Origin of the sequence: Pseudomonas vancouverensis, assembly GCF_004348895.1 — a bacterium.
Lineage (GTDB): Bacteria > Pseudomonadota > Gammaproteobacteria > Pseudomonadales > Pseudomonadaceae > Aquipseudomonas > Aquipseudomonas vancouverensis.
Genome location: NZ_RRZK01000023.1, coordinates 57325 through 114646, shown reverse-complemented (window position 1 = coordinate 114646; position 57322 = coordinate 57325). Strand labels below are relative to the sequence as shown.

Annotated in this window: 54 protein-coding genes (2 of these 54 running past the window's edge); 34 read left to right on the top strand and 20 right to left on the bottom strand. The window is 59.9% G+C overall.

The window, feature by feature from the left end; translation table 11 throughout:
* Positions 1-158, bottom strand: the start of a protein-coding gene (locus EIY72_RS17140) for a zinc-dependent alcohol dehydrogenase family protein (protein ID WP_093220672.1). Its footprint begins 865 nt before the window's first position; only the first 158 of its 1023 coding nucleotides appear in the window; its start codon is at positions 156-158; the stop codon falls past the left edge of the window.
* A 270-nt stretch (positions 159-428) separates the two neighbouring features.
* Here EIY72_RS17140 and EIY72_RS17135 point away from each other — a divergent pair, with 270 nt between their 5' ends.
* From EIY72_RS17135 to EIY72_RS17120, 4 genes are all read left to right on the top strand, one after another.
* Positions 429-1346 (top strand): LysR family transcriptional regulator, encoded by a 918-nt coding sequence (locus tag EIY72_RS17135; RefSeq protein ID WP_093220667.1) that lies wholly within the window; start codon positions 429-431, stop codon positions 1344-1346.
* Between the two features lie 343 nt (positions 1347-1689).
* Positions 1690-2943 carry a multidrug efflux RND transporter periplasmic adaptor subunit MexE gene (gene mexE, locus EIY72_RS17130; protein ID WP_093220663.1) on the top strand — a complete coding sequence of 418 codons (1254 nt, stop codon included), beginning with the start codon at positions 1690-1692 and terminating at the stop codon, positions 2941-2943.
* 12 nt (positions 2944-2955) lie between these two features.
* On the top strand, positions 2956-6144 hold the full coding sequence (locus tag EIY72_RS17125; protein WP_093220658.1) for an efflux RND transporter permease subunit: 3189 nt from the start codon (positions 2956-2958) through the stop codon (positions 6142-6144).
* On the top strand, positions 6144-7565 hold the full coding sequence (locus EIY72_RS17120; protein WP_093220653.1) for an efflux transporter outer membrane subunit: 1422 nt from the start codon (positions 6144-6146) through the stop codon (positions 7563-7565). Before EIY72_RS17125 ends, EIY72_RS17120 begins: the two co-directional genes overlap by 1 nt.
* Before the next feature lie 126 nt (positions 7566-7691).
* Here the strand turns inward: EIY72_RS17120 and EIY72_RS17115 are convergent, their stop codons facing one another.
* Genes EIY72_RS17115 through EIY72_RS17105 form a run of 3 tightly spaced genes read right to left on the bottom strand, consistent with a single transcriptional unit; the run spans position 7692 to position 10981 of the window.
* Positions 7692-8651: an HlyD family secretion protein gene (locus EIY72_RS17115; RefSeq protein ID WP_093220649.1), complete on the bottom strand. Its 960-nt coding sequence runs from the start codon at positions 8649-8651 to the stop codon at positions 7692-7694.
* Between the two features lie 4 nt (positions 8652-8655).
* Positions 8656-8856, bottom strand: a complete 201-nt coding sequence (locus EIY72_RS17110) for a DUF1656 domain-containing protein (protein WP_093220644.1) — start codon at positions 8854-8856, stop codon at positions 8656-8658.
* Complete coding sequence (locus EIY72_RS17105; protein ID WP_093220638.1) at positions 8846-10981, bottom strand: FUSC family protein; 2136 nt, start codon at positions 10979-10981, stop codon at positions 8846-8848. Before EIY72_RS17105 ends, EIY72_RS17110 begins: the two co-directional genes overlap by 11 nt.
* A gap of 184 nt (positions 10982-11165) precedes the next feature.
* On the opposite strand from EIY72_RS17105, the gene EIY72_RS17100 reads away from it, so the two are divergent.
* The 3 genes from EIY72_RS17100 to EIY72_RS17090 all read left to right on the top strand — a co-directional run bounded on the left by EIY72_RS17100 (position 11166) and on the right by EIY72_RS17090 (position 15506).
* On the top strand, positions 11166-12221 hold the full coding sequence (locus EIY72_RS17100; protein WP_093220633.1) for a tetratricopeptide repeat protein: 1056 nt from the start codon (positions 11166-11168) through the stop codon (positions 12219-12221).
* Between the two features lie 115 nt (positions 12222-12336).
* Positions 12337-13839 (top strand): ATPase domain-containing protein, encoded by a 1503-nt coding sequence (locus EIY72_RS17095; RefSeq protein WP_093220628.1) that lies wholly within the window; start codon positions 12337-12339, stop codon positions 13837-13839.
* Complete coding sequence (locus EIY72_RS17090) at positions 13836-15506, top strand: response regulator (RefSeq protein ID WP_093220623.1); 1671 nt, start codon at positions 13836-13838, stop codon at positions 15504-15506. Before EIY72_RS17095 ends, EIY72_RS17090 begins: the two co-directional genes overlap by 4 nt.
* Before the next feature lie 3 nt (positions 15507-15509).
* Here EIY72_RS17090 and EIY72_RS17085 read toward each other — a convergent pair whose 3' ends face one another.
* From EIY72_RS17085 to EIY72_RS17065, 5 genes are all read right to left on the bottom strand, one after another.
* Entirely contained in the window at positions 15510-15887 is a 378-nt protein-coding gene (locus EIY72_RS17085) for a response regulator (protein ID WP_093220619.1), read from the bottom strand.
* A gap of 77 nt (positions 15888-15964) precedes the next feature.
* Positions 15965-17146 carry a hybrid sensor histidine kinase/response regulator gene (locus EIY72_RS17080; protein ID WP_093220614.1) on the bottom strand — a complete coding sequence of 394 codons (1182 nt, stop codon included), beginning with the start codon at positions 17144-17146 and terminating at the stop codon, positions 15965-15967.
* The gene (locus EIY72_RS17075; protein ID WP_093220611.1) at positions 17140-17733 is read right to left on the bottom strand and encodes a chemotaxis protein CheB; all 594 of its coding nucleotides are present in this window, start codon (positions 17731-17733) and stop codon (positions 17140-17142) included. The genes EIY72_RS17080 and EIY72_RS17075 overlap by 7 nt, the downstream gene beginning before the upstream one ends.
* Positions 17730-18563, bottom strand: a complete 834-nt coding sequence (locus tag EIY72_RS17070) for a CheR family methyltransferase (RefSeq protein WP_093220606.1) — start codon at positions 18561-18563, stop codon at positions 17730-17732. The genes EIY72_RS17075 and EIY72_RS17070 overlap by 4 nt, the downstream gene beginning before the upstream one ends.
* Complete coding sequence (locus tag EIY72_RS17065; RefSeq protein ID WP_093220601.1) at positions 18563-22054, bottom strand: response regulator; 3492 nt, start codon at positions 22052-22054, stop codon at positions 18563-18565. The genes EIY72_RS17070 and EIY72_RS17065 overlap by 1 nt, the downstream gene beginning before the upstream one ends.
* A 258-nt stretch (positions 22055-22312) precedes the next feature.
* Between EIY72_RS17065 and EIY72_RS17060 the strand changes: the two genes are divergently transcribed.
* The 10 genes from EIY72_RS17060 (at position 22313) to EIY72_RS17015 (ending at position 33815) form a co-directional block, all read left to right on the top strand.
* A complete protein-coding gene (locus EIY72_RS17060; RefSeq protein WP_093220596.1) occupies positions 22313-22675 on the top strand; it encodes a response regulator in 363 nt (120 codons plus the stop codon).
* Positions 22676-22751: 76 nt separating this feature from the next.
* Positions 22752-24047: a glycosyltransferase gene (locus tag EIY72_RS17055; protein ID WP_093220591.1), complete on the top strand. Its 1296-nt coding sequence runs from the start codon at positions 22752-22754 to the stop codon at positions 24045-24047.
* Between the two features lie 82 nt (positions 24048-24129).
* Positions 24130-25035, top strand: coding sequence for an AraC family transcriptional regulator (locus EIY72_RS17050; protein ID WP_093220586.1), 906 nt, complete (start codon positions 24130-24132; stop codon positions 25033-25035).
* A gap of 259 nt (positions 25036-25294) precedes the next feature.
* The gene (locus tag EIY72_RS17045) at positions 25295-26605 is read left to right on the top strand and encodes an ABC transporter substrate-binding protein (RefSeq protein ID WP_093220579.1); all 1311 of its coding nucleotides are present in this window, start codon (positions 25295-25297) and stop codon (positions 26603-26605) included.
* Between the two features lie 166 nt (positions 26606-26771).
* The gene (locus EIY72_RS17040) at positions 26772-27698 is read left to right on the top strand and encodes a carbohydrate ABC transporter permease (RefSeq protein WP_093220574.1); all 927 of its coding nucleotides are present in this window, start codon (positions 26772-26774) and stop codon (positions 27696-27698) included.
* A gap of 8 nt (positions 27699-27706) precedes the next feature.
* On the top strand, positions 27707-28537 hold the full coding sequence (locus tag EIY72_RS17035; RefSeq protein WP_093220569.1) for a carbohydrate ABC transporter permease: 831 nt from the start codon (positions 27707-27709) through the stop codon (positions 28535-28537).
* 146 nt (positions 28538-28683) lie between these two features.
* Positions 28684-29787 (top strand): ABC transporter ATP-binding protein, encoded by a 1104-nt coding sequence (locus EIY72_RS17030; protein ID WP_093220565.1) that lies wholly within the window; start codon positions 28684-28686, stop codon positions 29785-29787.
* Between the two features lie 16 nt (positions 29788-29803).
* On the top strand, positions 29804-31276 hold the full coding sequence (locus EIY72_RS17025; RefSeq protein ID WP_132680155.1) for a mannitol dehydrogenase family protein: 1473 nt from the start codon (positions 29804-29806) through the stop codon (positions 31274-31276).
* 85 nt (positions 31277-31361) lie between these two features.
* Entirely contained in the window at positions 31362-32858 is a 1497-nt protein-coding gene (gene xylB, locus EIY72_RS17020; protein WP_093220560.1) for a xylulokinase, read from the top strand.
* Positions 32859-32870: 12 nt separating this feature from the next.
* Positions 32871-33815 (top strand): carbohydrate kinase family protein, encoded by a 945-nt coding sequence (locus EIY72_RS17015; RefSeq protein WP_093220556.1) that lies wholly within the window; start codon positions 32871-32873, stop codon positions 33813-33815.
* 74 nt (positions 33816-33889) lie between these two features.
* Here the strand turns inward: EIY72_RS17015 and EIY72_RS17010 are convergent, their stop codons facing one another.
* Positions 33890-35191, bottom strand: coding sequence for an OprD family porin (locus EIY72_RS17010; protein ID WP_093220552.1), 1302 nt, complete (start codon positions 35189-35191; stop codon positions 33890-33892).
* A 334-nt stretch (positions 35192-35525) separates the two neighbouring features.
* Here EIY72_RS17010 and EIY72_RS17005 point away from each other — a divergent pair, with 334 nt between their 5' ends.
* Together EIY72_RS17005 and EIY72_RS17000 are read left to right on the top strand one after the other, a co-directional pair.
* Positions 35526-35792: a DUF2790 domain-containing protein gene (locus tag EIY72_RS17005; protein WP_093220547.1), complete on the top strand. Its 267-nt coding sequence runs from the start codon at positions 35526-35528 to the stop codon at positions 35790-35792.
* An 87-nt stretch (positions 35793-35879) separates the two neighbouring features.
* Positions 35880-36275 (top strand): hypothetical protein, encoded by a 396-nt coding sequence (locus tag EIY72_RS17000; protein ID WP_093220543.1) that lies wholly within the window; start codon positions 35880-35882, stop codon positions 36273-36275.
* Here EIY72_RS17000 and EIY72_RS16995 read toward each other — a convergent pair.
* Positions 36272-36538 (bottom strand): DUF1652 domain-containing protein, encoded by a 267-nt coding sequence (locus EIY72_RS16995; protein WP_093220540.1) that lies wholly within the window; start codon positions 36536-36538, stop codon positions 36272-36274. The genes EIY72_RS17000 and EIY72_RS16995 overlap by 4 nt on opposite strands.
* A gap of 277 nt (positions 36539-36815) precedes the next feature.
* Between EIY72_RS16995 and eco the strand changes: the two genes are divergently transcribed.
* Positions 36816-37298, top strand: a complete 483-nt coding sequence (gene eco / locus EIY72_RS16990; protein ID WP_093220535.1) for a serine protease inhibitor ecotin — start codon at positions 36816-36818, stop codon at positions 37296-37298.
* Between the two features lie 18 nt (positions 37299-37316).
* Here eco and ilvA read toward each other — a convergent pair whose 3' ends face one another.
* The gene (gene ilvA, locus EIY72_RS16985) at positions 37317-38330 is read right to left on the bottom strand and encodes a threonine ammonia-lyase, biosynthetic (protein WP_093220530.1); all 1014 of its coding nucleotides are present in this window, start codon (positions 38328-38330) and stop codon (positions 37317-37319) included.
* Between the two features lie 250 nt (positions 38331-38580).
* Between ilvA and EIY72_RS16980 the strand changes: the two genes are divergently transcribed.
* Positions 38581-38916, top strand: a complete 336-nt coding sequence (locus EIY72_RS16980; RefSeq protein WP_093220526.1) for an ABA4-like family protein — start codon at positions 38581-38583, stop codon at positions 38914-38916.
* Positions 38917-39001: 85 nt separating this feature from the next.
* Here EIY72_RS16980 and EIY72_RS16975 read toward each other — a convergent pair whose 3' ends face one another.
* The gene (locus tag EIY72_RS16975; RefSeq protein WP_093220522.1) at positions 39002-40153 is read right to left on the bottom strand and encodes a PQQ-dependent sugar dehydrogenase; all 1152 of its coding nucleotides are present in this window, start codon (positions 40151-40153) and stop codon (positions 39002-39004) included.
* 51 nt (positions 40154-40204) lie between these two features.
* Positions 40205-40552: a hypothetical protein gene (locus EIY72_RS16970; RefSeq protein ID WP_093220518.1), complete on the bottom strand. Its 348-nt coding sequence runs from the start codon at positions 40550-40552 to the stop codon at positions 40205-40207.
* A gap of 185 nt (positions 40553-40737) precedes the next feature.
* On the opposite strand from EIY72_RS16970, the gene ku reads away from it, so the two are divergent.
* On the top strand, positions 40738-41598 hold the full coding sequence (gene ku, locus EIY72_RS16965) for a non-homologous end joining protein Ku (protein ID WP_093230508.1): 861 nt from the start codon (positions 40738-40740) through the stop codon (positions 41596-41598).
* 60 nt (positions 41599-41658) lie between these two features.
* Here ku and lpxO read toward each other — a convergent pair whose 3' ends face one another.
* Positions 41659-42558 (bottom strand): lipid A hydroxylase LpxO, encoded by a 900-nt coding sequence (gene lpxO, locus EIY72_RS16960; protein WP_093230504.1) that lies wholly within the window; start codon positions 42556-42558, stop codon positions 41659-41661.
* Between the two features lie 481 nt (positions 42559-43039).
* Between lpxO and EIY72_RS16955 the strand changes: the two genes are divergently transcribed.
* Both EIY72_RS16955 and EIY72_RS16950 read left to right on the top strand, forming a co-directional pair.
* Positions 43040-44626 (top strand): ABC-F family ATPase, encoded by a 1587-nt coding sequence (locus EIY72_RS16955; RefSeq protein WP_090321229.1) that lies wholly within the window; start codon positions 43040-43042, stop codon positions 44624-44626.
* A 213-nt stretch (positions 44627-44839) separates the two neighbouring features.
* On the top strand, positions 44840-46027 hold the full coding sequence (locus EIY72_RS16950; protein WP_093220514.1) for an MFS transporter: 1188 nt from the start codon (positions 44840-44842) through the stop codon (positions 46025-46027).
* A 9-nt stretch (positions 46028-46036) separates the two neighbouring features.
* Here the strand turns inward: EIY72_RS16950 and EIY72_RS16945 are convergent, their stop codons facing one another.
* Both EIY72_RS16945 and EIY72_RS16940 read right to left on the bottom strand, forming a co-directional pair.
* A complete protein-coding gene (locus tag EIY72_RS16945) occupies positions 46037-47074 on the bottom strand; it encodes an alpha/beta hydrolase family protein (RefSeq protein ID WP_093220510.1) in 1038 nt (345 codons plus the stop codon).
* 168 nt (positions 47075-47242) lie between these two features.
* The gene (locus tag EIY72_RS16940) at positions 47243-47854 is read right to left on the bottom strand and encodes an FMN-dependent NADH-azoreductase (protein WP_093220506.1); all 612 of its coding nucleotides are present in this window, start codon (positions 47852-47854) and stop codon (positions 47243-47245) included.
* 131 nt (positions 47855-47985) lie between these two features.
* Between EIY72_RS16940 and EIY72_RS16935 the strand changes: the two genes are divergently transcribed.
* Positions 47986-48894 carry a LysR substrate-binding domain-containing protein gene (locus tag EIY72_RS16935; protein WP_093220502.1) on the top strand — a complete coding sequence of 303 codons (909 nt, stop codon included), beginning with the start codon at positions 47986-47988 and terminating at the stop codon, positions 48892-48894.
* Positions 48891-49250 carry an MmcQ/YjbR family DNA-binding protein gene (locus EIY72_RS16930; RefSeq protein ID WP_093220499.1) on the top strand — a complete coding sequence of 120 codons (360 nt, stop codon included), beginning with the start codon at positions 48891-48893 and terminating at the stop codon, positions 49248-49250. The genes EIY72_RS16935 and EIY72_RS16930 overlap by 4 nt, the downstream gene beginning before the upstream one ends.
* Before the next feature lie 7 nt (positions 49251-49257).
* Here EIY72_RS16930 and EIY72_RS16925 read toward each other — a convergent pair whose 3' ends face one another.
* Positions 49258-49686 carry a DUF1294 domain-containing protein gene (locus EIY72_RS16925; RefSeq protein ID WP_093220495.1) on the bottom strand — a complete coding sequence of 143 codons (429 nt, stop codon included), beginning with the start codon at positions 49684-49686 and terminating at the stop codon, positions 49258-49260.
* The gene (locus EIY72_RS16920; RefSeq protein ID WP_093220491.1) at positions 49683-50513 is read right to left on the bottom strand and encodes an undecaprenyl-diphosphate phosphatase; all 831 of its coding nucleotides are present in this window, start codon (positions 50511-50513) and stop codon (positions 49683-49685) included. Before EIY72_RS16920 ends, EIY72_RS16925 begins: the two co-directional genes overlap by 4 nt.
* Positions 50514-50788: 275 nt before the next feature.
* Between EIY72_RS16920 and pnuC the strand changes: the two genes are divergently transcribed.
* The 8 genes from pnuC to EIY72_RS16880 all read left to right on the top strand — a co-directional run bounded on the left by pnuC (position 50789) and on the right by EIY72_RS16880 (position 57181).
* On the top strand, positions 50789-51352 hold the full coding sequence (pnuC, locus tag EIY72_RS16915; RefSeq protein ID WP_093220487.1) for a nicotinamide riboside transporter PnuC: 564 nt from the start codon (positions 50789-50791) through the stop codon (positions 51350-51352).
* A complete protein-coding gene (locus tag EIY72_RS16910; protein ID WP_093220484.1) occupies positions 51349-51873 on the top strand; it encodes an AAA family ATPase in 525 nt (174 codons plus the stop codon). The genes pnuC and EIY72_RS16910 overlap by 4 nt, the downstream gene beginning before the upstream one ends.
* 355 nt (positions 51874-52228) lie before the next feature.
* Positions 52229-52666 (top strand): hypothetical protein, encoded by a 438-nt coding sequence (locus tag EIY72_RS16905; protein ID WP_197678834.1) that lies wholly within the window; start codon positions 52229-52231, stop codon positions 52664-52666.
* 1 nt (position 52667) lies between these two features.
* Positions 52668-53246: an adhesin gene (locus EIY72_RS16900; RefSeq protein WP_093220479.1), complete on the top strand. Its 579-nt coding sequence runs from the start codon at positions 52668-52670 to the stop codon at positions 53244-53246.
* 67 nt (positions 53247-53313) lie between these two features.
* Positions 53314-54291, top strand: coding sequence for a heme utilization protein (locus EIY72_RS16895; RefSeq protein ID WP_093220475.1), 978 nt, complete (start codon positions 53314-53316; stop codon positions 54289-54291).
* 61 nt (positions 54292-54352) lie between these two features.
* The gene (locus tag EIY72_RS16890; RefSeq protein ID WP_093220470.1) at positions 54353-55033 is read left to right on the top strand and encodes a C39 family peptidase; all 681 of its coding nucleotides are present in this window, start codon (positions 54353-54355) and stop codon (positions 55031-55033) included.
* A gap of 26 nt (positions 55034-55059) precedes the next feature.
* Entirely contained in the window at positions 55060-55824 is a 765-nt protein-coding gene (locus EIY72_RS16885) for a hypothetical protein (RefSeq protein ID WP_093220466.1), read from the top strand.
* A 46-nt stretch (positions 55825-55870) separates the two neighbouring features.
* A complete protein-coding gene (locus EIY72_RS16880) occupies positions 55871-57181 on the top strand; it encodes a hypothetical protein (protein ID WP_093220462.1) in 1311 nt (436 codons plus the stop codon).
* 59 nt (positions 57182-57240) lie between these two features.
* Here the strand turns inward: EIY72_RS16880 and EIY72_RS16875 are convergent, their stop codons facing one another.
* On the bottom strand, positions 57241-57322 hold the 3' portion of the coding sequence (locus EIY72_RS16875) for a sigma-54 dependent transcriptional regulator (protein ID WP_093220458.1). Its footprint extends 1244 nt past the window's final position; the window shows 82 of its 1326 coding nt (coding positions 1245-1326); the start codon falls outside the window, past its right edge; its stop codon occupies positions 57241-57243.

The window sequence follows — 57322 nt, the reverse complement described above, 5'->3', positions numbered from 1 at the left end:
GAAGCCAGGTTCTGCCGCCAGAGAATGTCATACCAGCTGATGCCAATCGCCTCGACGCGCACCTGCACTTCGCCCGGAGCAGGCAAAGCCGCCGCATGCTCTTCGCATTTGAGCACCTCGGCCGGACCAAACTTGTGAAAACGGATCGTGCGGGACATCACAAACCTCGCCAATTGAACCTCTAATGCCATGAACTCTAGCTGGGCTTTTAACCCAAGACTATCAGTGGGTATTAATAGTCGACATGCCTGTCATTGATTCCGCATCGGCGGCAGCCATGGCCCGTGCGGCGCAAAAAACCCACGGGCCAGAGCAGGAAATCTGAATTACCCGGTGCAGAGTACCAGCCTTTCCCCGTAATATTCCTGATGGCCATTGTTCTCATATGGCCGCCCACGTCAAGTTTGCTGACTCTGCCAGGACTCCAGATGAATCGTAATGACCTGCGTCGTGTCGACCTGAACCTGTTGATCGTTTTCGAAACACTCATGCATGAACGCAGCGTGACCCGCGCCGCGGAAAAACTGTTCCTCGGCCAGCCGGCCATCAGTGCGGCGCTCTCGCGTCTGCGCGGGCTGTTCGATGATCCGTTGTTCGTGCGCACCGGCCGCAGCATGGAACCGTCGGCGCGGGCGGTGGAGATCTTTGCCCTGCTCTCCCCGGCGCTGGATTCGATTTCCACGGCGGTCAGCCGTGCCAGCGAGTTTGATCCTGCCACAAGTACCGCGGTGTTCCGCATCGGCCTTTCAGACGATGTCGAGTTTGCCCTGCTGCCGATGCTGCTCAAGCGCCTGCGTGCGGAATCGCCAGGCATCGTGCTGGTGGTGCGACGGGTCAACTACATCCTGATGCCGAATCTGCTGGCCTCCGGCGAGATTTCCATCGGCGTCAGCTACACCACCGATTTGCCGGCCAATGCCAAGCGCAAGGTACTGCGTCGCAGCCAGCCGAAACTGCTGCGCGCCGACACCGTGCCGGGCGCCCTGAGCCTGGACGACTACTGCGCCCGCCCCCACGCGCTGGTGTCGTTCGCCGGCGACCTCAGTGGTTTTATCGATGAGGAACTGGAAAAGCTCGGTCGCAAGCGTCATGTGGTGCTCGCCGTGCCGCAGTTCAATGGCCTGAGCACCCTGCTCGCCGGCACGGACATAGTCGCAACGGTGCCGGATTACACGGCCGATGCGCTGACCGCAGCGGGTGGCGTACGGGCGGAAGATCCGCCGTTACCGACCCGCACCTTCGAGCTGCACATGGCTTGGCGTGGGTCGCAGGATAATGACCCGGGAGAGCGTTGGTTGCGTTCGCGGATTCAGATGTTTTTTGGCGATCCGGACAGTCTGGCCTGATCCGCTTTTTTTGAAGAGACGGATAACCTCATCGTCTCAACGCCGCCCGGAGCAAGCCCGCCCCACAGGTCCTGTAGATACCGCCAACCCCTGTGGGAGTGAGTCGGCTTGGGGCGGCTATCAGACGATGGATTCACTTCTGTTCCGCGATGAACCATTGCACCCCCTGCAACACAGAATTACATCAAACCCGTTGATACCGACCTGTCGCAAGGCGCAGTCTAGAGGGCTGGCTTGGGTCTTATATCATTCCGAATGATAGTTACCTTCGCCCCGTTCGATTCGTGGGATACCAGACCGCCGCGCATCATTCGCCAATCTCAACACATTGGCGGATGCATCCATGGAACAGTCACTCAAACATTTGCGCTTCCCGTTGGCCTTGCTGGCCGTACTGGTGATGAGCGCCTGCGGCAAGACCCCGGAAACCGCCGTCGCCCCGCAAGCGGCCAAGGTCAGCGTGGCCAAGGTGCTGGAACAACCGGTCAACGAGTGGGATGAATTCACCGGTCGCCTTGAAGCGCCGGAAACCGTGCAGATTCGTCCACGGGTTTCCGGCCAGATCGATGAAGTGGCCTTCACCGAAGGCGCGCTGGTCAAGAAAGGCGACCTGCTGTTCCAGATCGACCCGCGCCCCTTCCAGGCTGAGGTCCGCCGCCTCGAAGCCCTGGTTGCCCAGGCCCGCGCCAACGCCACCCGCAGTGAAAACGAAGCCCAGCGCGGCGAACGCCTGCGCACCAGCAACGCGATTTCGGCGGAACTGGCTGATTCGCGCACCAGCGCCGCCCAGGAAGCTCGCGCCGCGGTAGGTGCCCTGCAAGCCCAGCTGGATCTGGCGAAACTGAACCTGAGCTTCACCCGTGTCACCGCGCCTATCAGCGGCCGCGTCAGCCGTGCGGAAATCACCGCCGGCAACCTGGTCACCGCCGACACCACAACGCTGACCAGCGTGGTCTCCACCGACAAGGTCTACGCCTACTTCGACGCCGACGAGCGTGTATTTCTCAAGTACACGCAATTGGCGCGCCAGGGCAAACGCGGCGCCACCACCCCGGTGTACATGGGCCTGTCCAATGAAGACGGCAACCCGCACCTGGGCCAGATGAACTTCGTCGACAACCAGGTCAATCCGAAAACCGGCACCATCCGCGGCCGTGCGGTGTTCGACAACAGCGATGGCAGCTACACCCCGGGTCTGTACGCACGCCTGAAACTGGTCGGCAGCGGCACCTACAACGCCATGCTGATCAACGACGAAGCGGTCGGTACCGACCTCGGTAAAAAGTTCGTGCTGGTCATGGATGCCGACAACAAGACGGCCTATCGCGCCGTGGAACTGGGTCCGAAGATCGAAGGCTTGCGCATCGTGCGCACTGGCCTGAACAAGGACGACACCATCATCGTCAAGGGTCTGCAACGGGTACGCCCTGGTTCACCGGTCACCCCGGAAGTGATCCCGATGGCCAGTGAGCAAACGATTGCCGCTCTCGCACAACAACGCCAAGCGCTGGAAGCCAGCAACCTGCCCCAAGTCGCACCTGCCAAGGTAGCGCCGGGTGCGGCTGTGAAGCTGGCCGCCGCGACCCCACGCGACTAAGGGATTTCAACGATGAATTTTTCCCAGTTTTTCATTTCGCGGCCGATCTTCGCAGCGGTGCTGTCGCTGCTGATCCTGATCGCCGGTGCGATCTCGCTGTTCCAGCTGCCGATCAGCGAATACCCGGAAGTGGTACCGCCGACCGTGGTCGTGCGCGCCAACTTCCCGGGGGCCAACCCCAAGGTCATCGGTGAAACCGTGGCCGCGCCGCTGGAGCAAGCCATCACCGGCGTCGAGAACATGCTGTACATGTCCTCGCAGTCCACCGCTGACGGCAAGATCACCCTGACCATCACCTTTGCCCTGGGTACCGACCTGGACAACGCTCAGGTGCAGGTGCAGAACCGTGTAACCCGGACCGAACCGAAGCTTCCCGAGGAAGTAACGCGCATCGGTATCACCGTGGACAAGGCGTCGCCCGACCTGACGATGGTCGTGCACTTGACCTCGCCGGACAAACGCTACGACATGCTCTACCTGTCCAACTACGCGATCCTCAACATCAAGGATGAGCTGGCGCGGCTCGGCGGTGTGGGCGACGTGCAACTGTTCGGCATGGGCGACTACTCGCTGCGCGTGTGGCTCGATCCAAACAAGACCGCTTCGCGCAACCTGACGGCGACCGACGTGGTCAGCGCCATCCGTGAGCAGAACCGCCAGGTGGCGGCCGGTGCGCTGGGTGCGCCGCCTGCACCGAATGCCCAGAGCTTCCAGCTGTCGGTCAACACCCAAGGCCGTCTGGTCAGTGAAGAAGAGTTCGAGAACATCATCATTCGCTCCGGCGACAACGGTGAAATCACGCGTCTGAAGGACATCGCCCGCGTTGAACTGGGCTCCAGCCAGTACGCCCTGCGTTCCTTGCTGAACAATCAGCCGGCCGTGGCAATCCCGATCTTCCAGCGTCCGGGTTCCAACGCCATCGAGATCTCCAACGAAGTTCGGGAAAAGATGGCCGAATTGAAGAAGAGCTTCCCCGAAGGCATGGACTTCAGCATCGTCTATGACCCGACGATCTTCGTGCGCGGCTCCATCGAGGCGGTGGTTCACACCCTCTTCGAAGCGCTGATCCTCGTGGTCCTGGTGGTGATCCTCTTCCTGCAGACCTGGCGCGCCTCGATCATCCCGCTGGTGGCGGTGCCGGTGTCGCTGATCGGTACTTTCGCCGTGATGCACCTGTTCGGCTTCTCACTCAACGCCCTGTCGCTGTTCGGCCTGGTACTGGCCATCGGTATCGTGGTGGACGACGCCATCGTCGTGGTGGAGAACGTCGAACGAAACATCGAACTTGGCCTGACCCCGGTCGAAGCCACCAAACGCGCCATGCGTGAAGTGACAGGCCCGATCATTGCCACGGCACTGGTGCTGTGTGCGGTGTTTGTACCTGCGGCCTTCATTTCCGGCCTGACCGGTCAGTTCTACAAGCAGTTCGCCCTGACCATTGCGATTTCCACGGTGATTTCGGCCTTCAACTCGCTGACCCTGTCCCCTGCCCTGGCAGCGGTATTGCTCAAGGGTCATGACGCGCCGAAGGACCGCTTCTCCAAGGTACTGGACAAAATGTTCGGTGGCTGGCTGTTCCGTCCGTTCAACCGTTTCTTCGAGAAAGCCAGCCATGGTTACGTCGGCACCGTTGCCCGTGTGATCCGCTCCAGCGGTATCGCCCTGCTGCTGTACGCCGGCCTGATGGTGCTGACCTTCTTCGGCTTCTCGACCACCCCGACCGGTTTCGTACCCGGCCAGGATAAGCAGTACCTGGTGGCCTTTGCGCAATTGCCGGATGCCTCGAGCCTGGATCGCACCGAAGACGTGATCAAGCGCATGTCCGACCTGGCGTTGAAACAGCCTGGTGTGGAAAGTGCGGTGGCCTTCCCCGGCCTGTCGATCAACGGCTTCACCAACAGCCCGAACGCCGGCATCGTGTTCGTGACCCTGAAACCGTTCGACGAGCGTAAAGACCCGAGCATGTCCGCAGGGGCCATTGCCGGTGCCTTGAACGGCCAGTACGCGAACATCCAGGAAGCCTACATGGCGATCTTCCCGCCACCGCCGGTACAAGGCCTGGGCACCATTGGCGGTTTCCGCCTGCAAATCGAAGACCGGGGCAACCTGGGCTACGACGAGCTGTACAAGGAAACCATGAACATCATCGCCAAGAGCCACAACGTGCCGGAACTGGCGGGCCTGTTTACCAGCTACACGGTGAACGTGCCGCAGGTCGATGCGGCCATCGATCGCGAGAAAGCCAAGACCCACGGCGTCGCCGTCAGCGACATCTTCGACACCCTGCAGATCTACCTGGGTTCGCTGTATGCCAACGACTTCAACCGCTTCGGTCGCACCTATCAGGTCAACGTCCAGGCCGAACAACAGTTCCGCCTCGAATCGGACCAGATCGGTCAGTTGAAAGTGCGTAACAACAAAGGCGAGATGATCCCGCTGGCGACCTTCATCAAGGTCAGCGACACCTCGGGACCCGATCGCGTGATGCACTACAACGGCTTCATCACCGCTGAAATCAACGGTGCCGCAGCCCCCGGCTACAGCTCCGGCCAGGCCGAAAAAGCCATCGAGAAACTGCTCAAGGAAGAACTGCCCAACGGCATGACCTACGAATGGACCGACCTGACCTACCAGCAGATCCTGTCCGGCAATACCGCGCTCTTCGTGTTCCCGCTCTGCGTACTGTTGGCGTTCCTGGTACTGGCCGCTCAATACGAAAGCTGGAGCCTGCCACTGGCGGTGATCCTGATCGTACCGATGACCCTGCTGTCGGCCATCACCGGTGTGATTGCCTCGGGAGGTGACAACAACATCTTCACCCAGATCGGCCTGATCGTACTGGTGGGCCTGGCCTGTAAGAACGCGATCCTGATCGTCGAGTTCGCCAAGGATAAACAGCTGGAAGGCATGAACCCGCTGGCCGCGGTTCTGGAAGCCTGCCGCCTGCGTCTGCGGCCGATCCTGATGACCTCCTTCGCGTTCATCATGGGCGTGGTGCCCCTGGTGTTCTCCAGCGGCGCTGGTGCCGAAATGCGTCACGCCATGGGTGTAGCGGTATTCTCCGGGATGCTCGGGGTGACCTTCTTCGGTCTGTTGCTGACGCCAGTGTTCTACGTACTGATCCGTAACTTTGTCGAGCGTGGTCAAGCGCGCAAAGCCGCCAAGGCCGCCCAGGCCAACCTGACGCTGGAGTCGCATTGATGAGTGTGAAAGCCTTCCTGCCGAGCTTGCTGGTGCTGGCCCTGAGTGCCTGCGCCGTCGGCCCGGACTACAAGACGCCGACCACGGAGGCGGCCCACATCACGGCCGCCACCGATGGCGCCGCCGGTCAGAAAAACTTCGACCGCTCGCGGTTCGAGGGTATCTGGTGGCAGCAGTTCGAAGACCCGACCCTCAATCAGCTGGTGACGCAATCGCTGCAGGGCAACCGTGACCTGCGTGTCGCCTTCGCCCGCTGGAAAGCGGCGCGAGCGATCCGCGACGATGTCAGCAATGATGCCATGCCGACCATCACCAGCCGCGCCAGCAGTGACCTGGGCAAGGGCCAGATCCCCGGTCAAACCACCCAACGGGTCAACAGCGAACGCTACGACCTCGGGCTGGACATGGCCTGGGAGGTCGATCTGTTCGGCCGCATCCAGCGCAACCTGGAATCGGCCAACGCCGAGCAGCAAGCGTTCGAGGCAGACCTGTACCAGTTGCAAGTCACCATGATTGCCGAGCTGGTGGATTCCTACGGTCAATTGCGCGGTGCGCAGCTGCGGGAAAAGATCGCCCTGGCCAACCTGGAGAACCAGCAGGAGTCACGCAAGATCACCATCAGCCTGCGTGACGCCGGTGTCGGCGATCAGCTCGACGTGGAACGTGCCGATGCGCGTCTGGCGGCGGTCGAGGCCAGCGTGCCGCAACTGCAGGCCGAGCAGGTTCGGCAGAAAAACCGCATCGCCACCCTGCTCGGTCAGCGCCCGGACCAGTTGAGCGTGGACCTGAGCCCGAAAGACTTGCCGGCGATTGCCAAGGCCTTGCCGATCGGTGATCCGGCCGAGCTGCTGCAACGCCGTCCGGACGTGCTCAGCGCCGAACGCAAACTGGCCTCGGCCACGGCGCGCATCGGCGTGGCCAAGGCCGACCTGTTCCCGCGGGTCAGCCTCAGCGGTTTTCTCGGCTGGACTGCCGGGCGTGGCTCGCAGATCGGTTCCTCGGCGGCCAACGCCTGGGCACTGGGCCCGAGCATTACCTGGGCGGCGTTTGACCTGGGTAGCGTGAAGGCGCGCATACGTGGGGCCGATGCCGATGCCGAAGGCGCCCTGGCGACTTATGAGCAGCAAGTATTGCTGGCGCTGGAAGAATCGGAGAACGCCTTCAGCGACTACGGCAAACGCCAGCAACGCTTGATCTCGTTGATTCGTCAGAGTGAGTCCAGCCGCTCGGCCGCAAGCCTGGCCGAAATTCGCTATCGCGAAGGCACCGCTGACTTCCTCGTGCTGCTGGACGCCCAGCGTGAACGCCTGGCGGCCGAAGACAGCCAGGCCCAGGCCGAAGTCGATCTGTATCGCGGCATCGTCGCGATCTACAAGGCCCTCGGCGGCGGCTGGCAACCGGAGACGGTCGCCAGCAACTGATACGGTTTACCCAAGAGCTCCTTTGGTTGGCCGCAACCAACCAATTCTTTAGCCCTGCGTCTCATTCGGTCGCAGGGCTTTTTTTGCTTTTAAAATCCCCCCGTAGAGCGAGCGCCTACCAACCTTTTATTTTTCTGTTTTGCGGTTTTCTTCAACGGTCACGGTAGCCGTCGTCCCCGCCCGCAACTTGTCCTTGGCAGCATAATCGGCGTCGATCTCGATCCGCACCGGTACCCGCTGCGCCAGTTTCACCCAGGTGTAACTGGGGTTGATGCTGGCCAACAGGCGCCCGCCCGGCAGGTTTTCCCGGTCGGCGATGGCGAACGCGATGCTTTGTACCTTGCCGCCGAAACGCTCGCCGCTCATCAACTCGATATCAACCCGGTCGCCTTCGGCAATGCGCGGCAACTTGGTTTCCTCGAAGTAACCGCTGACGTAGAACGAGTCGCTGTCCACCAGCGCCAGCAGCGGTCCACCCGCGGTGGCATAGTCGCCTTCGCGGGTGAGCAGATTGGTGACGTAACCGGTGACCGGCGAGACGACCTGGGTGCGTTGCAAGTCCAGTTCGGACTGGGTCAAGGCGGCGACCGCCAGTTGCACGTTGGCCTGGGCCAGCACCAGATTGGCCTGATTGCGCAGCAGGTCGGCCTGGGCCACCGACACATCGGTGTTGGCTTTTTCCCACTCTTCGCCGGAAATCGCCGAACGATCCTTGAGCGTGCGCCGCCGGTGTTCTTCACTCTCGCGCTGCTTGAGCAAGGCTTCGCTGGCGGTGATGGTTGCCTGGGCCTGGCCCAGCGAGGCCTTGGCCACCTCCACCGCCCGTTTTGCATGTTCCACCGCCAGGGTGTAGCGCGCCGGGTCGATTTGCAGCAGCGCCTGGCCTTTGTTGACATGCTGATTGTCCTGCACGCTCAGGCTGACGATGCGCCCCGACACGTCGGCGGACAAGGTCACCACATCGGCCCGCACCCGCGCATCGCGGGTCCAGGGTGCGCGGGTGTAATGCTCCCAGGCAAACCAGCCGAGGATCAAGGCCAACAGCACCACGGCGACTGTCGACAGACGGGAAAGAATGTTCTTCAAGGCATCAAGCTCCCATGACCAGAACCAGCGTTGCGCAGACGCAGACGTACAGCGCGCCTTCGAACAACGCCTCGTGCCAGACAAAGCGCAACACCCCCAGGCGCCGCAAACACCAGTCGAGCAACAGAAAAATCGGCAACCCCAGCAGCAACGCCTGGGCGATCGGTGGCAGATAGGCGCCGCCTATTTCCAGATCAATGGGCAAGGACAGGCACTCCTTCGTCAGGTGCAGGTTCAAGATACCGCCGATGCCGCTCAACGAACGACACCACCAGCAGCAACGCCACGCGCATGCGGAACACCGACCATAGATCGTCGTGAACTGTTGAGTGCAAGGCGTCAAGCTCGTCGCCCAAGGTGTGCAGGTTACGCAACAGCTCGTCAGGGGTTATCCCGGAACGCCCGGCAATCAGTTGCCCGGTGTCCTCCACCGCTGCAAACAGACGGCTGCGTACAGATGCAGGCAGCAAGCGGTTACTCTGCCCCTGCTGCCGCAGCTGATTGAGGGCGATGCCCACGGCCATGCAGCCCAGGCTGACCTGAAACAGCTCGCGCGAACGCTCTTCCTGAGTGGCCGGCAGCAGCCCGAGCATCATGGTCAGGCGATCGACCATGATGCTTTCGAAGGCAAACTGCTGCTTATCGGTGGCCGAGGTCTGGAGCAAGGCATGCACCTGCTCGCAGTTTTCCCGGTGCAGGCGGCGCATGCGCAGATCAGGCCGGAACGGAAAAATCAACGCGTAGACACTCAGCGCCAGCACCGTGGCGCAGGTGTACGCGCCGGCAAATTCGAACCACTGGGATGCGCTGTTTTGACCAAAACCGGTATTGATCGGGCCGAGCAGCAGAAACGTAGTCAACCCAAGGCCCATGCCAGTGCCGGTGGTCGGCGGGCTGGCCAGCCCTACTGCAACGGCATACAGCAAGGGTGCAAGCACCAGCGCTAGCAATTCGAAATTGCTGATCATCGGCACAAAGGCGAACTGCAGCAGTGCCGAGGCCAGCAACGCCAGGACAAAGCCGCGCGCATAACTTTGCACGGCCAGCAACGGCCGTGGAAAGGTCGACATCAGCGAACAGAGGATCCCCACCAGGACCATGCCGGCACGTGCGCCGTCCCAACCGGTTTCGATCCAGATCAGCCCGCAGATCATCAGCGCTGAAAACGCGCGGATGGCATTCATGGTGGCCAGGGTGTAGTCCAGGTGCAGCGGATTTTCCTGACCGCGGAACATGCTGCTGGCCGGTCGGCCACTCTGGATGGCGTCGCTCAATTCGAGAATCTGCTCGAGTTGCGCCAGCATTCGCGCCTGCTCCCAGCGCAGCGACCAGGCCAGCGAGCGCAACGTCGCCGGCATCGATTCGGTCAATTGCTCGGCTTTGTAGGCCAGCGCATCGAAACGCTGTTGCAGCAAGGCGAAATGCTGGCGCTTTTCACTGGGCAGCGAACGCCCCTGTTGCGCCAACTCGTCGAGAAAAGCCAGCTCTTCGCCACGCAATTGCTGGACTTCTTCAGGCAGTTCGCCCTCCCAACGCTCGGTCAGCAACAACCGCTGGTGGCGCAACGCCGTGAGCCGTGCCGTCAGCAACACCAGCTGATTGCCCAGCAACTGCACCAGCGCGTTGGCACTGCGCAGGCGTGGTGCATCGAAATACAAATGCCGGCGCACACCTTCCAATGCACTGATCTGCCCCAGCAACTGCATTTGCCGCTGATTGAATTGCGCTTCGCTCTCTTCGGTACGAATGACTGCACTGGCATGGGTGGCGAGCAGCTTGGTGATCTGATCGATTTTAGTGAAGTAATCCCGGGCCACAGCCTCCGGCCGCGCGGTGAGCAGGCTGACCACGCAGACGCAGGCCACTGCCAGCAACGTTTCGGTGACCCGGGTCACCGCCAGCAGGAAGGTGCCGTCCTGATCGGGTATCGCCAGCAGCGCAATCACCACCGCCGTGTAGCCGCTAAGTACGAATGCCTGGGAACTGGTGTAACGCAGCAACGTGCCGCCGGCGGTGCACAGCGCCAGCCACAAGGCCAGCGTGATAATGAACGGCAGTGGCGCCTGGGGAAAAATCGCCATGGTCAGCACGGCGACCACCGCTCCCATGCTGGTACCGATCACCTGGCCAAAACTGCGCGCCAGCACCATGCCACCCAGCGGCTGGCTGATGATGACCACAGCCATGATCGACCACTTGGGTTGTTCGAGGTCGAACAGGAAGGCCAGGTAAAGGGTCAACAGCCCGGCGGCGATGGTTCTCAGGGCAAACAGCAATACCCCGGGACCGGGGTTTAGTATCGCCTTGAAGTACTGCAACAAGCCTTGCATGGGCGCACTCGTCGAATCACTTCCAGCAAGCGTAGTCATTGCTTCGTCGGCTCGACGGCTTTCATGGGCGCCGCGCAGCAGGAAAACATCTTCAAACCTATCGAACGTCGTCAGGGTTTGACTCAGCGCCCGGCCTGACCGAAGCTTGCGGCTTTGCAATAGCTCGCAAACTTTCGGATTCTGCATGCCAAAGCCCCGCCGCTACCTGCTGATCGGCCTCTGTGCCCTGATTGTCATCGGCCTTGCCTGGTTCGCGCTGCGCAGCACTACCCCAGTGGTGCCAGAAGCGATCAAGCGCGGCTTCACCGAAGCGTTGGACGCCGCCCGCGCCGGCCAACCGGGAGCGGCACGGGTGCTGTATCAACAATTGGCGCGCCCGGACCTGTCGCCCAAGCGGCGCGTCTGGCTGCACGCCGAGCTGCCCAACTACCCCAGTTCCGTGGCCCTGAAGCTGGCGGACGCCGACTTGCAACACGAAGCCCCCGAAGTGCGCATCGCGGCCATCAAGAGCATCAGCGGCCTGGTGCCCAACGGCCAGCGCAGCCTGTTGCTCGGCCCGATGCTCGACGATGGCGAGCAAAGCGTGCGCCTGGCTGCGGTCAACGCGCTGCTGGGCTTGTCACCGGATGACCTGGGCTTGTACTTCGGCCCGCTGGAACAGGCCGTTGACGCCTGGGAGCAGGTGCTCAAGAGCCAGCCGGACAGCACCGAGAACCAATATCAGCTTGCCCGCCTGCATCTGCACAACGCCGAGCTGAAAGAGGCGCAACAGGCGCTGGACAGTGCGCTGCGGCTCAACCCGGCCAACTTGCCGGCACTGGTGATGCAGATCGACGTGCTCGACCGCCTCGGGCAAAGCGACGCCGCCCGGCAACTGCTGGCCAAACAGCTGCAGGCGCAACCCGACTCGGCTTATCTGCAACATGCCCTGGGGCTCTGGCTGCTGCACCACGGGCAAAGTGAATTTGCCCTGCTTGGCCTGTCGAAGGCCGTTGAGCTGGAGCCGGACAACAAGGAATACCGCTACGACCTCGCCACCACCCTGCACGACGAAGAGGAGCTGGAAGCGGCACAGAAGCAATTGCAGGAGATCGTCCAGCGCCATCCCAATGACCGCAAGGCCCGGGTGCTGTTGATCAACTACTGGAAAGAAAGCGGCCAGTTGCAGAACGTTCAGGTCCTGTTGGCGCAGCTCGAACAGATGAATCCCGATGATCCCGCGTTGCAACAGGGGCTTTGATCCGTCGCACATTTCGTTGAACCGCCGTCTCGACCAAAGGTCAAGTGAACAGGCAGCCCGATAATGCCTGATGCGCCGGGCTGCACCGTTCCCCCTGTTAATGAGAGGGCAGTCATTGTCTATATCCACCGAGTTGACCCAAACCAAAGCCGCCACGGGTATTGAAGGCCTGGATGACATCCTGGCCGGCGGCCTGTCGCGCGGCCATGTGTTTCTGCTCGAGGGCGAACCGGGCACCGGCAAGACCACCGTCGCCCTGCAGTTCCTGTTGGCGGGCGCCCGCGCCGGTGAACGTTCGTTGTACATCACCCTGTCGGAAACCGAACGCGAATTGCGTCAGGGCGCGTTGTCCCATGGCTGGCACATGGACGAAAACGTCCATGTCTTCGAGCTGACGCCGCCGGAAAGCCTGCTCAACGCCGAACAACAGCAGACCCTGCTGTACTCCTCCGACCTGGAACTGGGCGAAGCCACACGGCAGATCTTCGAAGTGGTCGAGCGCATCAAGCCGACCCGTGTGGTGCTCGACAGCCTGTCCGAAATTCGCTTGCTGGCCCAGAGTTCGCTGCGCTATCGCCGGCAGATCCTGGCGATCAAGCATTACTTCGTTCGGTACGACGCCACCGTGCTGCTGCTCGACGACCTGACCACCGAATCGCTGGACAAGACCGTGCACAGCGTCGCCCACGGGGTGATACGCCTGGAAGAATTGACCCCGAACTATGGCGCCGAGCGCCGGCGGATTCGCGTGGTGAAGTATCGCGGCCAGAAATACCGTGGCGGTTTTCATGACTTCACCATCATGGCCGACGGCGTGCACGTGTTCCCCCGACTGGTGGCCGCCGAGCATCGCGGCATCTACACCCGCCAACAGTTGACCAGTGGTATCGCGGAAATGGACGCCCTGCTCGGTGGAGGCATCGAGACCGGCTCCAGCACTTTGATTCTCGGTCCCGCCGGAACCGGCAAATCACTGATCTCGATGGTTTTCGCTGCCGCCGCCGTCACCCGCGGTGAACGCGCCGCGCTGTTCATTTTCGATGAAGAGCTGGGTTTGCTGTTCGACCGCATGAAGCACATCGGCATCGATCTGCAAGCTCTGAAAGACACCGGCAACCTGCTGATCGAGCAGGTCGACGCGGCGGAGTTGTCGCCCGGCGAGTTTTCCCACCGGGTGCGACGTTGCGTCGACCAGCGCGACATCAAGACAGTAGTCATCGACAGCATCAACGGTTATCAGGCCGCCATGCCGGAAGAGAACGCGCTGGTGCTGCACATGCACGAGTTGCTGCTGTACCTCAACCGACAAGGCGCCGCGACCTTCATGACCGTTGCCCAGCATGGTCTGGTCGGCGACATGCAGGCGCCGGTCGACATCACTTACCTGGCCGACACCGTTATCCTGCTGCGCTACTTCGAAGCGCTCGGCAAGGTGCGTCGGGCCATATCCATCATCAAGAAACGTACTGGCAGCCATGAATCGACCATCCGTGAGTACCGCATCAGTGCGCAAGGCATGACCATCGGCGAGCCGCTGGACGCCTTTCAGGGTGTCTTGCGCGGAGTACCCACCTATCTGGGTGCCGACAGCCCGCTACTCGCGGACGAAGTCCGATGACGGTGATGCCAGTGACGTCCGAGCGCGCAATCATTCTTGCGCCGCTGGGACGCGACAGCCAGATTGCCCTGATGATGCTCAACGAAGCGGGTTTCGACGGCATGGTCTGTCGCGACCTGCCGGGCATGTGCAGTGAGCTTGAACAGGGTGCGGGGCTGCTGCTGATTTCTTCGGAAGCATTGCTCAACAGTGACCTCGATCCGCTGTTGCATCTGATCGAGCAGCAGCCGGCGTGGTCGGACCTGCCGATCGTATTGATGACTCACCACGGCGGTCCGGAACAGAACCCGGCGTCCCGCCTCGGCCCGCAACTGGGCAACGTGACTTTTCTGGAACGACCCTTTCATCCGGTGACCCTGGTCAGCCTGGTCACCACCGCCTTGCGCGGGCGTCGACGCCAGTACGAAGCCAGGGACCGCCTGATCGACCTGAGCCAAAGCGAACAGCGTCTGCAGAGCACGCTGGAAACCCTCGAACAGCAGGTGGAAGAACGTACCGCGCAGCTGCGGCAGAACGAGGAAGTGTTGCGCCAGTCACAAAAAATGGAAGCGGTCGGCCAGCTCACCGGCGGTATCGCCCATGACTTCAACAACATGCTGACCGGCATTATCGGCAGCCTCGAGCTGTTGCGCCGACGCCTGGCCCGGGGGCGCACCGAAGACCTCGACAGCCTGATCGATCTGGGTGTGACCTCGGCTAATCGTGCGGCGAGCCTGACCCACCGTCTGCTGGCGTTTTCCCGCCGCCAGTCGCTGGACTCCAAACCTGTGGAAATGAACACCCTGGTGGTGTCGATGGGCGAGTTGCTGCAACGCAGCATCAATGAAAGCATCCGCCTGGACATGCAACTCAATGACAATCTCTGGGTGGCCGAAGCCGACCCCAATCAACTGGAAAGCGCCCTGCTTAACCTGGTGATCAACGCCCGGGATGCCATGCCCGACGGCGGCCGGTTGGTGGTCAGCACCCACAACCAGCATCTGGATGCACAGTACACCCAGACGCAAAGCAACCTCGACGCCGGTGATTACGTGGTCCTGCGCGTCACCGATACCGGTTGTGGCATGTCGCAGAGCACCATCAACCGTGCGTTCGACCCCTTCTTCACGACCAAGCCGATCGGCCAGGGCACAGGGCTGGGATTGTCGATGATCTACGGTTTCAGCAAGCAATCGGGCGGACATGTCGCCATTCACAGTGAAGTCGGTAACGGCACTACGGTGAGCCTGTTCCTGCCACGCTTCGGCGGTGACCTGCCTTCGGAAACGTCCGAGGATACCCAGCAGTCACCGTTCGCCAGCAATGGCGAGACAGTGCTGATCGTCGAAGACGACCCGGCCGTACGGGTATTGGTCAGTACCGTGCTCAATGAGCTGGGTTATGCCTTTGTCGAGGCCTGTGACGGCGCCAGCGCGGTGCCGATTCTCGATTCGGAGCAACGCATCGATCTGCTGATCAGCGACGTCGGCCTGCCGGGCATGAACGGCCGGCAACTGGCGGAAATCGGTCGGCAATACCGACCTGACCTGAGGGTGTTGTTCATCACCGGCTACGCCGAACATGCGGCGGTGCGCGGCGGGTTTCTCGACCCGGGCATGCAGATGATCACCAAGCCGTTCACCTTCGACCTGTTGACGGCGAAAGTGCGGGAAATGATCAAGACCTGATGTTTACGAGAGCATGTCCTGCATCAGCTCCTGCAATTTATCCAGGTCGAACGGTTTGTCCAGGATCGGCGCCGTGCGTGTGATCGGGCTGTCCGTCTCACGGATTTCCTGGGCGTAGCCACTGATAAAGATCACCTTGAGCTCCGGTCGCAGCTTGACCGCAGGTTCTGCGATCTGCACACCGGAGATTCCCCCCGGCAGGCGGAAGTCGGTGATCATCATGTCCAGGTGCGGTTTGCTGGCAAGGATCTCAAACGCCTGCTCACCGTTTTCGGCCTGCAACACCCGATAGCCTTCGCCTTCCAGGTAGGTGGACAGCACCATCAGGATGGAAGGTTCATCCTCGACTACCAGTACCACGTCTCGTGCATCATCACTCATGGGAAGCCTTTGTTCGGTCAATTGCTGCTGATACGACCGTGGGGTCGCTCAGAGGTTGCGTTTATCTGGCTGTTTTCCTACAGCGGCAGACAAACGCGAAACAAGGCGCCTTCGCCAATCCGGCTCTGGACCGTAATAGTACCGCCATGGGCGGTGACAATCTGTTCGGAAATAAACAATCCCAGGCCCAGCCCGGCCACGGCATGTTTGGCCGAGACCCGCTCGAACTGCTGGAAAATACGCTTCTGGTTGTCCTCGCTGATGCCGATGCCCTGGTCCTGTACATCGACCCGAGCCTGCCCTGTCTCGCTGTAGACCCTGACGGTGATCGGGCTTCTGGCGCCATAACGCAGGGCGTTGGTCAGCAGGTTGGACACCACTTGCTCGATGCGAAATTCATCCCACCTGCCGATCACCGGTTGCTCGGCGATCAGGGTGACAGAAGCCTCGGCGGCATCGATCTGCTGGGAAAAACTGTGTAGAAGGTCGCGAACCAGTGTCGACAGATCGAACTGTGTCGGACGAATGGACAGCTTGCCGGTGCGGATGCGCGACACGTCGAGCATGTCCTCGATCAGACGGATCAGGCTTTTGATCTGGCGTTCGTCGCGGTCGACCATGGCGTGCATTTTGTCGAGGGTGAAGGCCGCGGCGTTGTCCCGGGCCAGGTGCATCTTGCGCAACTGGGTTTCGAGGATCAGGCCATTGAGCGGCGTGCGCACTTCGTGGGCGACGATGGACATGAAGTCATCGCGCATGCGCACTGCTTGCTCCAGCTCCAACTGAGTGCTCTGCAGTTGTTTGAGCAAGGCTTCCTGCTCGCGGCGACTCTGCTCCAGGGCCAGCACCTGTTCTTTCATCGCCTTGCTCTGGCGATACAGGTCGACGAAGACGTTGACCTTGCTTTTCACCGCGTGGATATCCAGCGGCTTGTGCAAGAAGTCCACCGCCCCGCTTTCATAGCCCTTGAAGGCATAGTTCAGTTCGCGGCCAGCGGCGCTGACGAACACGATAGGGATGTTCTTGGTCTTTTCCGTGCCGCGCATCAGTTCGGCCAGTTCAAAACCGTTCATGCCGGGCATCTGCACGTCGAGAATGGCCATGGCGAAGTCGTGCTGCAGCAGCAGGGACAGGGCTTCGTCAGCTGACAAGGCCTTGTAGACGATGCGGTCCTCACGCTTGATCAACGCTTCAAGCGCCAGCAGATTCTCCGGCAGATCGTCGACGATCAGCAGTTTGGCCTGGATATTACTTAGCATGCGATTCGTTCCAGCTCGACAAGCAGGCGGCCGATGCCGCCCAGAGGGAGAATGTGGTCCGGCTGGTGCAGATTCAGCGCGGCCCGGGGCATGGTCGCGACTTGAGCCTCCTGCGGATCCTGCACGATGGTCAGGCCACCGTGCTGCTTGACCTGAGCCAGGCCTCGCGCGCCATCGTGATTGGCCCCCGTCAGCAAGACCGCCGCCAGCGCGTCGCCGTAGACATCGGCCGCCGACTCGAACAGGTAATCGATGGCCGGCCGCGAATGATGCACCCGTGGCTCCAGGCTCAAGGAAAAGCTGCGGTCATGCTCCACCGACAGGTGATAACCCGGCGCGGCAAAATACAGTGTGCCGGCTTCGACCGGGGTCTTGTCGCTGGCTTCATACACCGGCATGGCAACCCGCCGGGAAAACACCTCGGCCAGTTGGCTGCGGCGCTCGTCTGGCAAATGCAGGACGACAATGATCGGCAACGCAAAACCTTCACGCAGCGGCCCAAGCAGGTTCAGCAGTGCCTCCACGCCCCCGGCAGAGGCGCCGATCACAATGGCTTCGATGGCGGGCAGGCCCGCTGCGCTGTTCATGATTTACGGTAGATCCGTTCCTGTTTGACCAACGGCTCGAACTGATTGCCGAAGGCTGAAAAATCCGGTGTTTCCTTGCTGCCCAGCACCATGAAACCTCGATGGCACAACGATTCGTAGAACAATCCGAAAGCTCGATCCTGCAGTTTTTTATTGAAGTAAATCAATACGTTACGACAAGATATTAACTGGGTTTCTGAAAATACACTGTCCGTCGCCAGGCTGTGATCGGCAAAGGTCACGTTCTCGCACAGCGACTTGTCGAAAATCGCATAGCCATAGGCTGCCGTGTAGTAGTCGGCAAACGAGCGCTGGCCGCCGGCCTGCTGATAATTAGCAGTGTAGGCGCGGACGTTCTCCATCGAAAAAATCCCCTGCTTGGCTTTCTCCAGCGAGCGCGGATTGATGTCGGTGGCATAAATGATGGTGCGGTCGAGCAGCCCTTCTTCGCGCAGCAGAATGGCCATCGAATACACCTCTTCCCCCGTGCTGCAACCAGCGATCCAGACCTTGATCGAGGGATAGGTGCGCAGCAATGGCACCACTTCGTTGCGAATCGCGAGGAAGTGCGATGGATCGCGAAACATCTCGCTGACCGGAATCGTCAGCAGTTGCAGAAGCTGCATGAAGGCCGTCGGGTCGTGCAGGACCTTCTCTTGCAGGGCCGAGATGGTGTTGCACTCGAACTGGGCCAGGGCATGCTGGACCCGGCGCTTGATCGACGCGCCGGAGTAGTCACGAAAGTCATAGCTGTACTTGAGGTAGATCGCCTCGATCAACAAGCGCAACTCGATTTCGCTGCTGCGCTCCCCGGAGAAATTGTGCTCCACTAGATACGTTCCATTTTCGGTAACCACACACGAATCAGCGAGAACAATCGATCGAGATCGATGGGCTTGGCCAGGTAGTCGTTGGCACCCGACTGCAGGCAGCGCTCCTGATCGTCCTTCATGGCCTTGGCCGTGACGGCAATGATCGGCAATTTGCGCCAGCGCGGATCCTTGCGGATCTCCACGGTGGCTTCAAAGCCGTCCATTTCCGGCATCATCACGTCCATCAGTACCAGATCGATGTCTTCCACCTCATTCAGTTTCTCGATCGCTTCGCGACCGTTCCGGCCGATCACCACCACCGCGCCCTTGTGCTCCAGCGCGCTGGTCAGGGCAAAGATGTTGCGCACATCGTCATCCACCAGCAGCACCTTGCGACCCTCGAACACTTTGTCGCGGCTACGCGCGACCTTGAGCATCTTCTGCCGTTCATGGGACAACCGCGATTCGACTTTGTGCAGAAAAAGTGTCACTTCATCCAGCAGGCGTTCGGGCGAGCGCGCGCCCTTGATGATGATCGAGCGCGAATACTTGCGCAGTTCGGCCTCTTCGTCGCGGGTCAGGTTGCGCCCGGTATAGACGATCACCGGCGGGAACGAGCAGATATCTTCGGTGGACATGCGCTTGAGCAAGTCGTTACCGAGCATGTCCGGTAGCTTGAGGTCGATGATCATGCAGTCGAAGACGGAAGTGCGTAGCTGGTCCAGGGCTTCCTGGGCCAGGCCGACGGCGGTGATCTCGATGTCATCGTCGCCGATCAGACGGGCAATGCTGTCACGCTGCAAGTCATCGTCCTCGACCAGCAGCACGCGCTTGACCTTCTGGGTCAGCTTGGCTTCCAGGCGGGCAAAGACATCCTTGAGTTCTTCACGGGTCGTAGGCTTGACCGCGTATCCGACGGCGCCCATGTGCATCGCTGCTTCAACGCGGTCTTCGACGGAAATCACGTGCACCGGAATGTGGCGGGTCTCGGCATGCTCCTTGAGCCGTTGCAGCACGGTCAACCCGGAATGATCGGGCAGGCGCATGTCGAGCAGGATGGCGTCGGGAATGAAGGTCGTCGCCAATTCGTAACCTTCGTCGGCGCCGTGTGCCACCAGGCAGTGATACCCCAGTTCATGCGCAAGATCGTAGAGGATGTGCGCAAAATTGGCCTCATCTTCCACCACCAGGATGCAGCGGCCGGTGAACGGCCCTTTGTGCCGGTCATCGTCGAAACGCGGAATATCGATTTCGGCAATCAAGGGCGACAACGACGGTGGCGTGACGGTTGGCGCGTCAAGCGACGGCGCGGCACTCATCAATTCGACAGGTTCTTCGCCCGGTTCGACGTATTGCTGCGGCAACACCAGGGTAAACACACTGCCCTGCCCCGGTGTGCTGCTGACACTGATGGAACCGCCGAGCAAGGCCGCCAGGTCACGGGAGATCGACAAGCCCAGGCCGGTGCCGCCGAAGCGCCGGTTAGTGGTGCCATCGGCCTGGCGGAAGGCTTCAAAAATGCTTTCGTGCTGGTCGGTGGCAATGCCAATCCCCGAATCACGCACGACAAAGGCAATACCGTCGTTCGGCGCAGTGGCCACGGTCAGGCTGACGCGGCCCTTGTCAGTGAACTTGACCGCGTTGGACAGCAGGTTTTTCAACACCTGCTCGAGGCGTTGCCGGTCGGTAAACATCATCGCCGGCGCGCCGTCCTGCAACTCGACGTGGAAATCCAGCGACTTGTCCGTGGCCAGTGGCTGGAACATCCCGCGCAGGCCATCGACCAGCCGCGCCACGCTGGTGTTCTCCGGGCGCACTTCCAGTTTGCCGGCCTCGACCTTGGAAATATCGAGAATGTCGTTGATCAGGTTGAGCAGGTCATTGCCGGCGGAATAAATCGATTCGGCAAACTTCACCTGTTCGGCACTGAGGTTTTCTTCCGGGTTTTCCGCGAGCAGCTTGGCCAGGATCAATGAACTGTTCAGCGGCGTGCGCAGCTCATGGGACATGTTGGCAAGGAATTCGGATTTGTACTTGCTGGAACGTTGCAGCTCGACGGCACGCTCCTCAAGCTGAATCTGGGCCTGATTGAGCTCGGAGTTCTTCAGGTCCATCGCATCGCGCTGTTCGGCCAACACCTCGGCCTGCTCGGCCAACTGCTCGTTGGTCTGCTCGAGCTCGACCTGCTGGGTTTCCAGGTGCGCCTGGGATTCCTTGAGAATCCGCGACTGCTCTTCCAGCTCCTCGTTGGCGGTCTTGAGTTCTTCCTGCTGCACTTGCAGCTCTTCGTTGAGTTGTTGGGTTTCCGCCAGGACTTCCTGCAAGCGCTGGCGATAGCGCGCCGCCTCGATGGAAGTGCCAATGTTGCCGGCAATCAGCTCCAGCAGTTCGATGTCACGGTCACTCAGCGGACGCAGGAAACCCAGCTCGATCACACCGTTGACCCGGTCATCGTCGCTGGTCGGGACCACCAGCACGCTGCGCGGCAAGCCTTCGCCGAGTCCAGAGCTGACCTTGAAGTAGTCACTGGGTACATCGTCGAGACGAATCAGCCGCGCCTGCTGTGCGACTTGCCCGACGATGCCTTCTTCGCTGTAGATCTGCTGCTCCAGGGCTTCCTGTTCACGGGAGAAACCATAGGAGGCGATGCGTTTCAACCCGCCGTGCTCTTCACGCACATAAATAGCCGCGACCGCCGTGCCGAGGTACTGCGCGCAGAACTGCAGAATGTTGCGCCCCAACAGATTCAGGCTCAGTTGCCCCAAAACCTGCTCGGCCAGCTCGGTTTGTCCGTTGCGCAACCAGGCTTGCTGTTCCAGACGGCGGGCGCTGGCTTGCTGCGACGCCAGGTTGGCGCTGTAGCTTTGCGAAAGGTTGAGCAGGTCGCGCCGCCCTGTGTAGGCCAGCAGACCGCTGACACCGGCAATGAACAACAGGTACAGGCCGATGCTCCAGACCGTGGTACGGCGCACTTCTTCATTGCGCGTCGTACGCAGTTGCTGCTCGGTGTCGATGACATCTTCGTACTGTTTGCGGATTTCATCGGTCAGGCGCTTACCGCGCCCGGCCTTCACCGCAGAACGATAGTCGCCACTGGTGCGCTGCAAATCGATCATCGACTGCGCGTACGTCGTCCAGTCCTGATGCAGTGCCTGCAAGCGCCGCAGTCGATCGGTCTGCACCGGGTTGTCGGCGGTCAGTTCAAGCAAAGTCTGGAGGGCGACGCCGATGCGCGGCTTGGCGGTTTCGTAAGGGTCGAGAAAATGCTCATCGCCGGAGAGCAGGTAGCCGCGCATTCCGGTTTCCAGGTCGACGGTCAGCTTCACCGCTTCACTGGCGTTATTGATCACCCGATCGGTGTGTTCAACCCACTGGATCGTCGACAGCAAATAGGTGATCAGTGATACGAAGAACACCGCACTGATAACACCCAGACCCAACGGCAGGCTGATGTTGCGGCTCAGGAGTTTTCGAAATCGTTGCTCGTCAACCGAGGACGCGGAGCTCATGGGGCAGGCCTTGTCGTACTGTCAGAATGCTAGGAGTTTGCCCCATAACCGCCACTTTGATCCAATTTTCTGACGTATTTTTCGGCAAAGTCCTACATTCAGCTGCGACGTTTCAAAGGCACGGGTTATCCTTGTCTGACAGAGCAATGCGATTCTTTTTTCAGCTTGCCGGGAACTTGTCGGGATCGGCGACTTACTCATGCTAGAGGCCGTCGATATCGTTCGACCGACACCCCCACCATTTCAGGAAAAATCACTATGTCCGCCGCCAAGCCCCCCATCATCCTGGTCGTCGAAGACGATAACATCGTGCGCATGCTGATCGTCGATGTGCTTGAGGAGCTGGAGTATGAGGTGCTGGAGGCTGACGGCAGCGAGCAGGCAATCTTGCATCTCGAAAATGACAGCCAAATCGTCGACCTGATGATGACCGATGTCGGCCTGCCGATCATGAACGGCCGTGAACTGGCCATATATGCGCGAGGGCTGCGGCCCGACCTGCCCATCCTGTTTGCCAGCGGTTACGCCGAGAGCATTGAAGTGCCAGAGGGCATGCACGTCATCGGGAAGCCGTTTTCAATTGATCAGTTGCGCGACAAGGTCAAAGGCATTCTTGGCTGAACCCGCCTTTCCCTGTGGTTTAATGGCGCCCTTTTACAGTCCCCTGCCCTGTGCCCGCGCCTAGGAAACCCAGTTTATGAATCACCCCCGCCCAACCAGAGTCCTGGTCATCGGCTACGTCTGGCCCGAGCCCCGCTCTTCGGCCGCCGGTGGGCACATGATGCAAATCCTCGAAGCGTTTATGCAGCAAGGCTGGGATATCACCTTCAGCAGTCCGGCCGGCGCCGGTGAACACCCGGCGGATCTGACTGCGCTGGGCATCCGCCAGGTCCCCATCGAGCTCAACAGCAGCAGTTTCGATACTTTCGTCAGCGAACTGGCTCCGGACATCGTGCTGTTCGACCGCTTCATGATGGAAGAGCAGTTCGGATGGCGGGTAGAGAAACACTGCCCTGGCGCACTGCGTGTTCTGGAAACCGTTGACTTGCAATGCCTGCGTGACGCACGGCATCAGCGTCTCAAGGCGCGCTTGAAAGCCAGCGACGACGCCGATGATTTCCGTCAACTGTTCGCACCGGCACTGCGCGAAGAGTTCGAGTTGATGGCCGATACTGACGTGGCCAAACGAGAAATCGCGGCGATCTATCGCTGCGACGTGAACCTGATGATTTCCGATGTAGAAAGCCAATTGCTGATCGAGCAGTTCAAGGTGCCACGCAACTTGCTGCACTGGTGCCCGTTGATGGTGGACCTGCCCATCGAGGCACCGCGCGCATTCGAGGAGCGGACGCACTTTCTGCACATCGGCAATTTCCGTCATGCGCCAAACTGGGACGCCGTGCTTTGGCTCAAGACCGCCATCTGGCCGTTGATTCGTGAACAGCTTCCGCACGCCCAGCTGCATATCTATGGTGCCTATACGCCGCCCAAGGCGACTGCATTGCACAACCCGACCCAGGGTTTTCACGTCATGAACTGGGCTGAAGATTCACTGGAGGTCATGTCTGCGGCGCGGATCTGCATGGCACCGCTGCGTTTTGGCGCGGGTATCAAAGGCAAGATTCTTGACGCCATGTTGTGTGGTACACCGATTGTCACGACCCCTATGGGTGCAGAGGCCATGCACGACCAAGAGCCGTGGCCCGGCGCGGTGACACATACCGCCCGGGAATTTGCCGAGCGTGCTGTAGCGCTTTACAACAACAAGGATCAATGGGAAACCGCCCAGGCTCAGGGCGATGCGCTGCTACGCAGCCGTTACCGGCAATCGGTCCACGGCCCTGCCCTGGTTGAAAAACTTCTCGATAGCCTGCAGCACCTGACTCAAATCCGCCGCGATAATTTCACCGGCAGCATGCTTCGTCACCACGCACACAAAAGTACCCAGTACATGGCGCAGTGGATCGAAGCGAAGAACCGCAACCCGCAATAGCTGAGCGGTCACTGCAAACTGGCAAAGCACTGCGGTAAAGAGGCATGATCCGAGGTGCGATCACCACAAAAGTGCCAGCGCCATGACCCGTACCGCCCGCGTCACCGACCCTTCCTACGAGTTGATGGACGACCACAACGGCCTGTCCATCATTTACCGCCAGCACGGATTTCCCTGTCCCCTGGTGCGCTGGCATTTTCACAAGGAATACGAACTGCACCTGATCGTCGCCAGCTCCGGCAAGGTGTTCATTGGCGACTACATCGGCAACTTCTATCCCGAATCGCTGTTCCTCACCGGCCCCAATCTGCCGCACAACTGGATCAGCCAGGTGGCCGAAGACGAGGTGGTGCCCAAGCGCGACATGCTGGTCAACTTTACGGACGAGTTGTTCGACAGCGGTTATCAGGTTTTCGCTGAACTCAAGAGCCTCGCGCCCTTGCTCGAGCGCGCCCAGTACGGCATCGAGTTTCGCGATCGCCACATCATTCGCCGCGCCATGGATTTGATGCAGTCGATTGCCGATTCCAGCGGCGTCACCCGACTTGGGCATTTCTTCATCCTGCTGGAACTGCTCGCCGCCACCGACGACTATCAATTGCTGTCCGGGGCAACGACCCCGCAACTGGCCGACGAGCACAACATCGATCGCACCAACCGCGCCGTGGATTACATTTTCGCCCACTACGCCCGGGAACTGCCGCTTGAGGAAGTGGCGGATTACCTGGGCATGAAACCGACTTACTTCAGCCGGGTGTTCAAGCAGGCCACGGGGCGCAATTTCATCGAGTTCGTCAATCGCCTGCGCATCAGCAAGTCCTGCGAGTTATTGGCCGATGGCAACAAACCGGTGACGGACGTGTGTTTCGAGTCGGGTTTCAACAATATTTCCAATTTCAACCGGCGTTTTCAGCAGCTCAAGGGCATGACGCCGAGCCATTATCGGCGGTTGGTGGTGCAGCGGTTGACCGAGCAGAACCACGGTTGATGCATCCCTGAATCTTGTAGAAGCCCCATTTCTGCCTGCAACCTATACGGATTCAGTAGCGCCTCACCGCTGAAAAGCCCTTCCTTGCGTTGCTCCCTGCAAACTTCAGTGCAAAAAAGTATCGATCCGAGTGCATCGGATGATTTGTTTCGCCTGCCTTTGAAGGATGTAATCAGTGCACATTCTTCCTGCATTCGGAAGAACACAAAAACAATAACCGTCCTTCTGCCACCCACCGGGTGCAGAACTGGAGTGCACGATGCGACCTTCCGTAAAAGCTCTGCTTGCCCTCTCCTGCATGACCCTGAGCAGCGTCAGCCTTGGCGCCCAGACCCTGACCATCGCCACCGTCAACAACAGCGACATGATTCGCATGCAAAAGCTTTCGAAAACCTTCGAGGCCGAGCATCCGGACATCAAGCTCAACTGGGTGGTACTCGAAGAAAACGTCCTGCGCCAGCGCCTGACGACCGACATCGCCACCCAGGGCGGCCAGTTCGACGTGCTGACCATCGGCATGTACGAAGCTGCACTCTGGGGCGCCAAAGGCTGGCTGGAACCCATGAAGGATCTGCCGGCGAGTTACGCCCTCGACGACGTGTTCCCCTCGGTGCGCGAAGGCTTGTCGGTGAAGGGGTCGCTGTACGCCCTGCCGTTCTACGCCGAGAGTTCCATCACCTATTACCGCACCGACCTGTTCAAGGATGCCGGCCTGAGCATGCCCGAGCGCCCGACCTGGGAACAGATCGGCGAGTTCGCCGAAAAGCTCACCAACAAGGACAAGGAACAGTACGGCCTGTGCCTGCGCGGCAAGGCCGGCTGGGGTGAAAACATGGCCCTGATCACTACCCTCGCCAATGCCTACGGCGCGCGCTGGTTCGATGAAAAGTGGCAACCGGAGTTCACCGGCCCGGAATGGAAAAACGCGTTGACCTTCTACGTCGACAATATGAAAAAGTCCGGCCCGCCGGGCGCATCGAGCAACGGTTTCAACGAAAATCTTGCGCTGTTCAACAGCGGCAAATGCGCCATCTGGGTCGATGCCAGCGTTGCCGGTTCATTCGTCACGGACAAGACCCAAAGCAAGGTCGCCGATCACGTTGGCTTCACCTACGCGCCGCACCAAGTCACCGATAAAGGTTCGGCCTGGCTCTACTCCTGGGCGCTGGCCATTCCGACCAGCTCGAAAGCCAAGGACGCGGCAAAGACCTTCAGCGCCTGGGCGACCTCGAAGGAATACGGTGAGCTGGTGGCCAAGACCGACGGCATCGCCAACGTGCCGCCGGGCACCCGGGCGTCCACCTACAGCGAGGCCTACATGACGGCCGCGCCCTTTGCCAGGGTAACGCTTGAATCGCTCAAGGCCGCAGACCCGAGCAAACCTACGCTCAAACCGGTGCCTTACATCGGCATTCAACTGGTGACCATTCCCGAGTTCCAGGGCATCGGCACCCAGGTCGGCAAATCGTTCTCGGCCGCCCTGATCGGCCAGACCACGGTGGATCAGGCCCTGGCCGCCGCTCAGCAAAGTACCGAGCGGGAGATGAAGCGCGCGGGTTATCCCAAGTAACCCACACCCGCTTGCTCCTGCTGTTGTGGGAGCGAGCTTGCTCCGGGCGGCGTTCCGACGATGACGCCTTCACATTCGACAGGTGCATCGACTGACCGTCCGCCATCGCGAGCAAACTCGCTCCCACAATTGGTTTTCTTTGCCTGTAGTCAATGGGTTAAACGCCATGAACACATCAACCGCCAAAGCTCATCTGGACATCATCCAGCCCCAACGCAAAAGCCGTCTGGCCAACCCGGGCTGGTTCCTGGTCAGCCCTTCGGTCCTGTTGCTACTGCTGTGGATGATCGTGCCGCTGGGCATGACCCTCTACTTCTCCACCATCCGCTACAACCTGCTCAATCCCGGCGAGAACGAGTTCGTCGGCATCGAGAACTTCACCTACTTTCTCACCGACTCGGGCTTCCTGCCCGGCGCGACCAATACCCTTTTGCTGGTCGGCAGCGTGCTGTTGATCAGCGTGGTGTTCGGCGTGCTGATCAGCGCCTTGCTCGAAGCCAGTGAGTTCTTCGGTCGCGGCATCGTGCGGGTGATGCTGATCTCGCCATTTTTCATCATGCCCACCGTCGGCGCGCTGATCTGGAAGAACCTGATTTTCCACCCGGTCTCGGGAATGCTCGCCTACGTCTGGAAACTGTTCGGCGCGCAGCCGGTGGACTGGCTGGCGCACTACCCGCTGCTGTCGATCATCATCATTGTCTCGTGGCAATGGCTGCCGTTCGCCATCCTGATCCTGATGACCGCCATGCAGTCGCTGGACCAGGAGCAGAAAGAAGCCGCACGCCTCGATGGCGCGGGCCCGGTCGCGATTTTCTGGCATCTGACCCTGCCGCACCTGGCGCGACCGATTGCAGTGGTGGTGATGATCGAAACCATCTTCCTGCTGTCGGTGTTCGCGGAAATCTTCACCACCACCAACGGCGGCCCCGGCTATGCCTCGACCAACCTCGCCTACCTGATCTACAACCAGGCGCTGGTGCAGTTCGACGTCGGCATGGCCTCCGCAGGCGGCTTGATTGCCGTGGTCATCGCCAACATCGCGGCCATCGTGCTGGTGCGCATGATCGGCAAAAACCTGACAGACAAAGCGTGAGGCTGGCCATGACCCTTCAACAATCCCGTCGTCTGCAAAGCCTGCTGCTGGGCACCCTGGCCTGGGCCATCGCGATCCTGATTTTCTTCCCGATTTTCTGGATGGTGCTGACCAGTTTCAAAAGTGAAATCGACGCTTTCGCCACGCCACCGCAGTTCATCTTCACGCCGACCCTGGAGAACTACCTGCACATCAATGAGCGCAGCGACTACTTCAGCTTCGCCTGGAACTCGGTGGTGATTTCCTTCAGTGCCACCGCCCTGTGCCTGTTGATTGCAGTGCCGGCCGCCTACTCCATGGCGTTCTACGAAACCCGCAACACCAAACGCACGTTGCTGTGGATGCTCTCGACCAAGATGCTGCCGCCGGTGGGCGTGCTGATGCCGATCTACCTGCTGGCCAAGAGTTTCGGCCTGCTCGACTCGCGGATTGCGCTGATCGCGATCTACACGCTGATCAACCTGCCGATCGTGGTCTGGATGATTTACACCTACTTCAAGGACATCCCCAAGGACATCCTCGAAGCCGCGCGGCTGGACGGGGCAACGCTGATGCAGGAGATGCTGCGGGTGTTGCTGCCCATTGCCAAAGGCGGCCTGGCGTCGACGGTGCTGCTGTCGTTGATCCTGTGCTGGAACGAAGCGTTCTGGTCGCTGAACCTGACCTCGTCGAAAGCAGCGCCACTGACGGCATTGATCGCCTCCTATTCAAGCCCCGAGGGACTGTTCTGGGCCAAGTTGTCGGCGGTCTCGACCCTGGCTTGCGCACCGATCCTGATCTTCGGCTGGATCAGCCAGAAACAACTGGTCCGCGGCCTGTCGTTCGGTGCCGTGAAGTGAGGATTGCCCAACACGATCCATTGTGGGAGCGAGCTTGCTCGCGATAGCGATGGGTCAGTCAACAGCAATATTGAATGTAAAGCAGCCATCGCGAGCAAGCTCGCACCCACAGTTCGTCGAATAAAAACAGCTGGAGGCCCATCACCATGGCCAACCTGAAAATCAGCAATCTGCAAAAAGGCTTCGAAGGTTTTTCCATCATCAAGGGCATCGACCTGGAAGTGAACGACAAGGAGTTCGTGGTGTTCGTCGGGCCGTCGGGCTGTGGCAAATCCACGCTGTTGCGCCTGATCGCCGGGCTGGAAGAAGTCAGCGGCGGCACCATCGAACTGGACGGGCGAGACATCACCGAAGTCAGCCCGGCCAAGCGTGACCTGGCGATGGTGTTCCAGACCTACGCCCTGTACCCACACATGAGCGTGCGCAAGAACATGTCCTTTGCCCTCGACCTGGCCGGGGTGCCCAAGGCCGAGGTGGAGAAAAAAGTCAGCGAAGCGGCGCGCATCCTTGAACTGGGGCCGATGCTGGAACGCAAGCCCAAGCAACTGTCCGGAGGTCAGCGCCAGCGTGTGGCGATAGGCCGGGCCATCGTGCGCAATCCAAAGATTTTCCTCTTCGATGAGCCGTTGTCCAACCTCGACGCGGCGCTGCGCGTTCAGATGCGCCTGGAACTGTTGCGCCTGCACAAGGACCTGCAAGCGACCATGATCTACGTCACCCACGATCAGGTGGAAGCCATGACCATGGCCGACAAGGTGGTGGTGCTCAATGGCGGCGTGATCGAGCAGGTGGGCTCGCCTTTGGAGTTGTATCACCAACCGGCCAATCTGTTTGTCGCAGGTTTTCTCGGCACGCCGAAAATGGGCTTTCTCAAAGGCAAAGTCACCCGCATCGAAGCGCAGGGTTGTGAAGTGCAACTGGACGCCGGAACCCGCATCAGCCTGCCGCTAAGCGGCGCCAGCCTGAGTGTCGGTGGCGCGGTGACCCTGGGTATCCGTCCGGAGCACCTTGAGCTGGCCAAACCGGGTGACTGTACCTTGCAGGTCACGGCCGATGTCAGCGAACGCCTGGGCAGCGACACCTTCTGCCATGTACTGACCGCTTCCGGCGAAGCGCTGACGATGCGCGTTCGCGGTGACCTGGCCAGTCGCTACGGCGAACAACTGAGCCTGCACCTGGACGCCGCACACTGCCATTTATTCGATGCCGACGGCGTGGCGCTGACCCGCCCGCTGCGCGTTGCCGCCTGATTTCAGAGAGCCTGTGATGAAACTGAATCGACACAACCTCAACCGCCTCGCACCCGAGGTGGCGTTACCCACCTACGCCTTGGACGACATCCGCCAGGGCATTGCGCACATTGGCGTCGGCGGCTTTCACCGCGCCCATCAGGCCTACTACACCGACGCATTGATGAACCTGGGCGAAGGCCTGGACTGGGGCATCTGCGGTGTCGGCCTGCGCCCCGAGGACCGGCGTGCCCGGGATGACCTCCAGGCCCAGGACTACCTGTTCACCCTGTTCGAACTGGGTGACAGCGACGACAGCGAGGTGCGGGTCATCGGCGCCATTGGCGATATGTTGCTGGCCGAAGACAGTGCCCAGGCACTGATCGACAAGCTCGCCAGCCCCGAGATCCGCATTGTCTCGCTGACCATCACTGAGGGCGGCTATTGCATCGACGACAGCAACGGCGAGTTCATGGCCCATCTGCCGCAGATCCAGCATGACCTGGCCCACCCGCAAGCCCCCAGGACCGTGTTCGGTTTTCTCTGTGCCGCCCTGGCCAAACGCCGCGCCGCCGGCACCGCAGCGTTCACATTGATGTCCTGCGATAACTTGCCGCATAACGGCGCTGTGACCCGCAAGGCGCTGCTGGCTTTCGCCGCGTTGCGCGATGCCGGGCTGCGCGACTGGATCGACGCCAATGTCAGTTTCCCCAACGCCATGGTCGACCGCATTACCCCCATGACCAGCACCGCCCATCGCCTGCAACTGGCCGACAAGCACGGCGTCGACGATGCCTGGCCGGTGGTGTGCGAACCCTTTGTGCAGTGGGTGCTGGAGGACAAGTTCGTCAACGGTCGCCCGGCCTGGGAAAAGGTCGGCGTGCAATTCACCGATGACGTTACGCCCTACGAAGAGATGAAGATCAAACTGCTCAACGGCAGTCACCTGGCCCTGACTTACCTCGGCTTCCTCAAAGGCTACCGTTTCGTCCACGAGACCATGAACGACCCGCTGTTCGTGCGTTACATGCGCGCCTACATGGACCTCGATGTCACACCACAACTGGCGCCAGTGCCGGGCATTGACCTGTGCGACTACAAAAACACGCTGGTGGCGCGTTTTTCCAATCAGGCGATAGCCGATCAGCTTGAACGGGTGTGCTCGGACGGCTCGTCGAAGTTTCCGAAGTTCACCGTGCCGACGATCAACCGCCTGATCGCCGACGGACGCGAGACCAGGCGTGCGGCGCTGGTGGTGGCGGCCTGGGCCTTGTACCTGAAGGGGATTGATGAGAACGGCGAAACTTACACGGTGCCAGATCCACGGGCTGCGTTTTGTCAGGCGCTGGTGGCCGATGATGCCTTGATCACCCAACGGTTGTTGGCGGTCGAGGAGATTTTCGGCGAGGCGATTCCACGCTCGGCGGAATTTGTCGCGGCGTTCGAGTGGTGTTGCAACAGTTTGCGCGAGGTTGGAGTTTCGCGAACGTTGGAGCGGGTGCTGGCGTAAGTGCGCAGGTGACATTAAGACCGCCTTTGCCAGCAGGCAAGCGAATGGTTTCACCCTGATAAACCTGACACTCCAGAGATCCCCCATGGCAAATCAACAACTGTTCCTCGGCGTCGACTGCGGTACCCAGGGCAGCAAGGCGGTCATTCTCGATGCGCTCAGTGGCGAAGTCCTTGGTCAGGGCGCAGCGAGCCACAGCCTGATCAGCGGCGCCAACGGCCGCCGCGAACAAGACACCGGGCAATGGCTCGAAGCCTTCACCCGCGCCACCCGCCAGGCATTGCTGGCGGCCGGGGTCGATGGTCAGTCAATTCTCGGCATCGGCGTATCCGGGCAACAACACGGGCTTGTTCTGCTCGATCAGCAAGGCGAAGTATTACGCCCGGCCAAGCTCTGGTGCGACACCGAGACCACTGCGGAAAATGACCGTTTGCTCAAGCAACTCGGTGGTGAAGCCGGCTCACTGGAACGACTGGGCGTGGTCATCGCGCCGGGCTACACGGTGTCCAAACTGCTCTGGACCCTGGAGCAGCATCCGGACGTTTTCTCTCGAATCGCCCATGTCCTGCTGCCTCACGATTACCTCAACTTCTGGCTGACCGGGCGCTGTTGCAGCGAATTCGGCGACGCCTCGGGCACCGGGTATTTCAATGTGCGCACGCGTCAGTGGGATGTGCAGTTGCTGCGCGACATCGACCCCAGCGGGCGTCTGCAAGGCGCATTGCCGGAGCTGATCGACGCTCACCAGGCGGTCGGCACGATTCTGCCGGGCATCGCCGAGCAACTTGGGATCAACCCGCAGGCCCTGGTCTCCAGCGGCGGCGGCGACAACATGATGGGCGCGATCGGCACCGGCAACATCCGCCCCGGAGCGATCACCATGAGCCTGGGTTCTTCAGGCACCGTGTACGCCTATGCCGACCAGCCGAGGGTCAGTCCGGACGCCGCAGTGGCGACCTTCTGTTCGTCCAGCGGTGGCTGGTTGCCGTTGATCTGCACGATGAACCTGACCAATGCCACCGGTGTGGTTCGTGAGCTGTTCGATCTCGATCTGAACCACTTCAACGACCTGGTGGCGCAAGCGCCGATCGGTGCCGAGGGCGTGAGCATGCTGCCTTTTCTCAACGGCGAACGCGTTCCCGCCCTGCCCCACGCCAGCGGCAGCCTGCTGGGCCTGACCATGAGCAACCTGACCCGGGCCAATCTGTGTCGCGCCGTGGTTGAAGGCACGACCTTCGGTTTGCGCTACGGGCTGGACCTGCTGCGGCAGAATGGATTACAAAGCCGCAGCATTTGCCTGATCGGTGGCGGTTCGAAAAGCGCGGTGTGGCGACAGATGGTTGCCGATATCATGAACACCCCGGTGATCTGCACCGAACAACGCGAAGCCGCGGCTCTGGGTGCGGCGATCCAGGCGGCCTGGTGCACTTCTTCGGCTAGCGGCAACGGGGACAGTCTGGCGGACTTGTGCGCCCGCTGCGTAAAACTCGACCCGGCGAGCCAGACCCTGCCCGATGCCGACCATGTGCAGGCCTTTGAACCGGTCTACCAACGCTATCGACAGCATGTCGCAGCCCTTTGAGAGTGAACAACTATGTACCTGGTGTGTGGCGAAGCGCTGTTCGATTTTTTCAGTGAAAACGACGCCAGCGGTCTGGCCTCGAAAGTGAATTTCAAAGCCATCGCCGGTGGCTCGCCGTTCAACGTGGCAGTGGGCCTGCGCCGTCTGGGCGTGGAATCGGCCTTGCTCGCAGGGCTGTCCAGGGACTACCTCGGCCGGCGCTTGCTGCAAGTGCTGCAGGACGAAGGCGTGAGCCAGGATTACCTGCTCGACTTCGATGCACCGACCACCCTGGCAATGGTCGCGGTCGGGGCCAATGGCTCGCCGCAGTACAGTTTCCGCGGTGAAGGTTGCGCCGATCGACAGCTGCTGCCGTCACATCTGCCGGCACTGGGGCCAGACGTGCGCGGGCTGCACGTGGGTTCGTTCTCGCTGGTGGTGCAGCCGATTGCCGACACCTTGCTGGCGTTGGTCCGGCGTGAAAGCGGCAAGCGCCTGATCAGCCTCGACCCGAACGTGCGCCTCAATCCCGAGCCGAACATCGACCTGTGGCGCTCACGAGTGGCAACGCTGGTGGAGCTGGCCGACCTGATCAAAGTCAGTGACGAGGACTTGCACCTGCTCTATCCGGGGCAACATCCGGCGCAGGTGATCGAGGGGTGGTTGCAGCATCGCTGCCAGGTGGTTTTCCTCACCCGTGGTGGTGAAGGTGCGAGTGTGTTCAGCCGCGTGCATGGCTCATGGTCGGTACCGGCGAGCGCCGCGAAAATCGCCGACACGGTCGGCGCCGGTGATACCTTCCAGGCAGCCTTGATTACCTGGTTGACCGAGCAGGGTCTGGACTCGGTCGAAGGTGTGCAGCAACTGACACGGGAGCAGATCGACGGGATGCTCGGGTTTGCGGTGCAGGCAGCGGCGCTGACCTGCAGCAAGGTCGGCCCTGATTTGCCGTATCGGCAGCAGGTAGCGCCTCGTTGAGCTGAAAACCCTTCGCGAGTAAGCCCGTTCCCTCAAGGATCAACTGTGGGAGCTTGCTCGCGATGGCACAGCCGCTACAACACTGAAAAGTTGTAGCTGACGATCAACCGCGTTTCATCCACATCCCGGGCGAACTGCTCGTAGTTGGTGCGGTAGGTCGCGTTGCGCAAGCGCAGGCTGACATCCTTGAACGTCCCGCCCTGCACCACGTATTTGAGTTCGCTGTCGCGCTCCCACTCTTTACCTTCCTGATCGCTGCCCGGCACCTTGATGTGATCGCCGTTGACATAACGGGTCAGGAACGTCAGGCCATTAAGGCCCACAGCCTTGAAGTCATAGTCGTAACGCAGTTGCCAGGAACGCTCCTGGGCGGCAGCGAAGTCGTTGACCTGGACATAGTTCACCAGGTACGGATTGCTGCCATCGAGGTATGGCATCGAATTGTCACCGTTCATGCGCTGCCAGCCGGCGCTGAAGGTGTGACCACTGACCGCATAGGCGAGCATGCCGCTCAACGCCCGGTTGTCGATGGAGCCGGCGCGCGCAGCGCCACTGTCGGCACTCTTGAGCAGGCGCAGATCGGCTTTGAGCACCCCCTCGGCCAGAGGTTGGCTGGCCAGCAGACCAAGGAAATGCTGGCGATAGATGTCTTCGAGTTCGGCGTAATGATACTGGGCGGTCAGGCGCTCGTTGATCTTGTAGTCCAGGCCGTACATGTCGAAATGATCGGCGGTGATGTTGCAGGCATAGCGCTTGTTCTTGCAGTGCACGCGGATGTCCTGGGCGTCGGTGGAATCCCGGGCGGTGTATTTGTCCAGGCGTGCCGCCAAGAACGTCAAGTCCTTGAGCTCTTTGGAGGTCAGCAGTGCACCGTTGAACATCGTCGGCAGCAGACGGCCGTCGTTGTACTTGAGCAACGGCACGTCCGGCAGCAGCGCGCCGTACTTGAGGACGCTATCAGACACACGCACCTTGGCGGTCAGCCCCAGTTTGGCGTACTGATCCTCTGAACCACGCGGGTTATTGCCGGAGGATGGCAGCAAGCCGCTGTTGCTGCTGTCGGCGCTGGAGTCGAGTTTGAGTCCGAGCATGCCCAATGCGTCCACACCCACACCGACCGTGCCTTCGGTGTAACCCGATTGCAGGTTGAGGATGAACCCTTGCGCCGCCTCATCGCGTTTTGATGCGCCTTGGTCTGAGGCGGTGTGCCCGTCGCGAAAGTCGCGATTGAAATACACCGTGCGTGATTCAACCTTCGCGGTGGTGTCGTCGATAAATCCGCTGGCAAACGCCTGGCCGGCAAAACCGGCGCACAGCGCTACAACGCCAAAGCCCAGGGACTGGCGGGCGGATACAAACGTAAAGGGGGGACGCATGAAAAAGCTCCAACAGTGCAGCGTTTGCGCCATGGCGCAACAAATCAGAAAACAGCCGTCGCCCCGGACCGATGGTTGGCCAGGTAACGTCGACAGGCGGGGGGTGAACTACAATGATGGCAGAACGCTCCTGTTCAGCGCAGACGACTTTAGTCGGACCTTCCATCGACATCCTGTAATCGACAGGTCGCATTCAGCCGGGTTAACCGTCGCTTAACCGCGCGCTTCAACACTGAAACGGACCGCACGCCCTCAGCTGTCGCTGATGCCCCGGTGCGGCCGGCTCGACGCTCGCGTCGAGCCGATGACTTTCCGTCCGCCTCGGAGATCACTCATGAACACTCGCACGCTACTGATGACCGCAGTCCTGGCCTGCTCGGCATTCGCCGGCCTGGCCCAGGCCAACGACACCTCAACCTCACAAGCCGTACCCTATGAATACGGCATGCCGCTGCACATCGCCAAAGTCATCTCCTTGAGCGAACCCAGCACGCTGCGTTGCAAGGTAGTGACCGCCGACATGAAGTACATCGACGACAAGGGCAAGCCTGAGGAAATCACCTACCGCAAAATGTCCGACGCCTGCAGCACGAACGATTGACCGAAAGGTCCGATTCGACACCCAGTACTCCCGAGAGGGTTCTGGCGCTATGCTCTAGCCCTCTCTTACTGCCCGCAAGGATTGGCCATGCAGTTGTCGTTTCGTACCCTGTCGATTTTTACCGCGTTGCTGTGCCTGTTGCTGTCCCTGGTCTGGGGATTTGCACCGCAATGGATGCTGCTGCTCTGGGACAATGAATATTCGCTGACGGCTGGCCTGGTAGCCCGACGCACGGCGGTGCTGTTCGCAGCCTGGAGTCTGTTGCTTTTTCTGGTACGCAACGAAGGCCCTTCCACCATCCGCCAAGCGCTGAGCAGCAGCTTTGTCGTGGCGTGTTGGGGCTTGGCGGTGCTGGGATTCGCTGAATGGCTGAACGGTCACGCCGGCCCGGGCATACTGCTGGCAGTCGGCGTTGAACTGGCGCTGGGCCTGGCATTTTTCCAGACCCGGCGCATGTCGGTACAACTGGAAGCAGCGCTTTAAAGCGCTTTACCCATCCGCGAATACGGCTCGACTTCTACGTGCTGTTGTCGGGAGCGCAATTGGGCAATCAGCTCATTGATCTCCCGACAACCGTTGAGCCCTGAAGCGTCGATTCCGGACACCAACAGATCGAGCTGGTCGGTTTGCCCGTCTGCGTAGACCTTGACGGTCATCGACAGCTCGGGAGACAAGGTGCACTGGCAACGCTTGGGTAAAAAACTGCTTTCGATGATGTTGCGAAGTTCCAAGGCAGATAGAAACATGGCGACCCTCTCCTTTGTGAGACTGCCAATGACGATCAGCGCTTGCTCATATGAAATCCCGGCAAGCTTCAAGGACAGCTACAGCATAAAACATGCCTCGATTTTCGCTGTGCAGCTCATCGGCAAATCAAGGGTTTATCGAACTTTTGTGTCAGAGCCCTCATGCAATTTGCAAGAACGCCGGTTTTCAGCCCTGCAATTTGCACAGCCAACAGCGGTTTGCATTCGCAGCCATCGCCGGTAAGAATGCCTCCTTGATCACTGGCCAGGAGGCTTCATGGGTACTTTCACTTTTAACGCGACCCTCGGTTTGATCGCTGTTGGGCTGTCCAGTCTGGCGCACGCCGCGAAACTCGAAGACGTTGCTCCCTACCCGAAAGCCGACAGCGGCTTCACCCGCCAGGTCATTCGCCTTGCCCCGCAGACCCGGGAGGATGACTTCCAGGTCGAGGTGATCGCCGGCAAGACATTGAAGGTCGACTGCAATCGCCAACGCCTCGGCGGCATCCTCGAAGAGAAAAACCTTGAGGGCTGGGGCTATCCCTTCTACCGCCTGGAAAAAGTCATTGGCCCGATGAGCACCTTGATGGCTTGCCCGGACGGCAAGAGCAAAGAGGATTTTGTCCCGGTGGTCGGGGACGGCTTCATGTTGCGTTACAACAGCAAACTGCCGATCGTGCTCTATGTGCCCAAGGACATCGAAGTGCGCTACCGAATCTGGTCGGCCTCTGCCTCGGTTGAAAAGGCCGTTCAGGAGTAAACGGCCTTCTGCACAGGTTCACACGGACGCGCCGCACTGCGCGGCGCGCTCGGCGACATGGCCCAGGCTGTCGAAGTTGATGTTGGCCCCCGAATCGATGGCGACCAGGGTCTGGTTGCGTACCCCGGTCCGGGCGATGTACTTCTTGATGCCTGCCACCGCCAATGCGCCGGAAGGTTCGGTGATCGAGCGGGTATCGTCGTAGATATTCTTGATCGCAGCGCAGAGCTCGTCATTGCTGACCGTCAGCACCTCATCCACACAAAACCTGCAGACCTCAAACCCGAATGCACCGATCTGCGCAACCGCCACGCCATCGGCGAAGGTGCCGACGCTGGGCAGGACAACCCGTTCACCGGCCTGTAATGCCGCTTGCAGGCACGCCGAATGTTCCGACTCCACACCGATGATGCGCACCTCTGGCCGCAGGTATTTCACATAGGCGGCGATCCCCGCGATCAACCCGCCACCCCCCACCGGCACGAAGATCGCCTCCAGCGAACCCTGATGTTGACGGAGGATCTCCATGGCCACAGTGCCTTGGCCGGCAATCACTTGCGGGTCATCGAACGGCGAGACGAAGGTACGACCAGTTTCCCGGGCCAGTTCCAGTGCATGGGCCAGGGCGAACGGAAAACTCTCGCCGTGCAATACCGCGTCGGCACCCCGGCTGCGTACGCCATGCACTTTCAGTTGCGGGGTCGTGTTGGGCATGACGATAGTGGCTTCAATCCCCAGCTCCCGAGCCGCCAATGCCACGCCCTGGGCGTGGTTACCGGCTGAAGCGGTAACCACGCCGCGTGCCTTTTGCGCATCGCACAGTTGCACCAACTTGTTGTAGGCACCACGGATCTTGAAGGAGAAGGTTGGTTGCAAGTCTTCGCGCTTGAGCAGAATTTGATTGCCCAAAGCGTCTGATAAGGCCGGCGCAAGCTGCAGTGGCGTGCGCACCGCCAGTTCGTACACCGGTGCGGCGAGGATTTGCTTGACGTAGTGTTCCAGCAGGGCTTGCTGTTCGGTTGTGCAACGCATGGACGTCTCCTGACTTTGATCGGAACCCAGGAGACAGAAATTGAAAACCCGCCTCTTGGGCGGGTTGGGTGCTGCAGTCGTGAGCTAGCCCGCCAAATAAGGAATGGCGGTAATAATGCTTGGCTGGCAGCGCAGTACGGTGGAAGTCATGACTCGAAATTAGCCGGCCGCTGATGGCAAGTCAATGGCCAATCCACGATTGACTCGGATACTCTGGGTGTTCTGCTCATCATCCCAAGGAAGGACACACATGACGACCATAACCCTGCCCCTCATCGCCCTGCTCGCCTTCGCCGGTTATACCGCTTCAGTGATGCTTCAGGCCGAACAATCGCTGATCGATTTTGGCATCAGCCTGATGTCGCGCCCCGATACGGCACAAGTGGTAATAGATCTTTATCTGCTGGCCACGCTGGCAGGCATCTGGATGTACCGGGATGCACGCCAACGTGGAAAATCAGCACTTTCAGTGGTGCCTTATCTGCTGATCACGGCGTTTTTTGTATCCATCGGGCCGTTGTTGTATCTGGTGGTGCGTGGGGTTCAGGACCGGAAAAAAGCGCCTGGGCTTTCACCATCGGCCTGACTCCTTTGCTGGCAAAGGCAACCATCGGGCATGCATTACCGCTGAGGACGCCATTGCCAGTAACCCGGTGCCGGCAGCATTGCGTTTATTTCAAGCCCACCCGATACAGGCCACCGTTATCCTCATCGGTCAACACATACAGATAGCCGTCCGGTCCCTGGCGGACGTCGCGGATACGCTTGTTCAGTTCGCCGAGCAGGCGCTCCTCGTGCACCACCTTGTCGCCGTCGAATTGCAGGCGGATCAGCTCCTGGCTAACCAACGCACCGATGAATACGTTGTGCTGCCAGGCCTTGAAACGGTCGGCGTCATAAAACGCCATGCCACTCAGACCCGGGGATTTTTCCCAGACATGGTGCGGCGGGACCGTCCCGTCGACGGTTTTCCCTTTGGCCTCCGGAATCGGCTGCCCGGAGTAGTTGATGCCATGGGTCGCCAAGGGCCAGCCGTAATTCTTGCCACGCTCGATGATGTTGACCTCGTCACCGCCTCGCGGGCCGTGCTCGTTTTCCCATAAAGTGCCGCTCCACGGATTGAGTGCCGCCCCCTGCGGGTTGCGTTGCCCGTAGGACCAGATTTCCGGGCGCACGTTAGCCTGACCGACAAAGGGATTGTCATCTGGCACCCTGCCATCCGGGTAGATGCGCACCACCTTGCCCTGCAGTTTGTCGAGGTCTTGGGCGGTTGGCCGGTCATTGTTTTCGCCGAGGGTGACGAACAGGTAACCGTCACGATCGAACACCAGTCGTGAACCGAAATGGTTACCCACCGACAGCTTGGGTTCCTGACGCAGGATCACCTGGAAATCCTTGAGCGCTGTCAGATCTTGCGACAACCGGCCCCTGCCCACGGCAGTACCGGCCTTGCCCTCCGGGCCGCCGCCCTCGGCGTAGGTCAGATACACCAGGCGATCCTGCTTGAAGTCCGGTGACAAGGCGACGTCCAGCAAGCCGCCCTGCCCTTTGGCCCAGACTTTCGGTACCCCGCTGAGCGGCTCCGACAACGTACCATCGACGCCGACCAATCGCAGGTTGCCAGGCCGTTCGGTGACCAGCATACCCTGGCCATCCGGTAGAAACGCCAGCGCCCACGGATGATCCAGCCCCGTCACGATCGGGGTCACTTCAAGCATGCCCTTCTCGCTGTCCATTTCACGGGAGGGTGACGCCAACAGGGGATGGCTGACGGCAAGCATTGCACTGACGCACAACGTGGTGAGTAATCCTTTTCGCAACATGCACGATTCCTTTTGTGGTTGAAATGGCGAGCGTCCGCCAGCCCCTTGCGTTCAAGGGTTACGGGTGTCGGCATCTCGATGCGGTGGGTTAGGGATGAATTTCGGCGGGCTGGCCGGCGGCGTGGCCGCTGGGTAGCGATTGCCAATGCCACCGTTGTCCAGGGTTGGCGCACGCTGAATGGGCACGGTATTGGGGCCACGAATCACCGGCGCATTGGGTTGAGTACCCTGCATGCTGTTGGGATTGGCCCGACGAATCGGACTGTTGTAGGGGTTGTTGTTGGCGCTGCCTGGCAGGTTCTGCGCCAGTTGCGAGGTGGCGGAAACATCGGCCTGTGCTGCCAGGCTAAACAGGCCACTCAAGGCCAGCAGCATGGCGCCAGATACAGTTCGGTTCATGGCAAGCCTCACTCTTGATCAGCGTGATTGCTCAACCACGCTACGCCCGAGGCGCGGGTTTGTTAACCAAAACCTCTCTAAGAAGATGTAACACCTTGTTGTCCGCCGCCTGCCTGTTGCGCAGATCAGGGAAACTTTCCGCCATCGCGGCCGGTCACCTGAACATCACTTGCGAGTACACGACCATGGCACGGGCAATCTGGAAAGGCGCAATCAGCTTCGGACTGGTGCACATCCCCGTGGCACTGGTCTCGGCGACGTCCGCCCAAGGTGTCGACTTCGATTGGCTCGACAGCCGCAGCATGGACCCGGTGGGCTATAAACGCGTCAACAAGGTCACGGGCAAGGAAGTCACCAAGGAGCACATCGTCAAAGGCGTGCAGTATGAGAAAGGCCGTTATGTGGTGCTCAGCGAGGAAGAAATTCGCTCGGCGCACCCGGTGTCGACCCAGACCATCGACATCTTTTCTTTTGTCGACAGCCAGCAGATCCCGCTGCAGAACATCGATACGCCGTACTACCTGGCCCCGGACAAACGCGGTGGCAAGGTTTACGCACTCCTGCGCGAAACCCTGGAAAAAACCGGCAAGGTCGCCCTGGCCCTGGTGGTCCTGCATACCCGCCAGCATCTGGCGGCGTTGATGCCTCTGGAGTCCGCGCTGGTGCTGGTGATGCTGCGTTGGCCGGCGGAGGTGCGCAGTCTCGACGAGCTAGCGTTGGGTAGCGAGGTCACTCAACCCGACCTGGCCAAAGGCGAGCTGGACATGGCCAAACGCCTGGTGCAGGACATGAGCGCCGACTGGACACCCGAGGATTATCGCGATGGCTTCGAAGAAAAGATCATGGCCCTGGTGGACAAGAAGGCCCGAGAAGGCAAGATCGAGGACGTAGAAACCGCCACCGGTGAAGAAGAGCGCAAGACGGCGGATGTGATCGACTTGACCGAACTGCTCAAGCGCAGCCTGGGCAGCAAGAGTACCGGCAAGAGCAAAACGCCGAGCAAAACCACTGCACACAAAAAAGCCACGAAGACCTCTCGTGGCTGACAAATATCAAGGTGGTGAGCTTAAGTAGGCCGGCGCTGGAAAGCCCACCCAACAAACGCCTCAGATCAAGATGAAGATCGCCAACAACCCGGCAAAAATCGACCATTTTTCCAGGTAGTAGAGCTTGCGATTGCGCTTTTTCAGTTCCTTGCCGCGCAGGCGAATCCGGTAGATCTTGCTGAACAGGCGATTGAGCCCGCCCGTCCTGTCGCCCACATCGTTTGGCGCCCCGGCCGCTGACATCACGTTGCGGCTGAACCAACTGTTGAATGCGGCCGCCCAGCGGTATTTCATCGGACGCTCGACGTCGCAGAACAGAATGATGCGGTTTTGCTCGGTGGTGTTTTCCGCGTAATGAATGTAGGTCTCGTCAAACATCACCGCTTCGCCGTCGCGCCAATGGTAGTTCTGGCCGTCGACGTTGATATAGCAACCGGCATCGTTCGGCGTTTCCAGCCCCAGGTGATAACGGTACGAACCGGCGTAGGGATCACGGTGTCGCACGAGTTTCGAACCCGGTGGCAGCTCGGCGAACATGGCGGCCTTGATCGAGCCGATGCTCTGTACCAGTTCGGTGGTGCGCGGGCACAGCTTCATGGCTGACGGATGACTGTCGCCGTACCACTTGAGGTAGAAGCGTTTCCAACCGGTCTTGAAGAACGAATTGAAACCGACATCGTCGTATTGATTGGAGCGCTTGATTTCACCGGCCCGCAGCAGGTTCTGGCCTTCGGCGCGAATTTCCTGCCAATGCGCCTGCAACGGGCTCAAGTCCGGGAAATCCGCAGGGCTCAGGTACGGCTTGTTGGGGATCTTCGAGAACAGATAAAGGAAGCAGTTGATCGGCGCCAGAAACGTCGAATGGTCGCTCAGTTGACGACCCAGCTTGTGGCGCACGCGGCCACGCAGATGTACGTACGCGATGGAAACAGCATAGATAGCGGCAATGATGAGTTTCACGGAAATCGTCACACGTCAGAAGTAAACAAACTGCGCCCTCGATAGCCCTCGGCTTCCGGAGTCTTGTGCAGCGTCTGAAATCGAAACAGCGGCCCCGTCGCACGCCCCGTCTGCCCGGCCGGGCAGCTGAATGGCATTTTAGCCACAGTTTGTAACCAATAGTTAACCTTCAACTGTGAAAATCTGTCTGCTGAATCTGCCAAAACACCACTGACGCCTCAACGCCCTATCGTTTAGAGAGCCAGACCAGTACAATCGCCGCCAAACTTTACGCGCCCCCAGGCTGAAGACGGGAAACATTCCCGCCCCAGCGCACATTGACTCGGGCCAAGCGCACCACATGCTGCTGTCCACTTGATGCCAGATGGATCTTCCGCTGCCGCCCGGGACACCTTGTCCCCCTGGTCCGAACGGCGGAAACGGGTACTGAATCGGTACTGCCGCAACCCTAGCTACTCTGAATGCTTCGCAGGAAAAACCTTTGATTTCTACAGCTAACATCACGATGCAGTTCGGCGCCAAGCCGCTCTTCGAAAACGTTTCGGTCAAGTTCAACGGTGGCAACCGTTACGGCCTGATCGGCGCCAACGGTTGCGGCAAGTCGACCTTCATGAAGATCCTCGGCGGCGATCTTGAGCCGTCCGGTGGCCAGGTCATGCTCGAGCCGAATGTACGCCTGGGTAAATTGCGCCAGGACCAGTTCGCCTACGAAGAATTCACCGTGATCGACACCGTGATCATGGGTCACGAAGAGCTGTGGAAGGTCAAGGCCGAACGCGACCGTATCTATTCGCTGCCGGAAATGAGCGAAGAAGACGGCATGGCCGTGGCCGAGCTGGAAACCGAGTTTGCCGAAATGGACGGCTACACCGCCGAATCCCGCGCCGGTGAACTGCTGTTGGGCCTGGGTATTCCGCTGGAACAGCATTTCGGGCCGATGACCGAAGTGGCGCCGGGCTGGAAGCTGCGCGTCCTGCTGGCTCAGGCACTATTCTCCGATCCGGAAGTGCTGCTGCTCGACGAACCGACCAACCACCTGGACATCAACACCATCCGCTGGCTGGAAACGATTTTGACGGCGCGTAACAGCACCATGATCATCATTTCCCACGACCGTCACTTCCTCAACAGCGTCTGCACCCACATGGCCGACCTGGACTATGGTGAGCTGCGCCTGTTCCCGGGCAACTACGACGAGTACATGACCGCGGCGACCCAGTCCCGCGAGCAATTGCTGTCGGACAACGCCAAGAAGAAAGCGCAGATCGCCGAACTGCAAACCTTCGTCAGCCGCTTCTCGGCCAACGCCTCGAAGGCCAAGCAAGCCACGTCCCGCGCCAAGCAGATCGACAAGATCCAGCTGGCCGAGGTCAAGCCATCGAGCCGTGTGAGCCCGTTCATCCGTTTCGAACAGACCAAGAAGCTGCACCGCCAGGCCGTGACCATCGAGCAGATGTCCAAGGGCTTCGACGGCAAGACCCTGTTCAAGAACTTCAGCTTCACCGTTGAAGCCGGCGAGCGCGTGGCGATCATCGGCCCGAACGGCATTGGCAAGACCACCCTGCTGCGCACCCTGATGGGCGAACTGACACCGGATGCCGGTTCGGTCAAGTGGACCGAAAGCGCGGAGCTGGGCTACTACGCCCAGGACCACGCCCACGACTTCGAAGACGATGTCAGCCTGTTCGACTGGATGGGCCAGTGGACTCAAGGCGAGCAGATCATTCGCGGCACCCTGGGCCGCATGCTGTTCTCCAACGACGAGATCCTCAAGTCGGTCAAGGTCATCTCCGGTGGTGAGCAAGGTCGCATGCTGTTCGGCAAGCTGATCCTGCAAAAGCCAAACGTACTGGTGATGGACGAACCGACCAACCACCTGGACATGGAATCCATCGAGGCGCTGAACCTGGCCCTGGAAAACTACCCGGGCACGCTGATCTTCGTCAGCCACGACCGTGAGTTCGTATCGTCCCTGGCCACGCGCATCATCGAGCTGAGCCCGAACGGCGTGACCGACTTCAGCGGCACCTATGACGACTACCTGCGCAGCCAGGGTGTGGTGTTCTAAACCACCTCACCGGCCCCTGTAGGAGCGAGCATGCTCGCGATGGACGTCAACGATAACGCGTGCAACCTGGATGAACGCGTTATCCGGACGTTTCTCGCGAGCGTGCTCGCTCCTACAGAAAGGCGGATCAGGAAATATAGTTAGCCTGCTTCCTTTTACCCCGCCGCCACGCCATCATGCAGCTCTCCCACCGCCGCCCGCGAGCGAGCCTTCATGTCAGCGCAGCAGTTGCCTCCACAAAGCTCCATGGCGATCACCCTGCAGATCGTCTCCATTGTTTTCTACACCTTTATTGCCTTCCTCTGCATCGGCCTGCCGATTGCTGTGCTGCCGGGGTATGTCCACGAACAACTCGGCTTCAGCGCCATTGTGGCCGGCCTGACCATTGGCTCACAGTACCTGGCCACCCTGCTCAGCCGCCCCATGGCCGGGCGCATGTCGGACAACGTGGGCACCAAGCGGGCAATCATCTATGGTTTGGCGGGAATCGTGCTCAGTGGCGTTCTGACGCTGATCTCGACCTTGCTGCAGGACGTTCCGTTGCTGAGCCTGATGATTCTGATCGCCGGGCGTTTATTGCTCGGCATCGCCCAAGGCTTGATCGGCGTGGGCACTATCAGTTGGTGCATGGGTCAGGTGGGTGCGGAGCACACCGCTCGTTCGATTTCCTGGAATGGCATCGCCTCTTACGGTGCGATTGCCATTGGTGCACCTATGGGCGTGGTGATGGTCCAGCAGCTCGGATTTGCCAGTCTTGGCATTGCCTTGTCATTACTGGCCCTGGGCGCATTGTGGCTGATCCGTAACAAACCGTCGGTACCGGTCATTCGCGGCGAGCGCCTGCCGTTCCGGGCGGTGTTCGGGCGCATTGCGCCGTTTGGTGCCAGCCTGAGCCTCGCATCGATCGGCTACGGCACGCTGACGACCTTTATCACCCTCTATTACATCAATCGCGGCTGGACTGGGGCAGCCTATTGCCTGACGGTGTTTGGCGTGTGCTTCATCCTGTCGCGATTACTGTTCATTTCCGCGATCGGCCGCTTTGGCGGGTTCACCTCAGCCATCGCCTGCATGAGCATTGAAACCGCAGGGCTGGTGCTGTTGTGGCTCGCACCCTCCACCGGCTATGCCTTGCTGGGCGCGGGGTTGACCGGTTTCGGCCTGTCGCTGGTGTACCCCGCGCTGGGCGTAGAGGCCATTAAACAGGTGCCCAACTCCAGCCGTGGCGCTGGCTTGAGTGCGTATGCAGTGTTTTTCGATCTGGCGCTGGCCATTGCCGGGCCATTGATGGGCGCGGTGGCGTTGAACCTGGGCTATTCGTGGATATTCTTCAGTGCCGCGCTGTTGTCGGTCAGCGGGTTGACGCTGACCTTGTTGCTCAAGCGTCGCGCGAGAGATTGAATCGCAAGCCTATTGATCGGCCGTTTGCATCCCGGCTCGGGTTGCCCGTCCCAACGTGCGGGAAAAGAAACTACCCGCCTGAGAAATCAGGCTGCGGTGAATATCTTCGCGATCGACGCCATCGGCATCGGTACACAGCGCTGGCATCGCGCTGATCTGTTCGTCATTGCACGGCGCCATGAACACAAAGTGCCCCGCCCCGGCCAGGAGTTTAAAGTCGGGGGCTACCGGCAGTTTGCGCGCCAGCGCCGCGGCATTCTTGTCGACCGCCACCAGCTTGTCGCCGTCACCGCTGTAGAGCAACACGGGCACATGGACATCGGCGAGGGTATGGCGACCGAACTTCAGACTCAATGGCGCCATCAGCATCAAGGCATGCACCCGTGGATCGGCCACCGGCTGCAAATCATCCCGATCGACGATCAGCTCACCGTTGGTGTTACAGGCATCGCGATCATCAGGGCGTTCCTGGCAGTAACGACGCAGGCGATCCAGATCCGGCGTCGCCCCCGAGAGAATCAACGCCGTCTCACCCCCCGCCGAATAGCCGATGACGCCGACCTGATCGGCATTGACGAACGGCGACAACATGCGATCGCCGAGGGTGGCGGTAATGGCTTCGGAAATCTGGATCGGCCGGCCGTACAGGTTACTCAACGTACCAAGACGGCTGTGATCCTTGGAATTGTCCCCTGGATGGAACACCGCGACGACCACGAAGCCTTTGCGCGCCAGTGACGTGGCCAGGTCGTGCAGGGCCAATGGGGTGCCGGTGTTGCCGTGGGACAGCATCAGCATCGGAAAGCGGCCGATGGCGACCTTGGTGTCCTGCCCGGCTTCAACGGTGTAACCCTCAAGCTTGCTGGTGTGTTCCCAGTCGCTGGAAGGATAGAAGGCGATGGCGCGCATCGGTTGCAGGTCGAGGGGATCGAGAAATGTCATCTCGTGGTAGCCGACACTCCACTGAGGATGCGGCGCAGGCGCGGCTTGCACTGTATTCAGGCTGCTGAACAGACAGATCAGTAGAGTTGCACAAAGACGGACCATGGGATGCCCCACCTTGTTACCGGACCGGAGATGTTAACCCTTGGTTGCATAACTCGGGCCAAAATCCGCAACGACCAGAAACAAAAAACTCCGTATCTGGTACTTGCGCATCCAGAATACAGAGTTTTTTGGGGTCTTGCCTGAACGCAAGCTTTCTTTACGCAAGCCTTACGCAGCGGCGAACAATTGCTCGCTGATTTGCGTGTGAGCGGCGTTCATGGCATTGGTGCGTACGTCGTCACCGTAAGCCAGGCCTTCAGCGCGGACGATTTCGACGTCGGTGATGCCAATGAAACCGAACAGCAGTTTCAAGTACTCTTCGTGAGCGATACCGCTCGCTTGACCGGCGTGAATACCACCGGAAGTCGACACGATCACCACTTTCTTGCCACCGCACAGGCCTTCAGGACCGGCTTCGGTGTAGCGGAAAGTCTGGCCGGCTACGGCGATGCGATCGATCCAGGCTTTCAACTGGGTCGGAATGGTGAAGTTGTACATTGGCGCGGCAATCACCACGGCATCAGCTGCGAGGAACTCGGCCAGCGTGGTGGCGCTCAGCTCGGCTTCGTGCTGTTGTGCGGCATTGCGCAGTTCCGCGGTGGTACCGGCAGCGACCAGGGTGGTCGAGGAAAAATGGCTGATGGCATCGGCGGCCAGGTCGCGGTAGGTCACCACGGCAGCTGGCTCGGCGGCTTGCCAGGCTTTGACGACTTCCTTGCTCAACTGACGGGAAGCCGAGTTGTCGCCCAGGATGCTCGAATCGATATGCAGCAGTTTCATGTGGGATCTCCAGGTGAGGATCGCCCACAAGGGCGATCTGATGGAACTCATGCTACACACGAAACCAATAGCTGATTAGTCAGTAACAATGCGATAGTTCGTCTCACAGATAGGACAATCAGGCCGATATCATGCAAGACCTCAATGACCTTTACTACTTCGCCAAAGTCGTGGAGGCCGGTGGCTTCGCTGCGGCCGGGCGCTTGCTGGGGATTCCCAAATCACGCCTGTCTCGCCGCATTGCCGAACTGGAGGAGCGCCTGGGCGCGCGCCTGCTACAGCGCACCACCCGGCAATTGAAACTGACCGCCGTGGGCGAACGTTACCTGCGGCACTGCCAGGCGATGTTGCTGGAAGCGGAAATGGCCGACGAAGCCGTGGCCAGCATGTCCAGTGAACCCCGTGGGCGCTTGCGGGTATCCTGCCCGGTCGGACTGGCTCATGAAATCCTGCCGCCGGTGATCAGCGAATTCCTTGAGCGCTTTCCTCAGGTTCAATTGGAGGTGTTATTGCTCAACCGCCGCGTCGATCTGGTCAACGAAGGCATCGATGTCGCATTGCGCGTGCGTGAACTGGGTGATGAAGACCCTTTGCTGGTGACACGCCGCCTGCGCCAGGCGCAAATGCTGATGGTGGCCAGTCCCGGCTTTCTCCACGGCCGGCAGATCAATCATCCAAATGACTTGAAAGACCTGCCCGTGCTCGGCGCCCTCGAACCCGACCGCTTGGTACATATCGGCTTGCTCGACCAGCAAGGCGAGCGTTTCGAACTCGCGCTGGAAGCAAGGCTGGGCATCGATGACTTCGTCGTGCGCAAGGCCAGTACCCTCGCCGGCCTGGGTTTCACCTTGTTGCCGATGCTGTATTGCGAGGAAGAACTGGCAAACGGCTCGCTGATGCAATTACTGCCCGAATGGTCGCTGCCGGGTGGCTGGCTGCAGGCGGTCTACCCGCACAGGCGCGGGGTGATGCCGGCAGTGCGGGCCTGGATCGATCACCTGGTCGAATCATTCAATGCTTGCGGGGAAAGATTGTTATGAAGGCGGGACGCATGAGCGAAGAAGACGTAGCGGCTTTCTGCCTCGCCCTACCCGGTGCGCGGGAAGACTACAAATGGGGTGGCGTGCGGGTGTTCTCGATTGCCGGCAACAAGATGTTTGCCTTGCAGGGACTGCGCGGTGAATCGCTCGCGTTCAAAGTCGACAAGGATCTGTTTCTCGGGCATTGCGACCGCCCGGGCATTCATCCGGCACCTTATCTGGCGCGGGCCCAGTGGATCATCATGCACCCGCCCTACCCGCTGGGCCGCGAAGAGCTGCAAGGCCTGCTGCAACGGTCTCACCAACTGGTGGTGAGCAAGCTGCCCAAGCGCACTCAGGTGGGGCTGCTGCTTTAGGCTGGCATCAGATCAGTGCAAACAGATGGCCACCGACAAACAACAGGTCGATCCAGAACACTTGATGCAGCAGCACGATGAGCCAGAACAGCACCTGAAACGAAACCTTTCGTGTCTTGTGCCGAAACAGCTGCTGGGCGAGCAAGCCACCGGGCCACCCACCGGCAAACTCCAGGGCATGGAGGATGTTTTCCGGCGTGCGCCATTGCTCGGCACGGGCGCGGCGCTTGTCGTGCCAGTACAGCAGGAACGCCAGCAGACTGACGATGCCGTAGGCTGCCAGCGGTATCACTGTCACCCCTCGCAGCCAAAACGACAACGAGCCATACAGCGGCAAGGCGCAGAGGATTACGAACAGCAACCCTTTGAGCCGCCAATGGCGAACAGGTCCCCCGGACTGACGCCCGGGGTTGTTGCGCGAGCGAGCATCACTCACGGCTTGGCAGCTGCCCAGTCAACCCAACCAAATTGCCAGGTCGCCAGTATCAGCAAGCCGAAGGCGATGCGGTACCAGGCAAACGCGGCGTAGCTGTGGGTCGCAATGAACTTGAGCAAGGCCTTGACCGCAATCATCGCGAAGATGAAGGCGGTAACGAAGCCGATCGCAAACACTGGAAAGTCCGCCGGCACAAACAGGTGACGGTACTTGTAGCCCGAATACACCGCCGCACCGACCATGGTCGGCATCGCCAGGAAAAACGAAAACTCGGTGGCGGTTTTACGCGACAGCCCAAACAGCAGGCCACCAATGATGGTCGAACCCGAGCGCGACGTGCCTGGAATCATCGCCAGGCACTGGGCGAAGCCGACTTTCAGGGCGTCTTTCCAGGTGATGTCGTCCACCGATTCGGCGTGCACTTCATGCTGGCGACGTTCAGCCCACAACATGATGATGCCACCCACCACCAAGGCCGTAGCCACGGTGATCGGGTTGAACAGGTACTTGTGGATCAGGTCGGCGAAAATCACCCCGAGTACCACAGCCGGCATGAACGCGATCAACAGGTTGACGGTGAAACGGCGTGCGCTCGGCTGCGTTGGCAAGCCAATGACCACGTCGAGGATCTTGCGCCGAAACTCCCACATGACCGCCAGAATGGCGCCCAGCTGAATGATGATGTTGAAGGCCATCGCCCGCTCGCCACCGAAATCAAGCAAGTCGGCCACGATGATCTGGTGGCCGGTGCTGGAAATGGGCAGGAACTCGGTCAGCCCTTCTACAACCCCAAGAATCAATGCCTGAAAGGCGGTCCAAAGATCCATCAATCCCCCAAAAGGCCGTGCGCTCCGGCAGGCCTCAGCAATATTATTCAAATCATTCAGGTCGACCAGCGTAGCTGAAATCAACCGATACAAGTCCCGGCACACGCCAGGCACCCGGGGAAACAGCAAGCTCAATTCTGGTTTTCCACGGGGCCGGAATCCTATCAGACAAGCCCGTACAACGCTGCCGTGTAATCGGCTCCTCTGGCGACTAACGCCCGGAACCGCTCTGTGGGTACAATCGCGCCCCTCTTTTTCTTCCCCAAGGAACTTCCATGTCCGGGCTTGAACTGTTTGCCGCCGCCCTCGGCGTGATTGCCGTCTGGCTGACGGTCAAACAGAATCCCTGGTGCTGGCCCATCGGGCTGGTCATGGTGCTGCTTTATAGCTGGATCTTTTTTGAGGTGAAGCTGTATTCGGACATGCTGCTGCAGGTTATCTACGCCGCGTTGCAGATTTACGGCTGGTGGCAATGGACCCGCTCGGGCGAAACCCGTCATGGACGCGAGGTCAGCCGCTTGCCAACCAGCGCAGTGGCCGTGAGCCTCGCCATTGGCGCCGCCGGCAGCCTGCTGCTGGGGGCGGCCATGGCCCATTGGACCGACGCCGCGCAACCCTGGCTCGATGCCGCGCTGACCGGCTTCAGCCTGGTCGCACAAGTCTGGATGGCGCAAAAACGCGTGCAATGCTGGCCGTTGTGGATTGCCCTGGATGTAATCTTCGTCGGGCTCTTCCTCTATAAAGGGCTGTACCTGACCGCCACGCTCTACGCCTTGTTCACGGTCATCGCCGTGCAAGGCTGGCGTGAATGGCGCGCCGACCCGGCGTTACACGCATGAAGGTACTGGTACTGACGGGACCGGAATCCAGCGGTAAAAGCTGGTTGGCGGCCGAACTGCAACAACGCTTCGGCGGGATTCGGGTGGACGAATATGTGCGCTGGTTCATCGAGCAGAATCCGCGCGATACCACGCTGGCCGACATCCCCAAGATTGCCCGTGGACAACTCGCCTGGGAAGACCAGGCCCGCACCCAGCAACCCGATCTGCTGATTCTGGACACCCATCTGCTGAGCAACATCCTCTGGAGCCAGACCCTGTTTGGTGATTGCCCGGCGTGGATTGAACAGGCATTGCTGGCTCGTCGTTATGACCTGCATCTGCTGCTGTCGCCGGAACAGGTCGAATGGATGGATGACGGCCAACGTTGCCAACCCGAGTTGAGCGAACGCCAGGCGTTCTTCGAGCAAACGCTAAGATGGCTCCAGGACCATGACCAACCCGTTCAAGTACTGCAAGGCGGCTGGGCCGAACGCCGTGCACTCGCCTTGGACGCCGTCACGCACTTGCTCGCCTCCTGAGCCTGTCGGCGGGGCTGTTTCCCCATGCATCCCCCTGTTTTGGGGCCAAAGTGTCCGATCCTGAAACACCCCTGCACGCGCAAACGGCCCATTTCAACGCCCTTCATCGTTTGGTCACACGACTTGTTACGTCGCTGATACACCCTCGCTCAAACCCGTGTTCCAGAGCGGCGCAACCACTTTATCGGGTCGCACCGTCGTAGTGCTGTCTCAGCGTTGATACACCGCCTGCAACACCCTCCCGGACAAAATCCGTAAGTCGTTGAATCCTCGCAAAATTCCAAAAGCGGCACAGCTTTCGCTCTCTCCTTCACAACGCTGACCAAGGCCAGCCCACAAAAGAAGGAATTGGATCGTGGGAATTTTCAATAAAAAAGGCTTGACCTGTTTACTGCTGCTGGCAAGCGCTGCCGGCACAGTGTTCAGCTACCAGGCTCAAGCCGAAGGCAACGGCGTCATTGTGCTGCAACGGGATGTTCAGCCACATGCCTTCGGTCGTAGCGCTGGCAAGGACCCCTACCCAACCACTGTCAATGCCAACCCTTCCGCGCGCGTCACTGGCGAACTGAGCGATGCCGATATTGCCGGCGTAACCAGCGGTACAGCTTTGCGCAGCAGCAACGGGCAAGCACTGGGCGGCATGCAAGGCCTGAATGTTGTCACCAACCCCAACGGTTTGCCCGGTATGAGCGCCGGCCACGGTGGCGGCAGCGGCAATGCGATCTCCGGCACCATCAACCGCGCCATGAGCGCCGGCCTCGCGCCCCTGACCCGTATGGCCGGAGGCCAATGACATGAATCGTTCGTTACTCCTTCTTGCCCTGCTCGGCTGCGCCAGCGCCATGGCCGACTCGGGTGTCAGTGCAATCGATAACGCCAGCATCCAGAACTCCGGGATTCAGTACAAAGGCAATTACAACGTCAACCAGGCCTCAGGCGATCAGCAACAACAGACCAACGTTCGTGCCATCGCCATCGGAACCGAAGCGGGGGCGACCACCAGCATCCATCAGAAACTCGACACACCTGCCAATCGGTCGATCGATGCCTCGGCCACGATCGGCGGCACCTCTTTCAGTAATGGCAGCGGCGCACTGGGCGTGAACCAGGGTGCCGGTGCCAACAACCAGATGGCCAACGCCATGCGTATCAGCATCAGTGCGATGCCGCAAGCCGTTGACGATAGCGCCCTTTCTCAACAGAACGTGGCGTTGCTACCAAGCTCAGGAGCAACTGGCACCCCAACCGGCAGTCGCCAGGTCGTCACAAGCGACCAGGCCTTCACCGGCAGCCGGGGAGTGATCCAGGTGAACCAGAGTGCCGGGGTGGGGAACCGAATGGCTAACACCCTGAGCATCCGGGTCGCTGACTGACCCGCACAACGCAGTGCGATTAGAAAAGTACCAACACTTAACCAACTAATAAGCACGGAGAAACACCATGAAACCTACAATGGCTCTCAAACCACTGGTTTTCGCTCTGGCAGCAGTGATGTCAATCGCAGCACAAGCAGGCGGTCGTGACGACGATCACGGTCATGGACACAACAACCATCAGCCTAAGGGCCCAACTCTGGAGCAAATTCTGCAAATTACAGCAGGCGCTGGGGCCGCCGTGCTGGATACGCAAGACAGCAACAGCAACGGCGTTCTGAACCAGGGCACCAAAAACAACGCCACCATCGACAATGCGGCCAATGGCGGCAATGGCAACATGGGCATGAACAACGCCGGCGGCGACGGCAACCAACAAGACAACGCTGCTGCCCTGGCCACTGCTGACGAAAGCTTCATCTTCGGCAGCGCGGTTTCCGCCACCAGCGCGACTCAACTCAACTCCGGCAACACCGTTATCAATGCCTCAAGCACTGCCAATGCCAGCCTGAACAACGTTGCAAACGGCGGTTCCGGCAACGCTGGCGTGAACAACGCTGCCGGCGACTTCAACCAACAGAAAAACAACCTGGCAATCGCCGTATCGGGCGGTCGTGTAGCGCAGTCTGCTGCTGCAGCCAACCAAACCTCCACCGGCCTGTCTGTCAGCAACTATGGCACCCAGACCTACAAAAAAGACGAGCTTAAAGGCACCTTTAACGCTGCTGGTGTCTTTGTAGCGGCCGGCGAAGCAACCACCAAAGGTGATGATCACCACGGTGGTTATGGCGACAAAGGCGGCTACGGTGGCGGCAAAGATCAGAAATCTGACTTCGTTGCCGTGGGTGTGTTCGGCCTGGCCGGCGTAACCACTCAACAAGTGATGACTCCAGACGGCTGGAAAAACCCTGTCACCAACAATGCTACCATTAGCAACGTAGGCAACAACTTCTCCGGCAACTTTGGCGCCAACAACGCCGCCGGTGTTGGCAACCAACAAAGCAACTCGCTGTCCATCGCTGCTGGCTGCAAAGCCTGCATGTAATCGCGATAAAGACGAAAGCCCCGGCAACGGGGCTTTTCCACAGTCCCAAGGCGTATCGACCATGCGTAAGACTGCCTTCATCGCCCTACTCTGCCTGTCTGGCCTGACCCAGGCCGCACAGATGCCGGTTGCCGCCCTGCCTGGTGGCGTGCTGGTGTACAAGCAGGTCCAGAGTATCCGTGAACGCAAGTTCAGCGACATCGTCGAACAAAAAACCGATTTCAGCTGCGGCGCCGCCGCACTGGCAACGGTACTGCGCCAGGCCTATTGGCTCGACGTCGATGAAGAGCACATCATCAAAGGCATGCTGGTCAATGCTGACCAGAACCTTGTTCGTACTCAGGGTTTCTCCATGCTGGACATGAAGCGCTACGTTGAAAGCATCGGCATGCGCGCCCGTGGCTACAAGATTCCGCCGGAAAAGCTCGATGCAGTGACGATCCCGGTGGTGGTACTGATGGAAATTCGCGGCTACAAGCACTTCGTGGTATTGCAGCGTGCAGACAAGAACTGGGTCTATATCGGCGACCCGGTACTCGGCCACAAACGCTACTCCCACGATGACTTTGTCAAAGGTTGGAACGGCATTGTCTTTGCCATCGTAGGGCCCGGTTATGACAAGACCAATGCATTGCGCAGTCCACCGGAACCCCTTACGGCAAAGAACAAGCTGGATAACTTCAACCCGGTCAAAGACGCTGAACTGATGGACTTTGGTTTCATACAGAGCGACTTCTTTTAATCGCCAACAAGATGATTTGGGGCAGGATGCTCCGGGAGCAGCACATGAAAACCTCATATTGGCTGGCCGCTGCCTGCCTGGTAGCGAGCACCTCAGGTTTTGCCAATGGATTCAAACCCGTCGAAATCAAGGACCAGGAGCTGGCCGAACTGCGCGGTCGGTTTGTGATGCCAGGTCGAATTATCAGTTTTGGTGTTGTCATGAGCAGTACCTGGCGCAACGCCAGTGGCGACCTGATCGGGGCAACTACCTCGATGCAAATTCAGGCGGCAACAGTCAAACCCGAATTCTATGTTTCAACCATCAAGGAAACCGGTAATGGCAGCGCTCCTGCAACCGGTACCGGCACCGTAATTGGTGGTGCTGGCCTGAATGGCAATAACCAGGGTATTACCCAGGTCACACGAGCCGCAGGCGATGGCAACAGCTCGAATAACAACATCGCCATCAACGTTCAGGAGGCCAATTCGGCTCCGGCTCTGCAGCAAAGCCCAGGTCAGGCGCTTGTGGCCGGTCAGACCATCACTGGGAGCAACGCTGCGGGCAGCGTCGCCGTGTCAGCGACCAACGGCGGCATTCAGATGGCCATTACCGCTAATGGCAACCAGGGTTCGACCGTGCAACAGGTCGCTCAGGGAGGATTACTGCAAAACACCCGTCTACTGGGCAATAGCAACATGGTCAACAATTTGACCCAGCTTAACGTAGTCCTCAATAACAATGGCCCAAGTGCTGGCGCGTTGGACTGCAACCTTAATCAACTCGCGGCACTACGCACCATGGGATATTGAACTACGCTGACTCTCGACCATTGGGCAACAAGGGACGGCTTATTTCATGTATCGATCAGTACCACTGCGTGCGGTTGTATGTTTGAGCACTCTACTCCCGGCAGCGATGCTGCAGGCAGCACCCGACGCCGATGTAGAGGCACTAAAACAAGAACTTCTGGAGTTGAAACAGCGATACGAAGTACAGCAAAAAGCCCTGGCGGTCCTCGAACAACGGGTCCGCCAGGTTGAGGATCAACCCGCATCCCCTCCCCCCAAACGCCTGGCTAAATCGCCGGCCGATCTCAAAGGCAATAAAAACGTCGCCGCCACCGGCACCGGTGCAGCAGCGGCTTCAGGAGGTGCTGCCGGGGGCAGTGGCAGCTCCTATGGACAATCGCTGGCCGACGACTCGCAACCGGCGCAAAGCGTTTCCAACCTGTATGACGAGGCCAGCGGTTTCTTTGGGGGCGGCAAGTTCAGCTTTGAAACGGGGATCACCTATTCTCGCTACGATACCCGCCAGTTGGCCCTCAACGGCTTTCTCGCCCTGGATTCGATCTTTCTGGGCAAAATCAACCTGGACCGTATCAAAGCCGATACCTGGACGCTTGACCTCACAGGCCGCTACAACTACAACAACCGCTGGCAGTTCGACTTGAACGTGCCGGTGATTTACCGTGAAACCACCTATCAATCCGCTGGCGATCAGAACACAGCAAGCGTAACAAGCGAAGATTCGGTCACCCGGGACCCAACGATCGGTGACGTGAACGCTGGCATTGCATACAAATTCCTAGACGAGTCGGTCAATACTCCTGATGCCGTGGTGACGCTGCGTGTTAAAGCCCCTACCGGTAAAGAACCGTTTGGCATCAAGATACGTCAGACAGACCCGAACAATTCCAACCTGTTCGTTCCGGACTCCTTGCCGACCGGTAACGGCGTCTGGTCGATCACCCCGGGGATCTCACTGGTCAAGACGTTCGACCCTGCGGTGCTGTTTGGTAGCTTTTCTTATACCCATAACTTCGAAGAGTCTTTTGATGACATCAGTTCTACTGTCAACCAGAAGAACCCGGGCAAAGTACAACTGGGCGACAGCTTCCAAATCGGCGCAGGTATTGCGTTCGCTCTGAACGAAAAAATGAGTATGTCGTTCTCGGTATCCGACGTCGTGCAGCGCAAAAGTAAAGTCAAACAGGATGGCGCAGATTGGGAATCGGTGCCCGCCAGCGACGCCAACGCCGGTTACTTCAACATCGGTATGACCATTGCGGCCACCGACAACCTGACCATCGTGCCCAACCTGTCCATCGGCATGACGGAGGATGCCCCGGACTTCCAGTTCAGCCTGAAATTCCCTTACTACTTCTGACCCACGCAAAAGCCCCGCTGCGGTTTCAACCGCAGCGGGGCTTTTTTGTTGCCGCCGGTTTAGCGGATCTGATGTTTGTGCAACAGCCGATAAAAAGTCGGGCGTGACACACCCAGCACTTTCGCGGCCACACTCAGGTTG

Excerpts from the sequence above, each read along its gene's own strand:
- EIY72_RS17135 (WP_093220667.1), top strand. The coding sequence starts at position 429 with ATGAATCGTAATGACCTGCGTCGTGTCGACCTGAACCTGTTGATCGTT.
- mexE (WP_093220663.1), top strand. The coding sequence starts at position 1,690 with ATGGAACAGTCACTCAAACATTTGCGCTTCCCGTTGGCCTTGCTGGCC.
- EIY72_RS17125 (WP_093220658.1), top strand. The coding sequence starts at position 2,956 with ATGAATTTTTCCCAGTTTTTCATTTCGCGGCCGATCTTCGCAGCGGTG.
- EIY72_RS17120 (WP_093220653.1), top strand. The coding sequence starts at position 6,144 with ATGAGTGTGAAAGCCTTCCTGCCGAGCTTGCTGGTGCTGGCCCTGAGT.
- EIY72_RS17105 (WP_093220638.1), bottom strand. The coding sequence starts at position 10,981 with ATGCAAGGCTTGTTGCAGTACTTCAAGGCGATACTAAACCCCGGTCCC.
- EIY72_RS17100 (WP_093220633.1), top strand. The coding sequence starts at position 11,166 with ATGCCAAAGCCCCGCCGCTACCTGCTGATCGGCCTCTGTGCCCTGATT.
- EIY72_RS17090 (WP_093220623.1), top strand. The coding sequence starts at position 13,836 with ATGACGGTGATGCCAGTGACGTCCGAGCGCGCAATCATTCTTGCGCCG.
- EIY72_RS17085 (WP_093220619.1), bottom strand. The coding sequence starts at position 15,887 with ATGAGTGATGATGCACGAGACGTGGTACTGGTAGTCGAGGATGAACCT.
- EIY72_RS17080 (WP_093220614.1), bottom strand. The coding sequence starts at position 17,146 with ATGCTAAGTAATATCCAGGCCAAACTGCTGATCGTCGACGATCTGCCG.
- EIY72_RS17075 (WP_093220611.1), bottom strand. The coding sequence starts at position 17,733 with ATGAACAGCGCAGCGGGCCTGCCCGCCATCGAAGCCATTGTGATCGGC.
- EIY72_RS17065 (WP_093220601.1), bottom strand. The coding sequence starts at position 22,054 with ATGAGCTCCGCGTCCTCGGTTGACGAGCAACGATTTCGAAAACTCCTG.
- EIY72_RS17060 (WP_093220596.1), top strand. The coding sequence starts at position 22,313 with ATGTCCGCCGCCAAGCCCCCCATCATCCTGGTCGTCGAAGACGATAAC.
- EIY72_RS17055 (WP_093220591.1), top strand. The coding sequence starts at position 22,752 with ATGAATCACCCCCGCCCAACCAGAGTCCTGGTCATCGGCTACGTCTGG.
- EIY72_RS17050 (WP_093220586.1), top strand. The coding sequence starts at position 24,130 with ATGACCCGTACCGCCCGCGTCACCGACCCTTCCTACGAGTTGATGGAC.
- EIY72_RS17045 (WP_093220579.1), top strand. The coding sequence starts at position 25,295 with ATGCGACCTTCCGTAAAAGCTCTGCTTGCCCTCTCCTGCATGACCCTG.
- EIY72_RS17040 (WP_093220574.1), top strand. The coding sequence starts at position 26,772 with ATGAACACATCAACCGCCAAAGCTCATCTGGACATCATCCAGCCCCAA.
- EIY72_RS17035 (WP_093220569.1), top strand. The coding sequence starts at position 27,707 with ATGACCCTTCAACAATCCCGTCGTCTGCAAAGCCTGCTGCTGGGCACC.
- EIY72_RS17030 (WP_093220565.1), top strand. The coding sequence starts at position 28,684 with ATGGCCAACCTGAAAATCAGCAATCTGCAAAAAGGCTTCGAAGGTTTT.
- EIY72_RS17025 (WP_132680155.1), top strand. The coding sequence starts at position 29,804 with ATGAAACTGAATCGACACAACCTCAACCGCCTCGCACCCGAGGTGGCG.
- xylB (WP_093220560.1), top strand. The coding sequence starts at position 31,362 with ATGGCAAATCAACAACTGTTCCTCGGCGTCGACTGCGGTACCCAGGGC.
- EIY72_RS17015 (WP_093220556.1), top strand. The coding sequence starts at position 32,871 with ATGTACCTGGTGTGTGGCGAAGCGCTGTTCGATTTTTTCAGTGAAAAC.
- EIY72_RS17010 (WP_093220552.1), bottom strand. The coding sequence starts at position 35,191 with ATGCGTCCCCCCTTTACGTTTGTATCCGCCCGCCAGTCCCTGGGCTTT.
- EIY72_RS17005 (WP_093220547.1), top strand. The coding sequence starts at position 35,526 with ATGAACACTCGCACGCTACTGATGACCGCAGTCCTGGCCTGCTCGGCA.
- EIY72_RS17000 (WP_093220543.1), top strand. The coding sequence starts at position 35,880 with ATGCAGTTGTCGTTTCGTACCCTGTCGATTTTTACCGCGTTGCTGTGC.
- EIY72_RS16995 (WP_093220540.1), bottom strand. The coding sequence starts at position 36,538 with ATGTTTCTATCTGCCTTGGAACTTCGCAACATCATCGAAAGCAGTTTT.
- eco (WP_093220535.1), top strand. The coding sequence starts at position 36,816 with ATGGGTACTTTCACTTTTAACGCGACCCTCGGTTTGATCGCTGTTGGG.
- ilvA (WP_093220530.1), bottom strand. The coding sequence starts at position 38,330 with ATGCGTTGCACAACCGAACAGCAAGCCCTGCTGGAACACTACGTCAAG.
- EIY72_RS16980 (WP_093220526.1), top strand. The coding sequence starts at position 38,581 with ATGACGACCATAACCCTGCCCCTCATCGCCCTGCTCGCCTTCGCCGGT.
- EIY72_RS16975 (WP_093220522.1), bottom strand. The coding sequence starts at position 40,153 with ATGTTGCGAAAAGGATTACTCACCACGTTGTGCGTCAGTGCAATGCTT.
- EIY72_RS16970 (WP_093220518.1), bottom strand. The coding sequence starts at position 40,552 with ATGAACCGAACTGTATCTGGCGCCATGCTGCTGGCCTTGAGTGGCCTG.
- ku (WP_093230508.1), top strand. The coding sequence starts at position 40,738 with ATGGCACGGGCAATCTGGAAAGGCGCAATCAGCTTCGGACTGGTGCAC.
- EIY72_RS16950 (WP_093220514.1), top strand. The coding sequence starts at position 44,840 with ATGTCAGCGCAGCAGTTGCCTCCACAAAGCTCCATGGCGATCACCCTG.
- EIY72_RS16945 (WP_093220510.1), bottom strand. The coding sequence starts at position 47,074 with ATGGTCCGTCTTTGTGCAACTCTACTGATCTGTCTGTTCAGCAGCCTG.
- EIY72_RS16940 (WP_093220506.1), bottom strand. The coding sequence starts at position 47,854 with ATGAAACTGCTGCATATCGATTCGAGCATCCTGGGCGACAACTCGGCT.
- EIY72_RS16935 (WP_093220502.1), top strand. The coding sequence starts at position 47,986 with ATGCAAGACCTCAATGACCTTTACTACTTCGCCAAAGTCGTGGAGGCC.
- EIY72_RS16930 (WP_093220499.1), top strand. The coding sequence starts at position 48,891 with ATGAAGGCGGGACGCATGAGCGAAGAAGACGTAGCGGCTTTCTGCCTC.
- EIY72_RS16920 (WP_093220491.1), bottom strand. The coding sequence starts at position 50,513 with ATGGATCTTTGGACCGCCTTTCAGGCATTGATTCTTGGGGTTGTAGAA.
- pnuC (WP_093220487.1), top strand. The coding sequence starts at position 50,789 with ATGTCCGGGCTTGAACTGTTTGCCGCCGCCCTCGGCGTGATTGCCGTC.
- EIY72_RS16910 (WP_093220484.1), top strand. The coding sequence starts at position 51,349 with ATGAAGGTACTGGTACTGACGGGACCGGAATCCAGCGGTAAAAGCTGG.
- EIY72_RS16900 (WP_093220479.1), top strand. The coding sequence starts at position 52,668 with ATGAATCGTTCGTTACTCCTTCTTGCCCTGCTCGGCTGCGCCAGCGCC.
- EIY72_RS16895 (WP_093220475.1), top strand. The coding sequence starts at position 53,314 with ATGAAACCTACAATGGCTCTCAAACCACTGGTTTTCGCTCTGGCAGCA.
- EIY72_RS16890 (WP_093220470.1), top strand. The coding sequence starts at position 54,353 with ATGCGTAAGACTGCCTTCATCGCCCTACTCTGCCTGTCTGGCCTGACC.
- EIY72_RS16885 (WP_093220466.1), top strand. The coding sequence starts at position 55,060 with ATGCTCCGGGAGCAGCACATGAAAACCTCATATTGGCTGGCCGCTGCC.
- EIY72_RS16880 (WP_093220462.1), top strand. The coding sequence starts at position 55,871 with ATGTATCGATCAGTACCACTGCGTGCGGTTGTATGTTTGAGCACTCTA.